61 protein-coding genes and 1 pseudogene (2 of these 62 cut by a window edge) are annotated in these 56447 nt (G+C 63.3%); 25 read left to right on the forward strand and 37 right to left on the reverse strand.

Features of this window, described 5'->3' with window-relative positions:
• The 6 genes in view from RHO23_RS16340 to RHO23_RS16365 are tightly spaced (at most 37 nt apart) and all read right to left on the reverse strand, a layout consistent with a single transcriptional unit that may run on beyond the window.
• Nucleotides 1–686: the 5' portion of an MlaD family protein gene (locus RHO23_RS16340; protein ID WP_070941440.1), read on the reverse strand. It extends 337 nt beyond the left edge of the window; 686 of the gene's 1023 nt are visible here — the first part of the coding sequence; it begins with the start codon at nt 684–686; the stop codon falls past the left edge of the window.
• Nucleotides 674–1675, reverse strand: a complete 1002-nt coding sequence (locus RHO23_RS16345) for an MlaD family protein (RefSeq protein ID WP_070941441.1) — start codon at nt 1673–1675, stop codon at nt 674–676. The genes RHO23_RS16340 and RHO23_RS16345 overlap by 13 nt, the downstream gene beginning before the upstream one ends.
• The gene (locus RHO23_RS16350) at nt 1672–2709 is read right to left on the reverse strand and encodes a hypothetical protein (RefSeq protein WP_070941442.1); all 1038 of its coding nucleotides are present in this window, start codon (nt 2707–2709) and stop codon (nt 1672–1674) included. Before RHO23_RS16350 ends, RHO23_RS16345 begins: the two co-directional genes overlap by 4 nt.
• A 1-nt stretch (nt 2710) precedes the next feature.
• Nucleotides 2711–3553 (reverse strand): MlaE family ABC transporter permease, encoded by an 843-nt coding sequence (locus RHO23_RS16355; RefSeq protein WP_423489242.1) that lies wholly within the window; start codon nt 3551–3553, stop codon nt 2711–2713.
• Between the two features lie 32 nt (nt 3554–3585).
• Entirely contained in the window at nt 3586–4503 is a 918-nt protein-coding gene (locus RHO23_RS16360; protein ID WP_234798220.1) for an MlaE family ABC transporter permease, read from the reverse strand.
• Nucleotides 4504–4540: 37 nt separating this feature from the next.
• A complete protein-coding gene (locus tag RHO23_RS16365) occupies nt 4541–5704 on the reverse strand; it encodes a thiolase family protein (protein WP_070942077.1) in 1164 nt (387 codons plus the stop codon).
• A gap of 321 nt (nt 5705–6025) precedes the next feature.
• Between RHO23_RS16365 and RHO23_RS16370 the strand changes: the two genes are divergently transcribed.
• From RHO23_RS16370 to RHO23_RS16380, 3 genes are all read left to right on the forward strand, one after another.
• Nucleotides 6026–6475 carry a hypothetical protein gene (locus RHO23_RS16370; RefSeq protein WP_123771748.1) on the forward strand — a complete coding sequence of 150 codons (450 nt, stop codon included), beginning with the start codon at nt 6026–6028 and terminating at the stop codon, nt 6473–6475.
• Nucleotides 6476–6613: 138 nt separating this feature from the next.
• Complete coding sequence (locus RHO23_RS16375) at nt 6614–8077, forward strand: cytochrome P450 (RefSeq protein ID WP_070941444.1); 1464 nt, start codon at nt 6614–6616, stop codon at nt 8075–8077.
• Between the two features lie 14 nt (nt 8078–8091).
• Nucleotides 8092–9771 carry an FAD-dependent oxidoreductase gene (locus tag RHO23_RS16380; protein ID WP_070942078.1) on the forward strand — a complete coding sequence of 560 codons (1680 nt, stop codon included), beginning with the start codon at nt 8092–8094 and terminating at the stop codon, nt 9769–9771.
• Here the strand turns inward: RHO23_RS16380 and RHO23_RS16385 are convergent.
• The 4 genes from RHO23_RS16385 to RHO23_RS16400 all read right to left on the reverse strand — a co-directional run bounded on the left by RHO23_RS16385 (nt 9768) and on the right by RHO23_RS16400 (nt 13626).
• On the reverse strand, nt 9768–10376 hold the full coding sequence (locus RHO23_RS16385) for a TetR/AcrR family transcriptional regulator (RefSeq protein ID WP_164687567.1): 609 nt from the start codon (nt 10374–10376) through the stop codon (nt 9768–9770). The two genes, RHO23_RS16380 and RHO23_RS16385, sit on opposite strands and share 4 nt — an antisense overlap.
• A 99-nt stretch (nt 10377–10475) precedes the next feature.
• Nucleotides 10476–10814, reverse strand: a complete 339-nt coding sequence (locus RHO23_RS16390) for a hypothetical protein (protein ID WP_423488052.1) — start codon at nt 10812–10814, stop codon at nt 10476–10478.
• Nucleotides 10815–10876: 62 nt separating this feature from the next.
• Nucleotides 10877–12175, reverse strand: a complete 1299-nt coding sequence (locus RHO23_RS16395) for an oxygenase MpaB family protein (RefSeq protein ID WP_070941447.1) — start codon at nt 12173–12175, stop codon at nt 10877–10879.
• Nucleotides 12176–12258: 83 nt separating this feature from the next.
• Complete coding sequence (locus tag RHO23_RS16400) at nt 12259–13626, reverse strand: oxygenase MpaB family protein (RefSeq protein ID WP_423488053.1); 1368 nt, start codon at nt 13624–13626, stop codon at nt 12259–12261.
• Nucleotides 13627–13879: 253 nt separating this feature from the next.
• Between RHO23_RS16400 and RHO23_RS16405 the strand changes: the two genes are divergently transcribed.
• Entirely contained in the window at nt 13880–14329 is a 450-nt protein-coding gene (locus RHO23_RS16405; protein ID WP_070941449.1) for a nitroreductase/quinone reductase family protein, read from the forward strand.
• Here the strand turns inward: RHO23_RS16405 and RHO23_RS16410 are convergent.
• A complete protein-coding gene (locus tag RHO23_RS16410; RefSeq protein WP_064409572.1) occupies nt 14326–15519 on the reverse strand; it encodes a GGDEF domain-containing protein in 1194 nt (397 codons plus the stop codon). The two genes, RHO23_RS16405 and RHO23_RS16410, sit on opposite strands and share 4 nt — an antisense overlap.
• Nucleotides 15520–16527, reverse strand: a complete 1008-nt coding sequence (locus RHO23_RS16415; RefSeq protein ID WP_418039850.1) for a pirin family protein — start codon at nt 16525–16527, stop codon at nt 15520–15522. It abuts the gene before it with no gap.
• Nucleotides 16528–16576: 49 nt separating this feature from the next.
• Between RHO23_RS16415 and RHO23_RS16420 the strand changes: the two genes are divergently transcribed.
• From RHO23_RS16420 to RHO23_RS16435, 4 genes are all read left to right on the forward strand, one after another.
• A complete protein-coding gene (locus RHO23_RS16420; protein ID WP_418037320.1) occupies nt 16577–16927 on the forward strand; it encodes a GNAT family N-acetyltransferase in 351 nt (116 codons plus the stop codon).
• A complete protein-coding gene (locus RHO23_RS16425; protein WP_064409574.1) occupies nt 16924–17382 on the forward strand; it encodes a carboxymuconolactone decarboxylase family protein in 459 nt (152 codons plus the stop codon). The genes RHO23_RS16420 and RHO23_RS16425 overlap by 4 nt, the downstream gene beginning before the upstream one ends.
• Nucleotides 17383–17537: 155 nt before the next feature.
• Nucleotides 17538–18188, forward strand: coding sequence for a hypothetical protein (locus tag RHO23_RS16430; RefSeq protein WP_057967906.1), 651 nt, complete (start codon nt 17538–17540; stop codon nt 18186–18188).
• A gap of 56 nt (nt 18189–18244) precedes the next feature.
• Nucleotides 18245–19165 carry a 1,4-dihydroxy-2-naphthoyl-CoA synthase gene (locus RHO23_RS16435; protein WP_030096554.1) on the forward strand — a complete coding sequence of 307 codons (921 nt, stop codon included), beginning with the start codon at nt 18245–18247 and terminating at the stop codon, nt 19163–19165.
• Between the two features lie 15 nt (nt 19166–19180).
• On the opposite strand, the gene RHO23_RS16440 is transcribed toward RHO23_RS16435, so the two are convergent.
• The 3 genes from RHO23_RS16440 to RHO23_RS16450 all read right to left on the reverse strand — a co-directional run bounded on the left by RHO23_RS16440 (nt 19181) and on the right by RHO23_RS16450 (nt 21295).
• Complete coding sequence (locus tag RHO23_RS16440) at nt 19181–19708, reverse strand: hypothetical protein (protein ID WP_418037319.1); 528 nt, start codon at nt 19706–19708, stop codon at nt 19181–19183.
• Nucleotides 19705–20364 (reverse strand): hypothetical protein, encoded by a 660-nt coding sequence (locus RHO23_RS16445; RefSeq protein WP_064409576.1) that lies wholly within the window; start codon nt 20362–20364, stop codon nt 19705–19707. The genes RHO23_RS16440 and RHO23_RS16445 overlap by 4 nt, the downstream gene beginning before the upstream one ends.
• 94 nt (nt 20365–20458) lie before the next feature.
• Entirely contained in the window at nt 20459–21295 is an 837-nt protein-coding gene (locus RHO23_RS16450) for an SDR family oxidoreductase (RefSeq protein ID WP_070922999.1), read from the reverse strand.
• Nucleotides 21296–21427: 132 nt separating this feature from the next.
• Here RHO23_RS16450 and RHO23_RS16455 point away from each other — a divergent pair, with 132 nt between their 5' ends.
• Together RHO23_RS16455 and RHO23_RS16460 are read left to right on the forward strand one after the other, a co-directional pair.
• Nucleotides 21428–22312: an SDR family oxidoreductase gene (locus RHO23_RS16455; RefSeq protein WP_070923000.1), complete on the forward strand. Its 885-nt coding sequence runs from the start codon at nt 21428–21430 to the stop codon at nt 22310–22312.
• Nucleotides 22313–22340: 28 nt separating this feature from the next.
• Nucleotides 22341–22727 (forward strand): VOC family protein, encoded by a 387-nt coding sequence (locus RHO23_RS16460; protein WP_057964836.1) that lies wholly within the window; start codon nt 22341–22343, stop codon nt 22725–22727.
• 28 nt (nt 22728–22755) lie between these two features.
• On the opposite strand, the gene RHO23_RS16465 is transcribed toward RHO23_RS16460, so the two are convergent.
• The 3 genes and pseudogenes from RHO23_RS16465 to RHO23_RS16475 form a co-directional block, all read right to left on the reverse strand.
• Entirely contained in the window at nt 22756–23037 is a 282-nt protein-coding gene (locus RHO23_RS16465) for a hypothetical protein (protein ID WP_030096548.1), read from the reverse strand.
• Between the two features lie 30 nt (nt 23038–23067).
• A complete protein-coding gene (locus RHO23_RS16470) occupies nt 23068–24351 on the reverse strand; it encodes an inorganic phosphate transporter (protein ID WP_030096547.1) in 1284 nt (427 codons plus the stop codon).
• Nucleotides 24336–24550, reverse strand: a pseudogene (locus RHO23_RS16475) (hypothetical protein). Before RHO23_RS16475 ends, RHO23_RS16470 begins: the two are co-directional and overlap by 16 nt.
• A gap of 62 nt (nt 24551–24612) precedes the next feature.
• On the opposite strand from RHO23_RS16475, the gene RHO23_RS16480 reads away from it, so the two are divergent.
• From RHO23_RS16480 to RHO23_RS16490, 3 genes are read left to right on the forward strand one after another with little or no spacing between them, the layout of a single operon-like run.
• Complete coding sequence (locus RHO23_RS16480; protein ID WP_030096546.1) at nt 24613–24954, forward strand: DUF3349 domain-containing protein; 342 nt, start codon at nt 24613–24615, stop codon at nt 24952–24954.
• Complete coding sequence (menE, locus tag RHO23_RS16485) at nt 24951–26099, forward strand: o-succinylbenzoate--CoA ligase (RefSeq protein ID WP_081347415.1); 1149 nt, start codon at nt 24951–24953, stop codon at nt 26097–26099. The genes RHO23_RS16480 and menE overlap by 4 nt, the downstream gene beginning before the upstream one ends.
• 33 nt (nt 26100–26132) lie before the next feature.
• The gene (locus RHO23_RS16490; protein WP_046254761.1) at nt 26133–26651 is read left to right on the forward strand and encodes a cupin domain-containing protein; all 519 of its coding nucleotides are present in this window, start codon (nt 26133–26135) and stop codon (nt 26649–26651) included.
• Here RHO23_RS16490 and RHO23_RS16495 read toward each other — a convergent pair whose 3' ends face one another.
• Entirely contained in the window at nt 26652–27110 is a 459-nt protein-coding gene (locus RHO23_RS16495; protein WP_057964927.1) for an SRPBCC family protein, read from the reverse strand.
• Between the two features lie 52 nt (nt 27111–27162).
• Here RHO23_RS16495 and RHO23_RS16500 point away from each other — a divergent pair, with 52 nt between their 5' ends.
• Nucleotides 27163–27660: a pyridoxamine 5'-phosphate oxidase family protein gene (locus RHO23_RS16500; RefSeq protein ID WP_423489243.1), complete on the forward strand. Its 498-nt coding sequence runs from the start codon at nt 27163–27165 to the stop codon at nt 27658–27660.
• On the opposite strand, the gene RHO23_RS16505 is transcribed toward RHO23_RS16500, so the two are convergent.
• Nucleotides 27657–28430: an S-methyl-5'-thioadenosine phosphorylase gene (locus RHO23_RS16505; RefSeq protein WP_057964928.1), complete on the reverse strand. Its 774-nt coding sequence runs from the start codon at nt 28428–28430 to the stop codon at nt 27657–27659. The genes RHO23_RS16500 and RHO23_RS16505 overlap by 4 nt on opposite strands.
• Before the next feature lie 443 nt (nt 28431–28873).
• On the opposite strand from RHO23_RS16505, the gene RHO23_RS16510 reads away from it, so the two are divergent.
• Both RHO23_RS16510 and RHO23_RS16515 read left to right on the forward strand, forming a co-directional pair.
• Nucleotides 28874–29491, forward strand: a complete 618-nt coding sequence (locus tag RHO23_RS16510; RefSeq protein WP_046256011.1) for a superoxide dismutase — start codon at nt 28874–28876, stop codon at nt 29489–29491.
• Nucleotides 29492–29527: 36 nt separating this feature from the next.
• Nucleotides 29528–30400, forward strand: coding sequence for a 1,4-dihydroxy-2-naphthoate polyprenyltransferase (locus tag RHO23_RS16515; RefSeq protein WP_070915504.1), 873 nt, complete (start codon nt 29528–29530; stop codon nt 30398–30400).
• Between the two features lie 20 nt (nt 30401–30420).
• On the opposite strand, the gene RHO23_RS16520 is transcribed toward RHO23_RS16515, so the two are convergent.
• From RHO23_RS16520 to RHO23_RS16535, 4 genes are all read right to left on the reverse strand, one after another.
• Complete coding sequence (locus RHO23_RS16520; protein WP_081346039.1) at nt 30421–30837, reverse strand: hypothetical protein; 417 nt, start codon at nt 30835–30837, stop codon at nt 30421–30423.
• A gap of 441 nt (nt 30838–31278) precedes the next feature.
• On the reverse strand, nt 31279–31860 hold the full coding sequence (locus tag RHO23_RS16525; RefSeq protein ID WP_070915506.1) for a Clp protease N-terminal domain-containing protein: 582 nt from the start codon (nt 31858–31860) through the stop codon (nt 31279–31281).
• Nucleotides 31861–31866: 6 nt separating this feature from the next.
• Nucleotides 31867–32088, reverse strand: a complete 222-nt coding sequence (locus RHO23_RS16530; protein WP_030096538.1) for a sigma factor-like helix-turn-helix DNA-binding protein — start codon at nt 32086–32088, stop codon at nt 31867–31869.
• A 54-nt stretch (nt 32089–32142) separates the two neighbouring features.
• Complete coding sequence (locus tag RHO23_RS16535; protein ID WP_070941451.1) at nt 32143–33315, reverse strand: cytochrome P450; 1173 nt, start codon at nt 33313–33315, stop codon at nt 32143–32145.
• A gap of 406 nt (nt 33316–33721) precedes the next feature.
• Here RHO23_RS16535 and RHO23_RS16540 point away from each other — a divergent pair, with 406 nt between their 5' ends.
• A complete protein-coding gene (locus RHO23_RS16540; protein WP_423489244.1) occupies nt 33722–35053 on the forward strand; it encodes a cytochrome P450 in 1332 nt (443 codons plus the stop codon).
• Here the strand turns inward: RHO23_RS16540 and RHO23_RS16545 are convergent.
• Nucleotides 35040–35513, reverse strand: a complete 474-nt coding sequence (locus RHO23_RS16545; RefSeq protein WP_070942080.1) for a nitroreductase family deazaflavin-dependent oxidoreductase — start codon at nt 35511–35513, stop codon at nt 35040–35042. The two genes, RHO23_RS16540 and RHO23_RS16545, sit on opposite strands and share 14 nt — an antisense overlap.
• A gap of 216 nt (nt 35514–35729) precedes the next feature.
• On the opposite strand from RHO23_RS16545, the gene RHO23_RS16550 reads away from it, so the two are divergent.
• Both RHO23_RS16550 and RHO23_RS16555 read left to right on the forward strand, forming a co-directional pair.
• On the forward strand, nt 35730–37115 hold the full coding sequence (locus RHO23_RS16550) for a wax ester/triacylglycerol synthase family O-acyltransferase (protein WP_070915510.1): 1386 nt from the start codon (nt 35730–35732) through the stop codon (nt 37113–37115).
• Nucleotides 37112–39286: an aminotransferase class III-fold pyridoxal phosphate-dependent enzyme gene (locus RHO23_RS16555; protein WP_423488054.1), complete on the forward strand. Its 2175-nt coding sequence runs from the start codon at nt 37112–37114 to the stop codon at nt 39284–39286. Before RHO23_RS16550 ends, RHO23_RS16555 begins: the two co-directional genes overlap by 4 nt.
• Before the next feature lie 5 nt (nt 39287–39291).
• On the opposite strand, the gene RHO23_RS16560 is transcribed toward RHO23_RS16555, so the two are convergent.
• Nucleotides 39292–40236 carry an SDR family NAD(P)-dependent oxidoreductase gene (locus RHO23_RS16560; RefSeq protein ID WP_423488055.1) on the reverse strand — a complete coding sequence of 315 codons (945 nt, stop codon included), beginning with the start codon at nt 40234–40236 and terminating at the stop codon, nt 39292–39294.
• 51 nt (nt 40237–40287) lie between these two features.
• Here RHO23_RS16560 and RHO23_RS16565 point away from each other — a divergent pair, with 51 nt between their 5' ends.
• Genes RHO23_RS16565 through RHO23_RS16575 form a run of 3 tightly spaced genes read left to right on the forward strand, consistent with a single transcriptional unit; the run spans nt 40288 to nt 44211 of the window.
• The gene (locus RHO23_RS16565) at nt 40288–41757 is read left to right on the forward strand and encodes a flavin-containing monooxygenase (RefSeq protein WP_064409586.1); all 1470 of its coding nucleotides are present in this window, start codon (nt 40288–40290) and stop codon (nt 41755–41757) included.
• A 17-nt stretch (nt 41758–41774) separates the two neighbouring features.
• Nucleotides 41775–43034 (forward strand): sulfotransferase family protein, encoded by a 1260-nt coding sequence (locus RHO23_RS16570; protein ID WP_070923009.1) that lies wholly within the window; start codon nt 41775–41777, stop codon nt 43032–43034.
• 10 nt (nt 43035–43044) lie between these two features.
• The gene (locus RHO23_RS16575) at nt 43045–44211 is read left to right on the forward strand and encodes a hypothetical protein (protein WP_070921384.1); all 1167 of its coding nucleotides are present in this window, start codon (nt 43045–43047) and stop codon (nt 44209–44211) included.
• 26 nt (nt 44212–44237) lie between these two features.
• Here the strand turns inward: RHO23_RS16575 and RHO23_RS16580 are convergent, their stop codons facing one another.
• Nucleotides 44238–44549 (reverse strand): DUF4229 domain-containing protein, encoded by a 312-nt coding sequence (locus tag RHO23_RS16580; protein ID WP_030096528.1) that lies wholly within the window; start codon nt 44547–44549, stop codon nt 44238–44240.
• Between the two features lie 76 nt (nt 44550–44625).
• Between RHO23_RS16580 and RHO23_RS16585 the strand changes: the two genes are divergently transcribed.
• Nucleotides 44626–44787, forward strand: a complete 162-nt coding sequence (locus tag RHO23_RS16585) for a hypothetical protein (RefSeq protein ID WP_109394862.1) — start codon at nt 44626–44628, stop codon at nt 44785–44787.
• Nucleotides 44788–44821: 34 nt separating this feature from the next.
• Here the strand turns inward: RHO23_RS16585 and RHO23_RS16590 are convergent, their stop codons facing one another.
• The 8 genes from RHO23_RS16590 to RHO23_RS16625 all read right to left on the reverse strand — a co-directional run bounded on the left by RHO23_RS16590 (nt 44822) and on the right by RHO23_RS16625 (nt 52758).
• Nucleotides 44822–46207 carry a MinD/ParA family ATP-binding protein gene (locus tag RHO23_RS16590; RefSeq protein ID WP_057964934.1) on the reverse strand — a complete coding sequence of 462 codons (1386 nt, stop codon included), beginning with the start codon at nt 46205–46207 and terminating at the stop codon, nt 44822–44824.
• Between the two features lie 247 nt (nt 46208–46454).
• Nucleotides 46455–47414 carry a c-type cytochrome biogenesis protein CcsB gene (gene ccsB, locus RHO23_RS16595; protein ID WP_030096526.1) on the reverse strand — a complete coding sequence of 320 codons (960 nt, stop codon included), beginning with the start codon at nt 47412–47414 and terminating at the stop codon, nt 46455–46457.
• Complete coding sequence (gene resB, locus RHO23_RS16600) at nt 47411–49009, reverse strand: cytochrome c biogenesis protein ResB (protein ID WP_423488056.1); 1599 nt, start codon at nt 49007–49009, stop codon at nt 47411–47413. The genes ccsB and resB overlap by 4 nt, the downstream gene beginning before the upstream one ends.
• A complete protein-coding gene (locus tag RHO23_RS16605) occupies nt 49009–49800 on the reverse strand; it encodes a cytochrome c biogenesis CcdA family protein (RefSeq protein WP_057964845.1) in 792 nt (263 codons plus the stop codon). The genes resB and RHO23_RS16605 overlap by 1 nt, the downstream gene beginning before the upstream one ends.
• Nucleotides 49797–50396: a TlpA disulfide reductase family protein gene (locus RHO23_RS16610; protein WP_064409589.1), complete on the reverse strand. Its 600-nt coding sequence runs from the start codon at nt 50394–50396 to the stop codon at nt 49797–49799. The genes RHO23_RS16605 and RHO23_RS16610 overlap by 4 nt, the downstream gene beginning before the upstream one ends.
• A gap of 3 nt (nt 50397–50399) precedes the next feature.
• On the reverse strand, nt 50400–51002 hold the full coding sequence (locus RHO23_RS16615; RefSeq protein WP_057964847.1) for a histidine phosphatase family protein: 603 nt from the start codon (nt 51000–51002) through the stop codon (nt 50400–50402).
• Between the two features lie 9 nt (nt 51003–51011).
• Nucleotides 51012–52316, reverse strand: coding sequence for a glutamate-1-semialdehyde 2,1-aminomutase (hemL, locus tag RHO23_RS16620; RefSeq protein WP_423488057.1), 1305 nt, complete (start codon nt 52314–52316; stop codon nt 51012–51014).
• Nucleotides 52317–52368: 52 nt separating this feature from the next.
• Nucleotides 52369–52758 (reverse strand): nitroreductase/quinone reductase family protein, encoded by a 390-nt coding sequence (locus RHO23_RS16625; RefSeq protein WP_423488058.1) that lies wholly within the window; start codon nt 52756–52758, stop codon nt 52369–52371.
• A 21-nt stretch (nt 52759–52779) separates the two neighbouring features.
• Here RHO23_RS16625 and RHO23_RS16630 point away from each other — a divergent pair, with 21 nt between their 5' ends.
• Entirely contained in the window at nt 52780–53151 is a 372-nt protein-coding gene (locus RHO23_RS16630) for a nitroreductase family deazaflavin-dependent oxidoreductase (protein WP_423488059.1), read from the forward strand.
• Between the two features lie 27 nt (nt 53152–53178).
• Here the strand turns inward: RHO23_RS16630 and RHO23_RS16635 are convergent, their stop codons facing one another.
• Entirely contained in the window at nt 53179–55263 is a 2085-nt protein-coding gene (locus RHO23_RS16635; RefSeq protein WP_057967897.1) for a M13 family metallopeptidase, read from the reverse strand.
• 98 nt (nt 55264–55361) lie between these two features.
• Here RHO23_RS16635 and RHO23_RS16640 point away from each other — a divergent pair, with 98 nt between their 5' ends.
• Nucleotides 55362–56141, forward strand: coding sequence for a sulfite exporter TauE/SafE family protein (locus tag RHO23_RS16640; RefSeq protein ID WP_101312790.1), 780 nt, complete (start codon nt 55362–55364; stop codon nt 56139–56141).
• A gap of 19 nt (nt 56142–56160) precedes the next feature.
• Here RHO23_RS16640 and RHO23_RS16645 read toward each other — a convergent pair whose 3' ends face one another.
• Nucleotides 56161–56447, reverse strand: partial view of a hypothetical protein gene (locus RHO23_RS16645; RefSeq protein WP_057967895.1) — the final stretch only. 292 nt of this gene lie beyond the right edge of the window; only the last 287 of its 579 coding nucleotides appear in the window; the start codon falls outside the window, past its right edge — the gene reads right to left on this strand; it ends in the stop codon at nt 56161–56163.

The raw sequence follows: 56447 nt of genomic DNA on the forward strand, positions 1-56447 counted from the left end.
ACCAGCACCGCACCATTCGCGACGCCGGCGTGGAGCAATTCAGAACTTGCATCGAGAATAGAGCGCAGCTGATCCTGCTGGTGATCGACGATCTGCGCGACGCCCTTGACGCCGTCGACAATCGTGGTGACCGACCTCGGTTTCGCCTCCAATGCGCCAGCCAGACTGTCAAGATTCGCACCGAGCTGACGGGCATCAACCTGGCGGGCCGCTTCCCCGCTGTCGGCCAGGAGCTCGGTCAGACTGTATGGAGCGCGTGTGCGCTCGACCGGAATCACTCTGCTGCCCAACGGAACCGATCCTCCAGAGCTGAGGTTGATGTAGTAGCCGCCCACCGCGGTGAGCATCCGCACATCGACGGCCGTTTGATCACCCAGGTAGATCCCGTCATCGACACTCAAGTCGACACGGACGGCGGCGGCACCAAGCCGCACCGCCTCGACCGTCCCGGCAGGCACCCCGGCAACACGCACCTCGGTTCCCACCTTGATCGCAGCGGCATCAGTGATCAGAAAGGACACGCCGCGGCGATCCGGCGGTGCCAGATAGAAATAGCCGACACCTGCCGCCACCACCGCGGCCACGAGGTAAATCGCGAGCCCCACGATAAGTTGCCGAGCTCGCGCGCCCTCCGGATTGTGGGGGTCGGAGACCAGGCGTTGGATGGACTTGGCTATCGATTGCATAGCACCACCTGTTCATCGCCGAGAAAGACTTTCACCATGGGCGGGAGGGCCAGCTGTCCGTTGGTGCAATTCAGATCCGAGCCCGGGTGTCTCAGCATCGGCTGCAATCCGCTGTACGCGCCCGGCATTCGCTCGAAGAACTCGGGTACTCGATACAGGTTGGCCCGCAACACATCAAACCGCTGATCGAGCACAGCCCCCTTGCGTAGCCCCAACAACCACAGCAGTCGGTTCAACGCGGTCACAAACGTCGGGCCGTATTCTCCGAGCGGGCCAAATTGGGGAACCGCGGGCATGAGTTTTCTCGTCATGTTCTCCAAGATGGCCAGGTTCTTCATCGCGGCCGCCGACCTTCCCTGTAACTGTCGGGCGAATACGGCGATGTTGTCGACAAGAGTGCTGATGGCCTGTTGCCTATCGCCCGTAGTCACCGCAAGCGCGCGAATGCTGTCCAACAGATCGGCGGCGCCGGCACCGTCACCGTCGAGAAAGATCGCTAGTTTCTCGGTGAGGGCATTGATATCGGCCGGGTCGACCGTACGCAGGATCGGTGCGAGTCCCTGGAAAATGCTCGTGATGTCGAACGACCCGGCCGTCTGCCGGAGCGGGATTTGCGTTATCGCCATTGCCGGAACTCCCGACACATCGCGGATGTCGATGTACCGGGCCCCGGTCAGATTCTGAAACTTCACGCTCAAGCGCGTCGCAGTGGTCACCCGCTGTTCGTGCGACAGATCCAGTCCAACTTCGGCGATGTTGCCGTCCCCGGAACGAGCCACCGCGATCGAAATCACCTTGCCCACCTGAACTCCTTGTCTGCGGACATCGGCGCCGACCCGTAAACCCGAGACGTCGCTGAACGACGCGTCATAGTGGCTGGTCGGCGTCGCCACCGGATTGCGCAACCCGTTGACGACCACCACATAGACGAATGTGGTCAGTACCGCGGTGGCCAATAGATAGACAAGCGCGCGCTGGGCCGCGGTCATCGTGTCCCGTTCCCATCCAGATCTGCGGGCCCCGGCATGGCTGACTGCAATACAGGCAACGGCTCCAACAACAGCCGGAACTTCACCGATCTCTTGCTGTCAGGCCCGTTGTACATCTCGCCGAGGCCCGCCAGCGCCTTGTCGAGCCGCACTGAACCGCGCGAGCGTTGCACCAGTGACGTCACTGCATCGGCAAACGAGCGGGCGATCTCGGTCGTTGGCGTCAGCTCGGTCCGATGCTTGGCCAGGATGTCACCGAGCGGCCCGAACAGCCCCAGATTGATCTGATCGATGGAACCCAGGGTGACTCCGATATCCGCGACCGGGTACTCGTATCCCTTGAGGTACCGGAACCTGTGCACGGACGAGAAGCTCAAGTCCACCAGAAGAGGTAACGGCTCGATGATGTCATTGAATCTGGCGAGGAGATCCGCTGACTCTCCCTGCTGAATTTCGGCGATAAGGCTGGTGAGCACCAGCCCGGTCTCGATGAGGGGTGCCAACGCGGCGGTGTACTCGGTGGCACGACGTATGAAACGGACAAGCTCATCGGTCAGCACCCCCGTCACCACCGCGATGCCGCTGTTGAGTAACTGCGACATGGTGGCATTGATATCCGGTGAACGATCGATATGCAGGCCGTCGACCAGTGGGATCCCGCCCTCGCGCGGGGTGATACTCAACGCGGATACTCCAAAGGTGTTTTGCGGCCTGAAGTCAAATCCGAACGAGTCTGTTAGTCCCCGAATCTGGTTACGGTTCAATCGGATGCGCAAATCCATCAGTCCATGCCGGTGGTCCATCGCGACCACCGAGCCAACCGAAACACCATGGAGCATCACGACGGAATCAACGTTGATGCCCTGACCTACGGTCGGAGTGGACAGCACCACATCCAAGGTGCCCAAAAGGCGGTCAGCCGGTCTCGCCGCGATCGAAGCCGCCAGCAGCACTACCACCGCCGCCAGCCCGGCACCCACACGAACCAAAGTCCGGCGCTGTTGCGCATCGGTGCCACGTACCAACTCGGACATGTCAGCCTCTAAACACGTACTGGGGGAACAGACCCCACATAGCAACGGACAAAACAAGATCAAGCACAATGATCATCACCAAGCTGGCTCTGATCGCACGCCCACTGGCCACCCCCACACCCGCCGGGCCACCGGTAGTGAAAAAGCCGAAATAGCAATGAATCAGAGTGACAGCTGCACAGAACGCGACCGCCTTGGCCAGCGAGTACACCAGCCCCATCGGATCCAAGAACTGGACAAAGTAGTGCTGATAGGTGCCCGGGGACTGCGAGTGCACCACCGTCACCAGGGTTCGGCTCACCACAAAACTCAGCAGCAAGGTCGCCAGATACGCCGGGACAACACACAGCATGCCCCCGAGTAGCCGAGTGCCGACCACAAACGGAATCGACCGAATACCAAGCGATTCAATCGCGTCAATCTCCTCGGACACCCGCATTGCGCCCACCTCCGCGGTCATCCGGCACCCCGCCTGTGCCGCGAACGCGATGCCCGCCGCGATCGGCCCCATCTCACGCACGTTGGCCAATCCGCCTACGACACCGGTCAGTGCCCCGAAACCGATCATGTCCATCGCCGCGAATGCCTCAATGGATACCATCGCCCCGATTCCGAACCCGATGAGCAGCATCGTCGAGACCACTCCGCCGTCGACGATGAGCGCCCCTCGTCCCCACGCAAGATTGTTCAAGATCTTGACCGTCTGCTTGGGATACCAGCGCACCGTCGACGGCAACAACCAGATCGTGGTACCGACAAACAAAGTCACCCGACCCAGCGTGGCCAGGAGATCAGCCGTCGGGCGAATGATCGCGCGCTCTACCGGGACGGTAACCCTCGACAACGGTCGATACCGCGCAACCTCGACCGCCGGTTTCACGCGAATTGCTCCGGGAAAAACATCGTCTGCAGCTGCGTCAAGATCAGCGCCGCGAAAACGAACGTCACCACACTCAGAACCACGGCGGCATTGACCGCATCGGCGACACCCCGCGGCCCGCCGTGTGCCTCCAGGCCCCTCAAGCTCGCGATCAATGCCACCAACGCTGCCGCGACCAATGTCTTGACCAGCGCGAACATCAGATCCGTCACGGTGGCAAACGCGCCGAACGAGGCCCAGAAGCTGCCAGGACTCACATCGGTCAACCGCACCGCGATGAAAAATGCGGATCCAACGCCCACCAAGATAATCGTCGCGAGAATCACCGGTGCAATCACCAGCATCGCTATCAATCGCGGCACCACGAGGCGCTGCACCGGGTCTACTCCCATGACCCGCATGGCGTCGATCTCCTCCCTGATGGCTCTGGTTCCGAGATCCGAGGCAATAGCAGAAGCCGCTGCCCCCGCCATCAACAATCCAGAGGCCATTGGCGCGCCCTGCCGGACGATGCCCAGTCCACTGGCCGCCCCCGCCATGGACGACGCACCCACATCGTGGAGGATTCCGCCGGTCTGCATCGTGATGATGGCTCCGAACGGAATCGCCATCAGCACGGCTGGAAACACCGTCACCGTCAACAACGACCACGCCTGAGTCAGCGTCTCCCCCAACGGCAATCGCAACCGAACCGAGTCGATAACCAAGTAACGCAGTGCAGAGGCCGACAACTGCACCGACCGGCCAACCGTCGCAATACTGGTAAGGGTCAACCGGGTGACGAAGCGCCGGATCGCCGCCCGAATTGCCCACGGACGAACACTCCCAGGTTTCACCGGCTGAGCGACCAACGCGAGACGGGAATCCATCGATTCCGGTACCGCTGCGCTCTCTGGCGCCAACACATCCGTCATCGACGGCATCTCCGGTACCTCCATGGCGGGCCGGCCGTCACGCGATCATCCGCTCCACAATCACGGTGTTGGCGGTGCCCGATGCCTCGCAAATCGTCAACAAACCCCGTCGGGCATCGCGCCGCTCCAACTCACCGATCAAGTCGGTGAGCATCCTTGCGCCGGTTGCGCCCAACGGATGCCCGACGGCAATCGAACCCCCGTTGACATTCAGCTTGTCCATCGGCACGCCAAAGACCTTCTGGAACACCAACGGCACTCCTGCGAACGCCTCGTTGACCTCAAACAGATCGATATCGCCGATCGACAAACCGCAAGTTTTAAGTGCCTTGTCGGTGGCATCCAGGATCGCGGTGAATTGAATAACCGGGTCCGATCCGGCCACCGCAAGTGCGCAGAATCGCGCCCGCGCAGCGAGTCCCCTTCCCTCCGCGTACCGGCGGTCGGTAATCAGCAGCGCAGCGGCACCATCGCTGAGCTGTGACGAGTTAGCGGCGGTGGTGGTGCCATCGGGTGCGAACGCCGCCTTGAGGCTCGAAATCTTGGCTCGATCAACGGTCCGGCGGATGCCCTCGTCCATCCACGCCGGCTCATGGCCGGGCGGGTGCACGACATCGGCGGAGAAACAACCCGCACCCCAGGCGATCGCGGCTCGTTCATGGCTACGCGCGGCGAACTCATCCAGCTCAGCCCGGCTCACCCCAAACGTGACATTGAGCAGATCAGAGGACGGCCCCTGAGCAGTCAACTGGCCGTTATAGCGCGACTTCTCCTCATTCGAGTATTGCGGCCCGAGCGGTGCGCCCGGCACCATCGCGGGCGGCATCGGCACCCTGGACATGGACTCCACGCCACCTGCGATCACCACGCGCTGCATACCCGAGGCCACCGCCTGCGCCGCGAAGCTCACTGCCTGCAGGCCAGAACCACATTGGCGGTCAATCGTTACACCTGGAACCGATTCGGGTAGTCCCGCGGCCAGCACCGCATGTCGCGCTAGGTTTCCCGTCTGCTCCCCGTACTGCAGAACACACCCGGCGATCACGTCGTCGATGTCGCTCAGTGGAATGGGGTTACGGTCGGCAAGACCGCGTAGCGTCAACGCGAACAAGTCCACCGGATGCCAGTCGCTCAGGCTCCCGCCACGCCTGCCGACAGGCGTCCGGACCGCATCCACGATCACCGGGTCATGTGCTCGCATCAGACCGCAACCCCTGGCCAAGCAGGCCGGCCCGACATCATTCGGATCACCCATGGGAACAAAAACACTTGCCCTACTTGCCCTTTCGTGTAGGTAACGCCCAGCCGGCAGCGATACCCACCACCGCGTCGTGGCCTCACGAGTCCACATCATGACACAGAGCGCCACGCCTCTCTAGGCAAATTTTGAATTTTGTATCAAAGTAGAACGCAGCCAGGAGACACTCAAAGTTCTCAAATACCAGGCCGTGGCGCAGGGCCTGGTATCGCACAACTGCGCAGGATCCACGCCTGAGCTGCAGCGACGGGAGAACCCATCAACATGAGACGCAATCTAAACTCTGTCCGAGTTCTGACATCGGCGATGATCGCCTGCCTCATCGTGGGGCTGCCCACCGCACCGGATGCCCGCGCATACGACTCGTGGTGTGACATCACGGAGACCTATGGCCCGCGCATTGCCCTGACCTCGGAGGCCGTCCGCACCGGCAGCGCCCAACGGGATGTGGATCGCCTGAATTTGCTCTACAACAGGGTGATTCCCCTGCTCAACACCGTGGGGTTCGCGACATTCTGGTACCCCGACGTGTGGGGCAGCCCCGACATTCGGCCGGACACGCGAACTCTCCTGACCGCCATGGACGACCTGCAGACCGCCTTGAATAACGGCCGGGCTTCCGCCGCGCAAGTTCAGGCCGTGGACGATGCTGTTGCGGCCCTGCATCAGAAATGCGACAACAAGCGCGGCCTTCCCTCACATGGAGAACACTGAATCCATCACGCCGCCAACATCGCTCACGGAAGCGACATGGTTGCTTTTAGCCGGAACAAATGCAATATTATGTCTCAGCGCGGTCGTGAACCCCCGTCGACCAGTGTCCATGCTGGCAAAGTGCGAAAGAGTCATCTGATGAGCGAAGTCGCGAGCACCGTCCCAGAGATCCCAGCGCTCACACCGCTGGACTACCTGAGACTGTCCTGGTACCTGCTGTACAAGGCTCCCGGTGAGGCATTTGGCAAGCTGCAGGATCGGCACAATTCTCCCGCGGTACGCATTGCGCTCCCGGTGCCGCCGGTCTTCAAGCAAGGAATCATCAGTGGTGATCCGGCGTTCGCCGAAGCGGTCGCCCTCAACAAGAACGATGACCTCTCGGCAGAGGCCGGTTGGGGGCCCACACTGACCAGGACCGGTTCGTTCACTCGCTCGATCCTGCAGATGGAATTCGATGAGCATCGCCACGACCGACTGCTACTGCAGCAAGCCATGGGTCCGATGGAACTATCCGGCTACATGAAACAAATCGGGCCCAAGATCCAGTCCGCTGTACGCGCCTGTCCGCTCGGTAGAGATGTCGATCAGCGCAAGCTGTTCAAGCACATCAACATGTCTGTGGCCATCGAGGTATTCATGGGAATCACCTTGTCCCGCGACGAAATCTTCAAGGTAGGCAAGGCGTTCGACGATTTGGTGAGCACCAACATCATCCGACAGACCCAGGCTCGGCGTTATCTGCACCGCTTCCTCTATTCGTGGGTTCACGCGAAAAAGACCGGGGCGCCAACTCCAGACCTGATGTCACAGCTGTGCCGGGCGCGCACTGTCGACGGTGACCGATTCAGCGACCGCCAGATCATGCAACACATGCTGTTTTTTCTGTTCGCAGCGCATGACACCACAACCATCACCATGACCAACATGGCCTACTACCTCGCGCTCAACCCACGGTGGCAGCGCCGCGCCAGGGCTCAGGCCTTCAGCCTGCCGGAGAACCCGGACGCGACCGATTTCAGCAAGATGACCGAGTTGCAGAACATCATGAAGGAGACGTTGCGTTTCCGGACACCGGTGTTCTTGATGGTTCGCGGTGCCGTCCGGGACACTCAGATACTGGGCTATCGCATTCCGCGCGGCAAAGTCATACTGGCAATAACGTGGTCACACCACACCAACCCCAAGATCTGGACCAACCCACGAAGGTTCGATCCGGATCGATTCTCGCCTGAGCGCGCGGAAGACAAGGACCATCGGGCTAAGTGGATGCCCTTCGGCGGCGGGGTGCACAAATGCATCGGAATGCACTTCGCCAAGATGCAGATCTCCGCCGTCTACCACACTTTGTTGCGGGAATTCGAATGGGGCGTCGACAAGGGCCACATCCTGCCGACCTTCCAAAACTCCCTGGCTTTCTCTCAAGGGTTTCCGGCCGTCGTCCGCCGCTTCGACCCCGCCACGCTGGCCACCGAGCCGATCGATACCGATGACCAGGAAGTCAGGTGGGGTGTGGCACCCAACCTGCCCCCCGTTGTGTATCTGAGAACGTTCCTTCAGCGATGGCGGCCGGGCACCCGCGCAAGTACACACGACGCCGCCTGAGTATCTGGATCTCGATGACACATCTGATAACCCGAGCATGCTGCAACGACGCCAGCTGCGTAGCCGTCTGCCCCGTCAACTGCATTCATCCCACCCCGTCCGAGCCGGAGTTCGGGAGCGCGGAGATGCTCTACATCGACCCGGCCACCTGCATCGACTGCGGGCAGTGCATCGACGAATGCCCCGTGTCGGCCATCGTCCGAGACGATGAGATGAGTCCCCGGGATTGGCCGTACCTGACTATCAACGCCGACTACTACCGCGATCACGATGTCCGGACCGGGACCTACATGCGCTGGCGTGGAGCATTACCGGCGCTCTCATCGGAACTTCGAGTGGCAATCGTGGGTTCGGGACCCGCGGGATTCTTTGTTGCCGAACGTCTTTTGGAACACCTCAACACGACGGTTGACATGTTCGACAGGCTGCCCACCCCCTATGGTCTGGTACGGGCCGGGGTGGCTCCCGATCACCAGGACACGAAGAATGTGCAACGCCTGTTCGAGAAGGTTGCGGGGCGCGAAGAGTTCCGGTACGTCCTGAACGTCGACGTCGGACGAGACATCAGTCACGACGAACTGGCCCGGAACTACCACGCCGTGGTCTACGCAACCGGGGCCTCGGAGGACCGAAAGCTCGGCCTACCCGGAGAAGAACTCTCCAACTCGGTGTCCGCACGCGAGGTCGTGGCCTGGTACAACGGGCATCCTGATCACCCCGACCCACCCATCGACCTCGCCACCAGGCACGCAGTGATCATCGGAAACGGCAACGTCGCCCTTGACGTGGCACGCATTCTGACACTTGAGCACGAGGCCCTGCGGCGCTCCGACATTCCGTCCGATGTGCTCAAGACATTGAGAGACAGCAAGATTCGCGAGGTGACGGTGCTGGCACGGCGGGATGTCGCGCATGCCGCCTACTCGACACCGGAGTTCCTTGCACTCACGCAGCTGCGCGATACCGGTATCGAGATCGAACGGAACAACCTCGGTGTGCATCCCGACATCCAGCGGGCGTTCGAGGACGGCACTCTCGACTCCACGACGTCCGCGAAAATCCGATTCGCGCGAGAAACCGCCGAACGTAAACCGAAACAGTGGGCTCGCCCGTCTCGCACCATCCGCCTCAGGTTTCATACGACACCACACGAGATCGTCGGCGACGAATCCGGGTGCACCGGCATTCGAATCCGGTCCAGTTACTACGGCGTCGATGGACGACAGCATTCCGGCGAACCGGAAACCATCTCCGCCGGGCTGATTATCCGGGCCACAGGCTATCGGGGCAGCCCCGTATCCGGGCTACCCTTCGACGACCGCTTGGCCGTCGTCCCGAACGAGGCCGGTGCCGTCGCCGGACGTCCGGGGACATACGTGGCGGGTTGGATCAAGCGGGGTCCACAGGGTGGAATCGGCCGCAACCGGATGTGCAGCCTGGAAACCGCGAACCGTCTCCTGGCCGACTTCGACGACGCAACGCTGCCGGAACCCACGGGTTCGAAAGACGGCGCGCTGATACTTCTGAGGAGTCGTGGAATAGCCATCGTCGACGGACGGGGGTGGGAGAAAATCGATTCAGCAGAAAGGGTTCGCGGCCGACTACGCGGAGCCCCTCGCGAGAAACTCATCGATATTCGCGACATGCTGGCGTTCGCGAGCAGTACGCAGAGCGCCGAGGGCACTCCCGCCTAGTACACCATCGGTGCCAGGAATTGCCGGACAAACTTCGCGATCGATTTGTCATTCAAGATATCCATGGCAGGCGAAGGCGAAAGCGTGATCGATATAGCCATACGCAAGAGGATCTCGGCGACTACATACAGCTCGTCGTCCGGCATTGTGGCGCCCGCGCGCCGCAGAGTGAGCGTTATGCCGTGCACAAATGTCGAGCCGAACTGTTGCTTGGTGAACATGTGGGCGAGCATGTGGTCACCGCCAATGTGCTTAGACATTGCGAAGTTCAACAACTCACCGAAAAATGGCACCGAACGCAGCATCCGTGCGGATTCGACGAATGCGGTCACGACTGCCTCCTGAGGAGTCTGGCCGTCGGTCATCCGGGCGATGCGCTTGCCACCCCACATCCCGGCTCGCAACGCCACCGCGTCGAGAAGCGATGACTTGGTAGGGAACCGGCGGTATAGGGTCGCCCGACTGACGCCGGCATGGCGGGCCACCGTATCCATATTGGTTCGTTGGATGCCTGAGATGCTGAACTCATCATGAGCCGCCTCGAGAATCGGGTCGTCGGCATCATCGTGGAACACGTTCGCCAGGTTCAATCCTTGATCCGACACCGAACCTCCCATAACGCTCAACAGCTGAGACAACAGGGAGTAATCGTACCAAGATCCACGGGAGCCGCGGTCTCCCGAAAGCAACCGCAGCGCATCCCGCTACCCGACCGCTACCGGGCGGGGAATGCAAACACCACTGCTCTCCAGCGTGCGCTTGCCGTCAACCCAGATCTCGCAGCGCAGATTCGGATTCCACCAAATGTTTCGTACCGACACGTACGCGCTCCCCGGATCCTCCAGCGCAATGCTCTGCTCCCACGGCTCCTCGGGGCTCACCCAGTAGTTCTCCGAGTGCACCCCACTCCAACTCTCGGTCTGAGGGGCCACCCGGAAGTGAATGGTCACCTCTTGGCCTGCGTCCGCCGTGACGACATACCGGACAGCGTGTTCAGCCTCGGCGAGAGCGTAAGAACTCCCGGAGATTCCGGGAAGAAGCATCAAAGGAACACTTACCAACAGAACCAACCGGAGCAGTGCCCGGCAACCACACGCCAAGGCCGTCACAACGGCAGAGCCCAGTCGTCATGATGTACAGGGCATCCCCGTCTAGTGCCCAGGCACACATCACAACGATCACCCTCGACATGCCCCGCGCCAACGCATTCCTCGCAGTTCTCCAACCGCCGAGCGCATTTGGCACACACCGCATCCTCAGGCGGCACTACGACGGAATCGGGATCGAAGGCGACGACTGCCGACACGGCGGCCCGGCTTGCCCGTGCCTGCCACAGCGCGGCACGAGCCGAATCCAGCGTGATGTCCTTCGGGTCGAGCCCCTCACGCGCGAACGCCGCTGCGCCGGCCGGTGTAAACCGGTACCGCAGAGGAACCTTGAGTCGGATCAAGGTCATTCGAGTGCGGCGCAACATAGCGATGTACCGACGGAACCGCCGCTCTTCGCGCGAACTCCACGCCAACCCGAGCTGTTGGCGAATGTGTGGCTCCAGCGGACCGATAGTGATCAACCGAAGCAGACCACCGCTGACCGCGCCGACTGGTCGGGCCAAGGGGCGCAACGGGGGTGGAAGCGCCCTGCTGAACAGCTTCGCCGCCGCACCCGGGTAGGCCAACCCAACGGTGTACTGGGACAACTTGGAGTCGGTGAGCTCATGGTGCATCACACGCTCCCAATACTTTTCAAACTCGTCATAGGTGTCCGGCTGATGGTGGTCGTCGACTCCGAACAAGGAGTACCACTCCTTGGATTCCTCGAAGATCTGCTCCTTCTCGTCTCGAGTTAAGGGCCGCTCCAGCACCCCCAGATCACTGGCACGGTAAATAAGCTCGAAAAATGTCGCATGGGTGAAGTACCAGGTATCGGCATTGATCGCGTGATACTTACGGCCGCCTGGCATGTCCCCTTTGATGGGCTTGTGGAAGTTGCGCAACTGCACACCCACTTTGTGCGCATCCTCGGGTGTCGCATACAGCACTCCGGAGATCGCCTTGATCGAGTTCTTTCCCCGCTGCGCCAACACCTGAAAGTCGCTGGACTTCAGGATCAACGAGTGATCCGATACTCCCTGCCCCAGCTGCGGCCACATGTTCTCGATGATGGCGATTCGCTGTCCGGTAGCAGCCAACACGAATGGGTCCAGCGCGTACTTCCACAGCAGCGAGTCCGGCGGTACGGGATGGTGCGCGCGTTCCCGCGGCCCCAAACTTCCGTCGTTGCCACGGTCCGGGAGCCGAGTCCCCGCATAGAAGACGTTCCGCCCGACGGGCGTATCGATCGTCAACACGTCCGGGTCGATACCGTCCTGCGTCGATGTGTCATCGCCGACCTTCGTATCGGTCATGGATTCCCTCCTCCGGTGACACCCCACCGACATCTCATGAGGCATCTCGATAGATTTTTGCCGGGCCAAGCGCGGCCGTGCTGTCAGTTACCCGAAGACGAACCCACAGCCGAGAGGTCGTCCTCAAGCCCGACGCCATTGCCACGGCCCGCCTGTTGCCAGTTGTTGTGATGGACCCGGCAACCGCGCCCAACCCCGTCGCAGACATCGCATACCTCGTCCTGCACGTGGCCCGTGCCCTCGCAGTCGGCACACACCTCAAGTTCCCGTTGGCATTTCGCACAGCTGGTGCCCGTGACTACCACTTCCGCGCTCAACGCTGTGGACAGCGACCGGGCGCCTCCAGCCTCAGCTCGCGCACGGGCCAACGCTTCCCGCGCCGACTCCAGCGTGATGTCGTCGGGGTGCACACCCGCGCGCTCGAATGCCTCGACCGCAACCGGTATGTACCGATACTTCAGCGGTACGTGCGCAATCCTCATACCCTCCCGTACCCAACGCTGCACCCAGATCATGGCGCGGAAGATCTTGGCATCAACCGGCGAGTACAAATCGTTCACCCGTAAGGCATCCCGGATTTCCGGTTTGAGTGGCGCCACCGTGACGATCCGCAGCATCCGGCGAATCAGCGGTGCCGCCTGCCGCATCACGGGGCGCAGACGTGGAGGCACCAGTTTGTCGAAGTTTCCGCCGCGCACCATCACAAAGTTGTAGTCAGACATTTTGCTGGCGAACATCCGGGTTTTCAGCGTGTGTTCCCAGTACTTTTCGAAGTCAGCGTACGTTTCCGGCTGTGCCCGATCGTCGACACCCATCAGCGAGTACCACGCCTTGGACTCCTCGAAGATCTGCTCTTTCTCCTCCCATGTCAATGGTCTGCGGAACAGCCCGGCGTCACTGGCTTCATAGACGCTCACAAAGAAGGTGGCATGAGTGAAGTACCACGCCTCTGCATTGAGCGCGTGATAGCTACGCCCGTTAGGCATATCTCCCTTGACCGACTTGTGGTAATTGCGTAGCTGAATTCCGTACTTCTTGGCGACCTCTGGCGACGAGTACATGACCTTGTTGATACCCACCTGGGTGTTGATGATCCGCTGCGCGACCTCGCGATAGTCCTTCGAGTTGAGCAACTGGGAATGCTCGGAAACACCCTGCGCCACTTGAGGAAAAAGACTCTGCAGTAGCCCGGCGTTAGCCCCGCCGGCAAGCATCACCGAGTACTCGCCGAAGTACTTCCACAATAACGAGTTCGCCGGTACCGGGACAGGCTGCTGCTGACCGCGCATCAAGCTGTCGTCGCCCTCCAGCCGCGGCACATACGCGGGCCCGTAGATCACGTTCTTGGTTATCGGGGTGTCCGCCAACAAGAAGTCATCCGAGGACTCGCCCCCATCGGATCCGCCTTCGGAGCCAGTCTGCGCCCGTTCGCCCGACACTATCTCCGCCATATCAAGCCCCTCATCCATTTGAACCGTCCGAGTTCGGTGATACAAATCTAGCAGATCGTATCAGTGATGCAAGTGGCGATGAGTATATGTGGGCATATACCCAGTAATTTTGACCTTTTGGCTGTACATCTTGAGTCATGTTGAAATGTTTGTATCTCATACAGGCGCGATTGTCCTGCCGTTGTATCGATGCCACGCAGCCCAAAAATGCCCATCTCTAGCCGTCGACGTCACGCGGGCGTACCCTAATGTCATGTCAGTTGACATCAAGCCCGTTCCCAAATGGCTCAGATACTTCAACAAGGTCGTCATCGGCGGGCACAAGATAGGCCTCAAATTGCCGATGGTGGTCCTCACCGTGCCGGGCGCCAAGTCGGGCAAGCCGCGGCCGACTCCCATCACCCCGTTCACACTCGACGGCCACCGCTATGCCGTCGGCGGAGTTCCCGGATCGTCATGGATTACCAACGCACGCAAGGCCAAAGAGGGCACCCTGACCCAAGGCCGCCGCACCCAGCGGGTCCGGATCATCGAGCTGTCGCCCGAAGATTCCCGACCGGTGCTGCGCGCGTTTCCGGTCGAGGTACCCACCGGAGTCGGCTTCATCAGAAACGCCGGACTGGTCAAAGAGGGCACCCCCGATGAGTTCGAAGCTCTCGCCGGGATTGCCGCCGTCTTCCGGTTTGATCCGCTGGAAGGCTAGGCGCCCGACTGCCACACGTAGTGATCACCGGAATCCAATCCCGGGTGAAGGATCCGAGATTGATTGCCGCCATTGCGCTTCGCCTCATACATCGCACGATCGGCGCAGGCGGTCAGTACGTCGATGGCCTCTCGTGATGCCGCCGACGCCACACTGGAAACCGGCTGCGCCGCCACCCCCACACTCGCGGTCACCGCGATGCCTGCCGGCTTGGACGCCGTCACCGCTTCCCGGAGCCGGGTGGCGAAATCGACGACGGCGTGCGCAGGGCAGATTGTCACTACGATGAACTCCTCGCCGCCCGAGCGGCCCACCGTGTTTCCCCGCATCGATTCGCCCACGAACGCGTTGGCCAGGTCGACAAGCACCCGGTCACCCGTGCCGTGGCCGTACTGATCGTTGATCGACTTGAAGCGATCGATATCGACGATGGCGGCGGCGACCACCCGGTCGCCTTCTAACCCGTGCGCACGCATCAACCCGCCGTGCAGACGCTGCCACTCGCCGTAGATGCCGCGCCGGTTGAGCAGCCCGGTGAGCGGATCCCGCTGTGCCGCCAGCGCATCCAAGCGCACGACCGCGATCCCGAATTGGATGACCATGGGTATCAACACCACGACCACCAGCATGCTGGTCACCTTCACCACTGCAGTCATCGCCGCACCCACCGTGCCCTCGGCCAGCAGACGCAGCGACAGCGCGAAGATCACCGGGCCGCACCACGCCACGTGCGCCAGCAACAGCCGGTTACCCAGGAAGAAGCTGACGTACGCGCCGACCGGCGTGAACAGCACCGTTCCCACCAAACCTGCCAGTGGGTCGGAGTCCTGCCAGCAGGCCACCGCGATTCCGACGTCGGCGAAGGCGACAAACGCGACCGCTTCACGCAGAGAAGGCCACGGCCCTACCACCCAGCGCACCGCCCAACCCAGCGCGCCGAGAGCGCACACCACGACGATGGCGCGACCCACCGTGCTTCGGGGCCCGGTGTCGCTGAACTGCACCGCCACGCAGATCGCGGCGAAAATCAACGCATACCCGCCGATGAGGTTGCGAACGGTCCGATCGAGCTTGCGTTCCCGCAGGAAGGCCCGCAACCAGCCCGTCGGGACCGGCTCGGTCCACCACTGGAGCAGAAAACTCATCCAGGCGGTGGCACGAACATACGAGACAATTCTGTTCAGCGGCATCTAAATTCCCGGGTTGGCGGTCGGCGCGTTGCGCCTCGGGACCATCCGCACGGTCGGCAGTGGCGGAGCAGGCAAACGAGGCACCGCACCCTCATATCCCTGCACCTGCCCGAAGCGCTCGGACTCGGTCTGCCACTCCTCGCGAAACCCCGCGATCTCGTCGTGATCACGGCCGACGAAGTTCCACCACATCACGATCTGCTCACCGAACGGCCTGCCGCCCAACAGGATCGCCCGCGCTACCGTATCGGTCGGGTTGAGCACGGTGAGCTGGTCGACGCCGGTACCGACGTACCCGAGCTCGCCCCGCGACAACCTGGTTCCGGACAACTCCACCGCCTCGGTGTCCACCAGCAGCCCGTGCTCAAAACCGGGATCGACGTCGAATCGCACCAGGCTGCGCGGTTGCAATGTCAGCTCGGCACCAAGCAACGGCGTGGCAGTGCGCACCGGCGATACCTGCCCCGCCAGGGTCCCCAAAAACACACGCAGACTGACCCCACCCACGGCGACCGCATCGGGCGCGTAATGCTGAAAATCCCGTGCCGCGTCCCGGGATTCATCGGGCAACGCGACCCATAGCTGTACGCCGTGCAGCGTGGTGGTGTGGGCCGTCGACACCTCCGAGTGGCAGATGCCGTGCCCACCCGTCATCAGGTTGAGCTCCCCCGGCCGCACCATCGCGTGCACTCCGTTGCTATCGCGATGCTCGATCTCTCCGGCGAACAGCCAGCTGACCGTCTGCAGTCCGGTATGCGGATGGGGCGCCACATCCATGCCGCCGGACTGCGCGATGTCGTCGGGTCCGTAGTGGTCGGCGAAGCACCAGGCGCCGATCAGCGATCTCCCGGCCTGAGGCAGGGTCCGCAGCACCGTCATCGCACGTGGCCCCCCGAGAGGAACCTCTCGGGGAGTGAGTATTTCGACCACCGGACGGCCACGTCCATCCCGCGGGCACGGCCCACCCTCGCAGCGGGTCTCCGTCGGGGCTGTCTCGGTATTGCTCATGTCCTCATCATCGGCCGAACTCACGGTGCGTGCGGCATAGTTGGTCACCATGGACGGATCCGAATCCACCACCACGGTCGCCGACGCACCCGATAACCACCGATTCGAGATAACGGCAGACGACGAACGCGCGGGCTTCACCGAATACCTGGATACCGCGCTGAGCGGCACGAAGGTGCGGATTTTCTATCACACGGAGATCGACGAGAAGTTCGGCGGCCGCGGCCTCGCCGGGACACTCGTTGAGTCGGCCCTGCAATCCACACGGTCCACCGGGCGCAGGATCGTGCCGGTGTGCCCGTACGTCCGGAAATTCGTCGGCAAGCACCATGAGTTCGACGACATCGTCGACCCGGTGACACCGGAGGCACTGGCCGCGGTCGAGGCCCGCCAGGGATGACCGCGAAGCGCGTATACATCGACAAGCAGACTCCGTCCGTCTACCAGGGGCTGACCAAAGCCGCCGCCGAACTCCGCGCCCAGGCCACCGAGGCCGGGCTCTCGCGAACAACGCTGGAATTGGTCAATATTCGCGTATCCCAACTCAATCGCTGCCTGTTCTGTCTCGATCTGCACACCCGGGTCGCACTCGAGGAAGGTGAGTCAGCTCAGCGGATCGCAGTACTGCCGGTGTGGCAGGAGGCCGAGTTGTTCACCGATGTCGAGCGCGCGGCCCTGACGATCGCCGAAGCCGTGACGGAGGTCACCGCAGGCCACCTCACCGATGAGCAGTACGCCGCCGCGCGGGAGCATCTCTCCGACGATCAGGTATCAGTGCTGGTCTGGTCGGCCATCATGATCAACACGTTCAATCGCATCTCGATTCTGAGCCGCCACCCGATCAAGCGGCGCTGATCCCCGGTACCTGGCGCGGGAATACAACCGAGCCACCATGAGTTAGGTTTCTTACGCCAGGCTAATGATCTGGCCATTGACATATCTCACGGGGAAGGTATTCGACGATGCCTCAGGTGCGTGCCACACGTTTCCGCAAGTCAGCGCGCGCGATAGTGGTCGCCGCGACGCTGGCTACCGCTCTGTCCGGGTGCACTGTCTACAAGACGCTCACCAAACCCTCGGAGACTCCCCCACCGCCGCCCGCGACCTCACAGGTCAGCGATCAAGACCAGATCCGTCAAGTCACCGCCCAGCTCGGCAAGGCCCTCGGCAGCCTCGATCTGGACGCCGGTAATGCCCTGACCTGCCCGCGCTACCAGGTGTCCAGCCGCACCGCGGACGAGAAGCTCGTGCCCTCGATCAACTCGTGGCAGGGCGCCGAGGAAGCCTTGATGTACGGCGACACTTCCACCTTGTCCAGCAGTGTGGCACAACGATTCCCGAGTGCGGGAAGCAGCGAGCGCGCCACCCTGGTCAAGGCGATCGTCGGACGCGACCAGTTCGCTTATGCCGCGACCGTGCTGCAGGTGATCCGCGAGAACACCACCGTCGAGAAGTTCGCGATCGACAACATCAAGATCATCGGCGACAGCGCCACCGGAGACATCACCGCGACCTACAGCTTTGGCGGTGCCGCTACCCAAACCCAGACCAAGCCGAACCAGTTCCGCAAGGAGGGTGGCAAGTGGGCCTGGTGCCAGCAGCCGCCGCCGGGCCTGTTCACCCAGTGGACGACATCCACGTCGGCACAGTCGTCGGCGTAGTCGTTCACGGGTAGCGTCGACCGGCCGCACATCGGGCGGCCTCTAGAGTCGGAGCCATGACCCAAGACGACGGGCAGACCGCCAATCCCTTTGACCCGACTCGCTGGCAGCCGGTGGCGGGATTCGAGGATCTGACCGACATCACCTATCACCGGCACGTCAGCCAAGGGACCGTCCGGATCGCGTTCGACCGGCCCGAGGTGCGCAATGCCTTCCGGCCGCACACCGTCGATGAGCTCTACCGAACCCTGGACCACGCCCGGATGACCTCCGATGTCGGGGCGGTGCTGCTCACCGGGAACGGCCCCAGCCCCAAGGACGGCGGCTGGGCATTCTGCTCCGGCGGCGATCAGCGCATCCGGGGCCGCACCGGCTACCAGTACGCCGGGGGCGAGACCGCCGAGACTGTGGACCCGGGCCGGGCGGGCCGCCTGCATATTCTGGAGGTGCAGCGCCTCATCCGCTTTATGCCAAAGGTGGTGATCGCCTTGGTGAATGGGTGGGCCGCCGGTGGTGGACACAGCCTGCACGTGGTGTGCGACCTGACCTTGGCCAGCCGCGAACACGCGCGCTTCAAGCAGACCGACGCCGATGTGGGCAGCTTCGACGGTGGCTACGGCAGCGCCTACCTGGCCAAGATGGTCGGGCAGAAATTCGCCCGTGAGATCTTCTTCCTGGGCCGCCCCTACACGGCCGAACAGATGCATCACATGGGCGCCGTCAACGAGGTCGTCGACCACGAACACCTGGAGACGGTCGCGCTGGAGTGGACCGCCGCCATCAACGAGAAGTCGCCCCAGGCACAACGAATGCTCAAGTACGCCTTCAACCTCACCGATGACGGGCTGGTCGGGCAGCAGCTGTTCGCCGGTGAGGCAACACGATTGGCCTACATGACCGATGAGGCCGTCGAGGGCCGTGACTCATTTCTGGAGAAGCGCAAGCCGGACTGGTCGCCCTACCCCTGGCACTACTAGACCCGCGGGCCCAGCTCAGCACGGGTTAGGCCTGCAGCGACCGCCCGACGACGACGCCGTGACTGTCGTCGTGGACGTGACCGTTGTGGGGACGGTGACGGTCGTCGTATTGGTGACGGTAGTCGGCACTGTTTCGGTAGTTGTCTCGGTGGTGGTCGTTGTCGCCGTCTCGGTGGTGGTAGATGTCGCCGTCACGGTTGCCGTCGAGTGGGAGGTCATCGTCTCCGTCACCGTCCTGGTCGAGGTACCGGTTTCCGTTGCGGTGACAGTCACCGGCGCCGCCGTTGGTGTGGTGGAGACCGAATTGACTACCGGCGTAGGCGCATCACTCTCCCCGCCCGCCGACTGGGCGAGCGCGACGCGGGCACCCACCGCGCCGGTGCCGATCACGATCGCCACCGCCCCGGCCACCAGGTACCACGTCAGGATCTGGCCTCGCAGCTGTCCGATTCCGGTCGCCACCGATCGGGGAACGTCGACATGTACCGCTCGCCGATCACGCGCGACGGAACGCAGCAGCCCGCGAACGGCCGGATCGTTCATCGGTCCGACCCCCGGGCGTAGGCAATCGGTGCGAGCACGCCGTCGGCAACCCGGAGTTCAGCCTGCACCTGCGAGGGCGTCAACCCGAGCATGTCCGAGAGATCATCGATGCCGACGTCGGCGAAGGCACTGAGTACCGCGGCCACCCGCTGAACCTGCGTCAACTGGGACAACGGGTTTGGCCCGGCGGCGGGACGCCCGGTCAGCGTGAGCCGCGAATGCGCCATCAGCGCGTGCACAAACCAGCACAACGTGAAGATCTGGATCGACTGATGCACCGGCCCGCGCCACTTGAGGGTCGCTTGGGCTATGGCCGTTTCCATCAATCGCTTGCCGACATCCGGGTCGTCGCACAGCAGGCTCGCGCACTCTTCGAAGATCGGTTTTTGGATCTCAAATGTCCGCGCCAGCTCTTCTTCCCGCCGGGTGAGGTCGGCAGTTATGCGCAACCCGGACGGCAGACCGAATTCCACCTGTTTGATCGCGGGAAACAGCGCCAGCGTCAACGCCAGTAATCCCACAAACCCCAGCACACCCAGCAGCAGAGGACTGCGAACAAATGGCCCAGCGGCTAGCGCGGCAATCGCGACAGCGACGGGCAGCATGATGCGCGGCTGGAACAGATCCGTCCACCGCCGAGGCTCGGTCTTACACATCGTGAATACCCCTCTATACGAACTGCGTGGGGCAATCGTCGCCGCACCGTCGCAGGGAGAGCGCGAGTAACCGACTACTCGATTCTCCGGGCGGTTACCGCCCCGCGCGCTCCATCCAGAAGTCGAGTTCGAGGTCCTCTTCGGCGCATTGGCGGTACTTCGAGAAGTCGGTGACGCCGGCCTCGGTGAGCACCTCGTCGTCGATGAAGCTGTTTCCGGTCACCTCGCGGCTGGGCTTGATCAGGATCTCGTACGCGGCGTCGGCCATGATCTCGGCCGAGCGACAGCGCGCCACCAGCTCTGCGCCGAGGATGTTGCGGATGGCGGCGGTGTCGATCGTGGTGCGGGGCCACAGCGAGTTCGACGCGATGCCGTACTCACGCAGTTCATGCGCCAGCCCGATGGCCACCAGGCTCATGGAGAACTTCGAGATCGTGTACGCGGTCGTGGTCTGATCGAACCACTTGGGTTCCAGCGTGATCGGCGGCGACAGGGTCAGGATGTGCGGGTTGTCCGCCTCCTTGAGCGCACCGATCGCCGACTTCGACAGCGAGAAGGCGCCCCGGGCGTTGATGTCCTGCATCAGGTCATAGGCCTTCATCGAAATCGATTCCGAGGGAGCCAGATTCAAGGCACTGGCATTGTTGACCACAATGTCGATCCCACCGAACCGCTCGACCGTCTGGGCCACGGCCGAGGCGACCACCTCGTCGTCACGGACGTCGCCGAGGATCGCCAGCGCCTGACCTCCGGCGGCCTCGATCTCGTCGGCGGCGGTGTAGATGGTGCCGGGAAGCTTCGGATGCGGCTCGGCCGTCTTCGCCATGATCGCGACATTCGCACCGTCACGCGCGGCCCGCAGTGCGATGGCCAGCCCAATGCCGCGGCTGCCTCCCGACATGATGATGGTCTTACCTGCCAGCGATCCCATAGCCACGTCCTTGTCGTCATAGGGGATGAGTGAGGCCAGCGTAGGACACTGCCGGTAAGGCATACCTTCGAGACCTAAGTCACCCAGGCCCGGCATTTCGCACTCATCGCGAGGGGCTTACAGTTCTTACTCGTGAGTAAGAACTCGGTGAGCAAGCGACTCAACACCGCCTTTGCGCGTGCCCTGATGCAGCCTTTCCCCAGCCCATCGCTCATTCGGGCGAAGTTCGACGCAAACTACGGTGTCTCGGTCAAGGACAAGCGCGTTCTCATCACCGGCGCGTCCTCGGGTATCGGCGAGGAGGCCGCATACCAATTCGGCAAGCTCGGCGCCAAGGTCATCGTGGTGGCGCGGCGTGAAGACTTGCTGAACGAGGTCGCCGCGCGCATCACCGCCGCGGGCGGTACCGCGGATGCCATCGCATGCGACCTGTCCGACCTGGACGCCATCGACAAGCTGGTGCAGACCGTGAACGAGCGCCACGGCGGCGTCGACATCCTGGTCAACAATGCCGGTCGCTCCATCCGGCGCAAGACCTACGAGTCTCTGGATCGCTGGCATGACGCCGAGCGGACCATGCAGCTCAACTACTTCTCGCCCCTGCGGCTGATCCGCGGGTTCGCACCCGGCATGGTCGAACGTCGCAGCGGCCACATCATCAACGTCGCGACCTGGGGAGTGCTCACGGACGTGGTGCCGCAGTTCGCGGTGTACAACGCCTCCAAAGCCGCACTCTCGACGGTGAGCCGCATCGTGGATGCCGAGTACGGCAAGTACAACGTGCACACCAGCACGCTCTACTTCCCCTTGGTGCGTACCCCGATGATCGCGCCGACCGAGGCGTACACCAATGCGGCGGCGCTGACCTCCGCGGAAGCCGCCGAGTGGATGGTGCTGGCGGCCCGTACCCGGCCGGTGCGTATCGCCCCGCGAATTTCGGTGATGTCGGCCGCCACCAACGCAGTGGCCCCCAGCCTGGTGACAAAGGTGGCGATGTCGGGGCGCGAAACCCTTTAATATCTCGGCGCCCGTGATACACACGGGTATGGAGATATTGTCCAGCCGAATTTTGTTGCGGCCTAAGGACTATGACGCGACGCTGGCGTTCTATCGGGACACCCTGGGCCTCGCCGTCGCACGCGACTACGGGGCTGGCATGGTGTTTTTCGCCGGACAGTCCCTCATCGAGATCGCCGGGCACGGCCGCGCCGACGGCCCCCTCACCGCATTTCCGGGTGCCCTCTGGCTCCAGGTACGCGACGTGTATGCGACGCAGACCGACCTGGAGAGCCGCGGTGCCTCGATAAGCCGTGCCGCACAGCAGGAGCCGTGGGGTTTGCATGAAATGCATGTCGCGGCACCTGACGGCGTCACGCTGATCTTCGTGCAGATCCCACCGGACCACCCACTACGCAAAGACACCCGGCGGTAGTCCCGCCGGGTGTCTTTGGTTGGTCTCGCTACTTCTTGACGAACGGGAAGAAGTCGATGCCCGTGTGGTGAATGATCGTCGTCCGGGTGATCCACAACAGCGCGAGCACGACAACCGCTCCCACCAAAGTGAAGAGAGCCAGCCCCAGGAACTTCACGGCCGGGTTGGGTGCGGTGACCGTGCCGTCGTCATTGGCGCCGCCGGCACCCGAGGAGTATGCGACCAGGCCCGCCGCGAACAACGCGGGCAGACCCGCACCGAGGACCAACCCAACAACGAGCACCTTGCCGATGGCTTCCAAGTAGTTCATGGAGGATTCCTTCTTTTCGCTGGGGTTGGGTTAGACCGAGGCCGTGTCGTTGGCGGAGTCCTTCTTCGAGGCATCCTTGCTCTCACCGGACGCTTCGGTCTTGGCCTCGCGGACATCGGCGGGCACCACCGAGTTGGTGGAGTCATCCCAATCGGCGTTGACGTTGCTCGAGTCGACCTTCTCCTGCTGAGCGCGCCACCACATGTAACCGGAGAGTCCGACCAGCAGGGCGAAGATGATCAGGTCGCCGACCATCGGCGTGGTGAGATCGCCGACGCCCTTGGAGAGCCAGTAGGACAGCGCGCCGACGATACCGGCGGCGGGCAAGGTGACCAGCCAAGCCAGCACCATGCGGCCGGCCACGGCCCAGCGCACCTCGGCACCGGGCTTGCCGACACCACTACCCAGGATGGAACCGGTGGCGACGTGCGTGGTGGACAGGGCCATACCGGCGGCGCTGGAGCTCAGGATGATCGCGGCCGAGGACGCTTCGGCTGCCAGACCCTGAGGCGATTCGATCTCGACGAGGCCCTTGCCCAGGGTCCGGATGACACGCCATCCACCGAGGTAGGTTCCGAGGCCGATCGCGATGGCGCAGCTGGCGATGATCCAGAACGGCAGGCCGGTCTCCTTCACGTTTCCGCTCAGGTGGCCGGTGGTGATGAGCGCCAGGGCGATGACACCCATGGTCTTCTGTGCGTCGTTGGTTCCGTGTGAGAGCGCAACCAGGGAGGCGGTGGCGATCTGGCCCCAGCGGAAGCCCTCTTCACGACGCTTCTTCACCACGTTGCGGGTGATGCGGTACACCAGCCAGGTGCCAGCGGCCGCGACCAGACCCGCGATGAGGGGGGCGGCGAACGCGGGGATGATGACCTTCTGCAGGATGCCGTCCCACTTCACGCCCGAGAGGCCGATGGCGGCGAGGGCGGCACCGATAAGGCCGCCGAAGAGTGCGTGCGACGAGCTGGACGGAATACCGAAGAGCCAGGTCAGCAGGTTCCACAGGATGCCGCCGATGAGGCCCGCGAAGATGATCGTCAGGCCCATGGACGGGGTGATGTTGGGCAGCAGATGACCTGTCTTGCTGTCTTGCACCTTGATAACCGAGGTGGTCACCGTGACGGCGACCTCGACAGAGAGGAAGGCGCCGACAAGGTTCAGGACGCCAGCAAGCAGAACCGCGGTCTTGGGCTTGAGTGCGCCCGTTGCGATGGACGTCGCCATGGCGTTACCGGTGTCATGAAACCCGTTGGTGAAGTCGAAGGCCAGTGCCGTTGCGATCAACAGCACCAGAATGATCATGGTTGCGTCCATGGCGCTAATTCTGGGGTAAAGGCCTTGACTTTGACCAGCTGATGGACGACCAAGTTCGGGCGCTGACCGGCCAGTTTGATATTTCCCGCAAGGAGTTCACATTCCGTTAACCTTCCGGGTGCTGACTGTTCGAACTGCGCGCGGGCTTCCTGGCTGATTGCGGCTAGTTTTGCCTGGCGACAACACCAACCAACAGCACTACGATCCGTACCAAGTCGATACGAATAGGACGGCCGCCCGTCCCTACAGGAGTTTGAGGCCGTGAACGCATTTCTGAGCAAGATCGTCACCTGGCTTCGGGCGGGATACCCCGAAGGTGTCCCGCCACCCGACTATGTCCCGCTGTTGGCACTGCTGGGCCGCAGGTTGAGTAATGACGAGGTCAAGACCGTGGCCCGCGAACTGATGGCCCGCGGCGACTTCGACAACATCGATATCGCCGTGCTCATCACCCAGGTCACCGATGAGCTGCCGACCAGCGACGACATCGAGCGCGTCCGTGAGCGACTGGCGAAAAAGGGCTGGCCCCTGGATGATCCGCGCGAGCCCGCGGACCATCGTGACGAACCGGGCTCCGGTCAGGCCACCGACCACCCGGCGTGACCCGGCTACTGCGCGCCCTGCCCGTACCCAGCGGGCAGACCATGCTCGGCCTGCTCCCCCGCCTGGCGGAACTGCTGGACGGTCGCGGCGACGCAGTGCTGCCCGTACCTGCCGATGACGCCGATCAGGCACATTTCCTCGCCTCCGAACTCGCCGCCGACGAACCGATCGCCGAGGATGTGGCGGTGGTGGTGTCAACCTCCGGCACCACCGGAAAACCCAAGGGCGCCATGCTCACCGGAGACGCGCTGACCGCCAGTGGCGCCGCAACACACGCCCGCCTGGGCGGGACCGGCCAATGGCTACTGGCGCTGCCACCCCATCACATCGCCGGAATGCAGGTGTTGCTGCGCAGCATCCAGGCCGGAACCGAACCCGTGGTCCTCGACGTCTCGACGGGCTTTTCGCTACCCGACTTCGTGCGCGCCGCCGCCGAGATGACCGGAACCCGTCGATACATCTCCCTGGTGGCAATACAGCTGGCCAAGGCATTGGAAGACCCCGCCGCATCCGAGGTGCTCGCATCCTTTGACGCGGTCCTGCTGGGCGGTGGCCCGCTACCCGCGCCCGTCGCCATCCGGGCGGCGCAGGCACGTGTCCCGGTGATCCGGACCTACGGCATGAGCGAAACCTGCGGCGGATGCGTGTACGACGGGGTGGCCCTTCGCGGAGTCCAAGTGCGCATCGGGACGGAGGGCCAGATCAGCCTCGGTGGTGCCACCGTGGCGTCGGGCTATCGAAACATCGCGAGCCACAAGGCATTCTCGGAGCCCGGATGGTTCCACACCGATGACTTCGGCGAGCTCCACGATGGCCGGCTGCGGGTACTGGGCCGTCTGGATGAGGCCATCAGCACCGGCGGGCTCACCGTGGTTCCGCAGGTGGTAGAGGCAGCTCTGGCCACTCATCCGCTGGTCGCCGAATGTGCGGTGTTCGGTGTACCCGATGATCGGCTCGGCCAGCACGTCGCCGTGGCGGTCGTGCCGTCACCGGCGGGCACTCCGACGCTGGAGGATCTGCGGGCGCATGTCGCCGCGGCTCTCGAAGACACCGCCGCCCCACGCGAACTGCATCTCCTCGACGAACTGCCCCGGCGCGGGATCGGGAAACTCGACCGCCGTGCCCTCGTCAAACGCTTCTCTTGACCTCAAGCTCACTTGAGTTCATAGCGTTGTCCCATGACACGTGAGGAGTTTGTGCCAGGCTCCGCGCCTCTGGTGCGGCACAGCGATCGCGAGATCCTCAGCACCGCACCCGGAAACGCGACCGGATTGGTGATGGATTCCGACGCGACCGGTGGGGCGGTCAGCGTCCTGAACATCTACCTGCCCAAGGGCGCCGACGGCGCGGCCCCGCACTTCCACACCCGCTCCACCGAGCTGTTCTATCTGGTGTCGGGGCGGCTGGAAATCCTGGCGGGCGATCGCATCGAGGTTCTGGAACAGGGTGACACGCTGTTGGTTCCGCAGCTGATGCCGCACGCGTTCGGCGCTACCGCAGACAGCGATGCCAACATCTTCACGGTCCTCTCCCCTGGGGTCCAGCGCTTCGACTATTTCCGGCTGCTGGACCGAATCGTGCACGGCCAGGCCGATATCAGCGAGCTGCGGGCATCACAGCAGACCTACGACAATCACTTTGTGAAAAGCGCGGTGTGGTCTGCGGGACGCGGCCTCTCGGCGCTGGACGCCCCCTAGTCACGCGGCCTCGGCGACCGCCTTGATCCGATTCAAGGTCTCCCGCATGCCGTTGCGATTCGTGCGGCCCCGCGCCCAACCCAACAGTGCCCAGTAGATCCGCACCGGTAAGGAGGGAGTCAGTTCGAAGGATTCGGTGACGTCGGTACCGTCACCGGCCGACTCGAACTGATACCGCCAGGTGTTCACCGTCTTACCGTTCGGCAAGAGCACCGCGAAACCAAACGAACGATCGCGGTCACACTCGACGATGCGGCACACCGTCCAATAGACGGGTCCCTTCTGGTTGCGCTTCACATGGCCGCGGAAACGCACCCCGACCGCAGGAGCACTGGCTCCGTCGAGCCACTCGGCCTCAAATGTCTCGGGACTGAACCTGCCGGTGTTAGTAATGTCGCTGACCAGGCCCCAAATCTTGTCCGCAGGAGCCGCCATGTGCACGGTGACCGAATCACGCATGGCGTTACGGTACCCGCGATGAATCCAGGTGCCAGGCCGGGTCTGTATGAGCATGACCCTTACCCCTCATTTCGACCAGCGGTTCAGCGAGCCCGGCGCGGCCGCACCCGCGTGGAGCGACGTATCGGCGCTGCTTGCCGCCGCCGAGCTGTACTGGATCACCACCGTGCGCGCCGACGGCAGCCCCCATATGACTCCGCTCGTGGGCCTGTGGCGGGACGAATCGTTCGTGTTCTGCACGGGCCCCACCGAACAGAAGGCCCGTAATCTCGACGCGAACCGCACCGTGGCCATCGCGACCGGTGCCAACACGTGGAATGACGGGCACGACGTCGTGGTCGAGGGGGCGGCCGAACGCGTCACCGATGCCGCCGCACTGCAGAGTCTCGCGGACGCCTATCTCGAAAAGTACGGCGAGGATTGGAAATTCACGCCGAGCGAGGGCGGCTTCGGCGAGGGCGACCAGTTCGCGGTCGTATATACCGTGACGCCGTCTAAGGTGCTGTCCTTCACCAAGAACCCACACGGACAAACGCGTTATGCCCGCTAGGGAAGCTCGATCGGCAGCTTGACACCGTCATGCGCACGGCAGTGCCCACAGGTGTCGACGGATTCGGTCGCGGTGACGGCAGCGCGCACCAACTCCTTAAACCCGCCGATGTTGCGTTCGAACTCGGCGAACACGTCTACCGCGCGCACCCCTTGCCCGTGTTCAATTCCGGCGTCCAGATCGGTGACCAAGGCGATTGCGGCATAGCAGATTTCGAGTTCTCGAGCCAGCACCGCCTCGGGGTATCCCGTCATGTTGACCAGGGTGAAACCCTGCGAGGCGTACCAGCGGCTTTCGGCTCGAGTCGAGAACCGCGGCCCCTGCACCACCACCATCGTGCCGCCGTCCACAGCCTCGGGTTGCAGCGATACAGCACGCAACCCCGGGCAGTACGGGTCGGCGAATTCCACGTGGATACCGCCGCTGTCGAAGAAGGTCTGCTCGCGCCCGCTGGTGCGATCGACCAGCTGATCGGGTACCACGATGGCGCCAGGGCCCAGATCAGGGGTGAGACTGCCCACCGCGCACGGCGCGAAAACCCGGCGCACACCGAGAGCGCGCAGCGCCCACATATTGGCGCGGTAGGGCACGGTATGTGGCGAGAACTCGTGGCGACTGCCGTGCCGTGGCAGAAACGCCACCTCACGCTCTCCCACCAGCCCGACCGTGATGGGCGCGCTGGGCTGACCGTACGGTGTCGTCGGGGTGACGGTCCGCACCGGTTTGTCGAAGAACGAATAGAAACCGCTTCCACCTATCACCGCGAGCATGCCGTCATTGTCGTGCAACACCCCGGCCAGCGGCCAATTGGGTGCGTGGCATACCCCTCAAACAATTGGTCGCCAAAATGCGTGCAACAGTTCCCGACGAATCTGGGCAATAATTTTGTCAACGACACCAAGCAATAGACCGAATGTTGCTGTCGCCCAATGATGTAGAGAATCATCACCGTTCCCGGCGCCGCCACGGCGTAGATGAGAATTGCTGATAGAAACCAGGTTTTTCGGTGAATTATGCCGTTCTGCCAGACTCGCGCCGGCGACCTTGACGCATCCCCCACCACGTCTACCGTGGAGGAGTGAATTCGATTGGGCATCAACTACATCGAAGACAATTCCTGATAATGACCGCGTCGGCCGCGGGAGCCCTCACGCTCGCATCATGCGCCGATGAACCCCGGGGAGAAGCGCCTCAGGAAGAGGAGAAGAGCAGCGTGTATACATTGCCGAATCTCGACTGGGATTACTCGGCCCTGGAGCCGCATATCTCCGGCGAAATCAACCAACTGCACCACGACAAACATCACGCCGCCTACGTCAAGGGCGCCAACGACGCCGTGGAGCAGCTTGCCGAGGCCCGCCAGAAGGCCGACAACGCCGCAATCGTGCTGCTGGAAAAGAATCTCGCCTTCAATCTCGGCGGCCACGTGAACCACTCGATCTGGTGGAAGAACCTCTCTCCGAATGGCGGTGACAAACCACAGGGTGACCTGGCAGCCGCCATCGATCAGCAGTTCGGCAGTTTCGACAAGTTCCGCGACCAGTTCTCCGCAGCGGCCAATGGCGTTCAGGGGTCAGGCTGGGCATGGCTCGGATACGACACCCTCGGCAAGAGACTCCTGACGTTCCAGATGTACGACCAACAAGCCAACGTGCCGTTCGGCACGATTCCCCTTCTTGGCTTGGACGTCTTCGAGCATGCCTACTACCTGCAGTACAAGAACGTGAAGACCGACTACATCAAGGCCTTCTGGAACGTGGTGAACTGGGCAGACGTCCAGGCTCGTTTCTCGGCGGCACTATCGAAGACAGCAGGACTCATCTTCCCGTAGCGGGTAATCGGGCGCGGCCATGGCAGGATCGGCCGCATGGCCAGCATCGCGCAGTGGATCGAAGGTTCCCGTCCCCGTACCTGGCCCAACGCGCTGGCACCGGTCATCGCGGGCACAGGCGCCGCCGCGGCGGCCGACAGCCCCGTCTGGTGGAAAGCGCTGCTGGCCCTGGCCGTATCGGTAAGCATGATCATCGGCGTCAACTTCGCCAATGACTACTCGGACGGAATTCGCGGAACCGATGACGACCGGGTGGGACCACTACGGCTGGTCGGCTCCCGGCTGGCATCGCCGTCGGCAGTCAAGGCCGTCGCCATCGCGTTCCTGGCTCTGGGCGCCGCCGCGGGATTGGCGCTGTCCATCACCACCGCCTGGTGGCTGGTAGCGGTCGGCGCAGCGTGCGTCGCGGGCGCCTGGTTCTACACCGGGGGTTCGAAGCCCTACGGATACAGCGGGTTTGGCGAAATCGCCGTCTTCATATTCTTCGGCCTGGTGGCCGTGCTGGGCACCGAATACGTACAGGCCTTGACGATCAGCCGCACCGGCCTGGCACTGGCGGTGGCAATCGGCAGCTTCTCCAGCGCCGTATTGGTGGCCAACAATCTGCGCGATATCCCCACCGATCGCGAATCCGGCAAGATCACGCTGGCCGTCCGATTGGGCGATGCGCGCACCCGGATCCTGTTCCCGGCACTGCTCGCCGTTCCGGTTCTGGTCAGCATCGGCCTGGGCATTGGCCACCCGTGGCACCTGCTGGGGCTCGTGATGTTGCCCCTCATGGTCAAGGCCGCCCGCCCAGTCGTCACCAAAGCGCAAGGGCCGGAGTTGATCCCGACATTGCGCGACACCGGCCTTGCCATGCTTGGCTGGGCGATTCTCACCGCCTCGGCCCTGACCTGGCTGAGCTAGCCCTCGCGGACCGTGACGTCTTAGGAGAAGTTCTTACAGACGACGCCCGTGTTTTGGCAGGTCACACCGGTATGGTCCGGTGCGCTTACCCATCCGCCGCCCTGGGTGAGGCCCGGAGGTAGATCTGAGCGATTCGGGTTACCGGTGGCATCGCAGAACACCCAGCTGTTTTGGCACGCATGTCCCTGACCGTGCGGAAGGGTTCCCCAGCCGGTGTTTCCATCCCTGCCGGGCTGCTGATTGGTAAACGACCAGCGTGACCCATCGCCCACACCTGGTCCGGGTATTGGCGTCACCGGATCGGCAGGGCCCGCGAGTGTCTGTCCCACCGCCGGCTCGCGCAGAACACTGACGCCCGGCGCCCCGAGCCCCAACAGCGGGAGGGCTAACAACGCCGTACAACAAAGAACGTTTTTGGTCTTGGTAAGTGCATACATGGTGACTCCGTAGGTCCGCATATTCAGGTGCGGCCCCCGGGAAACCACTAACAACGAAAAACGTTAGGCGCCGCTTCTATGTCATCCACAGTACACCTGCCGTTCACTTTGACTCAATCTGAAGTTAAAGTGTCGCCAAACCCTTACCCCGGTAGGGGTATGCACCTCGCAATGTGGTCACAACCGTCCACTACCTGGGCATAAGACACCGCAAGATAACGGCGGCGCGGCGAGTTCTCTGATATCCGTAGGTCCCGACGAGGGACCGCGGCCAACGGCCCATTGACCATGAGACGTCTCAGTGATAAGGGCCGAGTTACCTGCGTCATGGCCGACCGGTATGCGCCACGCACATCACAAACTGAACGCTCCCACAGCGGTCCAACTTCATGTGTCCGCAAACGCGATGCCCGGCGCCCCGGGGTCAATCCCCTCGTGGCGCTAGGCGGCCCGATCGAGCAGTCCGACCACTGCTTGCCGCAGCTCATCGGCGGGCACCCGCTCGGTGATCACGGCCAGAGCCACCGGGTCACCACCCCGCAGAATGCCCAGCACCATGTGCTCACATCCGATCCAATTGTCTTTGTGCGCAATGGCTTCCCGCAAGGCTAGCTCCAGGCATTTCTTGGCTGAGGAGTTGAACGGGATCATCCCAAAGGGGCGCCACCCGCGGGCACGCCCCTTGCGACGCCCCGATTTCTCAAATGCCTTGTCGAAGGCTTGCGGGCCGAAGACTTTCGACACACTGTCACGCACCTGCGACAAATCGATGCCAATGGCCTTGAGCGCCTGAGCATCCTCGTCGTCCAGCGGCGGCTCCTGAGATCCGGCGCGCAGCCGGTCACGCACGGCGTCGGCACTCAGCCCGTACCCGCCCAGCAGGTCCAGAAGGGGTCCGCTCGCACTGTCCAGCACACCGACCAGGACATGCTCGGCCCCGATGCGCGATTCGTCCATCTCGCGGGCCTCCTCTTGCGACAGCACCACGGCGACCTTGGCCGATTTCTGGAACTTCTCGAACATGGCTGCTCACTTCCTCGCGCGGTTGTATTTCTGATGCACTGCCTGGCGGCTCACTTCGAGGGCCTCGGCGATCGCCTGCCAGCTCCAGCCCTGGTTGCGTGCATTGGTGACGTGGATTGCTTCGAGTCGTTCGCACAAGCGCCGCAACGCCTGTACGGCTCTCAGGCCGACGGCCGGATCCGTACTACTGACGGCGTCGTCCAGATCGGCCGACGGAATATCACCCATGGTTGTCAATATAGATTGACGACCATGGGGCGTCAAGGAAAGTTGACAGGCGGCCTACCAGCCGACAGGCAACTCGAACAGACCCCCGGTCAGCAGATCGGACCGCATCGTAAGTTCCGAGACTTCCTTACGCAGATACAGCCCGGGCAGTCGCTCGACCAGCTGCCCGAGCACCGTGGTGAGCTGCAACCGGGCCAGCGGCGCACCCACGCAATAACGCGCGCCGTACCCGAACGTGACATGAGCCGCGGTGTGCCGGGTGACATCCAGCCGGTCCGGGCCGCCGAATACGGCCCGATCGTGATTGGCCGCACCGACATCCAGCAAGAGGAGGTCTCCGGCAGCGATATGCACCCCATCGAGGTCGAGATCTTCACGCGCGTATCGCGGTATCTCGCCGCCGCCCGTACGCGAGGCACGCAACGTCTCTTCCACCGCGTTGGGAATCAGGTCCGGTTGTGCCACAAGCAAAGCCCACTGTTCGGGATTGGCCAGCAACAGCAGTGCGGCCAGACCGAGCTGGACAACGGTGGTCTCGTGCCCACCGAGAAGCAACGCCATCGATTGCGAGGCGATCTCGTGGTCGGCGACACCGTCCACAGCACAGAGACGGGAGATCACGTCATCGCCGGGGTCCTCGCGCTTACGGCCAACCAGTTGTAACCCGTATACGAAAAGCTGGCCCATCCCCCACTCAGACAGGCCCCGATCGCGGGTATTCGATGCGGCCGTGGTCCATTCACGAAACTCGGCCCTGTCCGCGTAGGGCACACCGAGCAGTTCGCACAACACCATCATCGGCAACGGCTGGGCGACGGCGGTGTACAAATCCGCGGGCGGGCCCTGCTCGATCATCGTGTCCAGCAGTTCGGTGGACAATTCGGACACACGATTTTCCAACGCCCGCATCTGTTTTGGCGTGAAATGCGGTTGCATGAGCCGTCGCCCCCGCGCATGGTCGTCACGCTCGGTCTCATAGTTGCCGATCGGTCCACCGAAGAACGCCGATTTACCGGACCGGGCAGCGGTTTCGGGCTCGGGGTGCGACCGGCCCACCCGATCGTCATCGAACAGCTGCCGCACTGCCGCATGTCCGGTGACGAGCCAGGCGGGGTCTCCGACGGCAGTGGTCACCCGGTGCACGTTCCCGGCACACTGCAGCTCCCGCTGCAGGGGAGCCGGCGTGAACAATCCCTCACGCGCGAAGGGCAGCTGCGGCGGTTCCATGAAATTACTGACCCCCAGGATCAAAAAATAGAACCTCTAGTCAATTACCCCAGGCATCATAAGCGACCCGCCATGACCAGGTTCTCAAAATTCGGAAAACCATCAATATTTGCCAATAGTAGTCAACTCTTAGATACAAGCACTTAATCGCATCTTATCAGTTTCTCTTTGCATTGCCAGTATGCGGGACGGGGTGGCGATTGCCTCTTGCTCGGGGCCTGGGCATATCAGGGTTATCGATTGCCCAGACAGAAATTAGGACACGTTCTAGTGTGAGAACTTGTTCGAGAAACAGGCCTTTGATCGCTCATCCGGTCAAACACCTTGGGGGTGGAAATTGACACAAGCGGCCAGCGTTCCGTGCGCCGAGTCGGCCACGACCTACGTCAGTCCTCCGGGCCTGCGCGTGGCCCGGATGTTGTCCAGGCTGCCCAGGTTGGGAGACACCGTTGGGTTGATGTTGGATCCCACCTTCTACCTGTTCGAGAAATATCTGCGACATGGCCCGGTCTTCACGGTCAAGACGCCCTATCAGACGTACACGGCGCTAGCCGGAGCCGACGCCGCCACCTTCATGAGCAGTAAGGAAGGGCGCGAGTGCCTGACGGTCGGCAGCTCATGGCGTTTCGTCGAGGAGCAGTTCGGCGGCAGAGACTCATTGGTCGCCGTGGACGGACCCCAGCACAAACAGTGGCGCACGCTGCTGCAGCGCGGTTATTCACGCGAGGCCATCGCAGGCCGATACGCGGAGGCCGTAGACGTGATCGACGATGCCGTCGACAAGCATTGGAAGCCGGGGCAGTCGGTACCGGTCCTGCCGGCAATGCAGAAGTTATCCATCGCACAGGTCGGCACGTTCGTAGGCGGCGTCCGGCCGACCGACAACGACATCGAAGATATCGCGCTCGTAACCCGCGATATCCTGAAGATCGCGCCAGTACAACATATTCCGAAGTTCATGCTGCGCCTGCCGCGCTACGTCAACGCACGGTCACGCATGGTCAGCGTGGCACAGTCGGCCATAGCCCTGGCGCGAGGCACTCAAGCGGGCGAAGGACCGTCCAGGTCCGCCCTACTGGACGACATCCTCGAATCCTGCGCCGACGATCCCGACGCAACCAACCAGCGCAATATGCTGTTCCACTCGGTCTTGCCCTACTTCGCGGGAGTTGAAACAACCTCGGCAACAGCAACATACGCGCTCTACCTGATCCTCAAACACCCGACGGTCTTGGCCAGGATCCAGCGCGAAGTGGACGCCATGTTTGCCGCAGGCGACATCACCCATGACGGCTTGTTCCACGCGACCCCAGTACTGCACGGTGCCGTGATGGAGGCGATGCGGCTACACCCCATAGCCTCCTTCATCATTCGCGTGGCAGCACAGGATTTCGAGTTCCACGGGCACCGCATCAGACGCGGGGAAGGGGTGTTTGTCGGCACCACCGTCCCGCACTTCCTCAGTGAGTTCTACCCCGACCCGATGAGATTCGACGTCGACCGCTATGGCGACTCGGTGGGACCTAACCGCACACCCGGTGCCTATTCCCCCTTCGGACGCGGGCCGCACATGTGCGTGGGCAAGGGGCTGGCCGAATCGTTGATGCAGCTGATGCTTGCGCGCATCATCCACCGCCGCGCTTTGGAACCCAGTTCTCCGTCTTACCGGCTCTCCAACCGGGTATCGTCGAGCTCGCCGTCCCCGAAGTTCGCTGTCCGCGTGGTTAGTTCACGCTGACGATGCGGTCGTCCAATCTGAAGACACGAGGCTGGCGTTGCGACTTGCGCTCGACGTCGGCGTGGTACGGAGACAGCTGCAAGATGCGGGCCCAGATCACGTCGCGGTCGGCCCCTTGTAAAGGTTCGGCCATGCAGGCCCGCTCGCTACCACCGATGTTCACTCGGCATGCGGGCCGTTTCATCAGCCAGGACGACCAGAGTGGATGTTTCGGCCGTGACCAGTTGGTACCAACCACATACACCGCTCCGTCGATCATCAAGTACTGCAGGGGCACAACCACTTCCTCTCCGCGGCCATTGGTGACCAACAAGGTCAACGACGGAATCCGCGAGACGGCGGTGATGGTCCACCGGCCACCCGCGAGCCGGTACAGCACCCGGTCCGCGATGACTGAAGACCGCCGGATCGGCGCCGCCAGATTGTGGTGCCCCACTGACAGCACCGCCTTGCGGATCACCCCCACAAGCCCGCCCCGCTCCTGCCATGCCTCCGCCGATGTGTCGATGTCAACCTCCCCGGTCCAGGTACCCGAACAATGCCATGACGATAGCGCTCGACGATGGCGCGGCAAGCTGAATCTGATCGATGACCCTGATCTGAAACCAGCGATCACAAATCCCGAGAACGTTGTGACCGAAGCGAATTCCGCTCCCGACCGATAGGAAGAACCGAGATGGAACAGCTCACCGGATACGATGCAAGCTTCCTCTACCTTGAGACACCCACGCACTACCACCAGGGTTACGGTGTCGTCATCCTCGACACATCAACCATGGCGGACGGTTACAGCTTTGGAGCGGTGCGGGACTGGCTGAGTTCGCGAGTCGCCGAGATTCCCACCTATACCGAGAGAGCCCACGACCCCTGGTACAACCTCGGCCATCCCTTTTGGGTTGCCGACAGCTCGTTCGACCTGGATCGCCATGTGCACCGTGTCGTGCTCCCGTCGCCCGGCACCGACGCGCAGCTCGCCCAGCGCTGCTCCGAAATCGCCTCACTCCCCCTCGATCAGCGGTACCCGTTGTGGGAAATCTGGGTGCTGGAGGGCATGAGCAATGGGAACGTGGCGATTCTGATCAAGCGCCACAACGCGAGTCTCGACGGCGTTCGAGGCAACTCGCAGCTGGGCCAGCTGTGCGGCAATGAAGCCACCGAGTTGGCGGTAGTCCGCGATGCCGGGCCGATCGAGCCTCTCGCCCTCATGTTAGGTGGCTTACGCACCCTGGCCGGTAAGCCGGTCAAGATGGCCAAGATGCTTGCCGAGAACATCAGGTCACGCCGCCAGGGGGATACCCCGGAGCTTCCGCCCGGAGTCCCCGAGCCCATGTCGGCGCCACGCACTTCGTTCAACACCACGCTGACCTCCAATCGCAACCTGGCATGGATAAGCCTTCCGATCGCCGACGTGCTGCGGGTGAAAAGAAGGCTGGACGTGAAGCTGAACGACGTCATGCTCGCGCTGACCGCGACCGTGATACGCAAGTACCTCATCGAACGCGATGAACTCCCGGACCTACCACTGCGCGCCTTCGTCCCGGTCTCGGTTCACGATAAGCCCGGCCAGCACGGCCGAAACCGCACCACTGGTCTGCTGACCAGCCTGCAGACCCGCACCGACGACCCTGTGCAGCGAGCGCGAGAGATCGCCTCCATCACCGACGCGGCCAAGGTGCATGCCGAGGCACTGGGCCCCGGACGGATCCACGACTGGTTCGACTTCAGCGCACGGTACTGGGGTCTGTTGTTCCGCGCCTATTCTCGCCTGCGGATGGCTGATCGGCACAAGGTGATGCAGAACCTCGTGCTGTCGAATATTGGTGGGCGCCACACAGATCTGTATTTCGCCGGAGCGAAAGTGTCCGGTTTCTATCCCTTCGGGGCACCCTTCGACGGCGGTGCGCTGTTCGTCACGGTTGCCTCTCACGACGACCGGCTCAACGTGGGCCTGATCGCGTGCCCCGAGATAATCCCTGCGCTCGCCGACATCGCCGCAGGGTACAAAGAAGCGCTCTCCGAATTGTCGGAGGCCCTGGATACCGCCGAGGCCATGTCCAAATGAGCGGCCAGGGTGAGGCAGAGACCGCGCTGAATGCCGATAGGTACCGCGCCGCGACCCAGGACACAATCGGCACACTGATCGAACTCAACAGATCCAAACGCCCCAACATTCTCGTCGCGGGGCTGGCGATCACAGCAGAGAGCGCCCAGGCCGGATATCTCATCAGTGAATTGCTCTCTACTGGAACGGATTACGTCACCTATTTCGGGAACTCGCTGGAAGAGGCATTGTCGGGGGCCATTCGATTGATCCGCCACACCAGCAAGGTGACCGGCGATCGACACAGCGAGAGCTGGATTCTGGTTGCGGACCGCGACGAAAGGCTGCGGCGGTACTTCGATCCCCTCGGTGAAGGCGCGGGCGAGGGGATGACACGCCACGTGAGATTCGTGTCCTCCCCCGCAGAGGCGCTGGCGGAGCTTCCAAAACGGGCATGGTCAGGGCTGGTGGTCCTCGATCCCGATGGCGAGACCGCCGATCTACTGTCGACAGCGCAGCACCACAACATGATCCGGGTAGTAGCGGAGAGCCGTCCCCTGGGTGTCGCCGAGGCCAGCAGACCCGCCGACGGTGACGTCTTCGTCTTCGGCGAGAACCTCACCGATTTCCAGGCCCCGTTCGGCTCCTATTCGATGTCGCAACAAGCGTATCGCGTCTGGAACAACCCACTTGACGCCATGGCGCAGACATCGACGTTCGCCGCGAACGCCACTGCCTTGACCCTCGTGATCGAAACTCTGCGCCGCCATGGGTATGTCAGCGATCTGCAGGAAACGGTTCTCGCCGACATCCATACATCACGGCGGGTACGTAACGACCATTTCCGCCAGTTCTCGAATCCATCCGCAGCCAATCTGATGGAGGCCTTCGGTCTCGATTTCGACTTATCGGAAGCCGATGGCGCGCGGATCCTATTGCGGGACGGAACAACACTGCTTGACTGCGCACTGGGTAACGGCGCCAACCTACGCGGGCATAATCCCCCGGATCTCACACAGCTACTCGCGGACCACGATGAGCGCGCGGACTACACCACACTGTTGTCCGAGTTATTGTGTGCGGTAAGCGGTTTCGACGAGGTACTGCCAGCGGTCAGCGGGGCCACGAGCGTGGAAGCCGCCCTGTCTCTGGCACGGCTCGCACGTCCCGACAAACCGCGCATCGTCACTTTCCGGGGCAACTTCTCCGGCAAGACCATCTCTACCCTCAATGTCAGTCGCTACGGACCGCAGCGTTCTGCCAGCATCGACGGCGCGTTCGAACCGTACTACCCGGACGTGGTGTTCATCGATCCCTTCGGCGCCCAGGCGGCCCAGGAACTCACCCAGGCCCTGGAGCATCCGGATGTGGGTCTGGTGTGGTGTGAACTGATCCAAGGGATGTCCTGCCGTGCGATACCTCCCGAGTTGCTGCACATAATTACCGATGCCAGGCAACGTCGCGGCTTTCTCGTCGGTATCGACGAGGTGCTCACCGGCGTGTGGCGCAGCGCCGAGACATTCTTGCTTCAACAAACCTGGATGCCCGGCGTCGTGGACATCGTCACCATTGCCAAACCCCTGTCGGACATGATGTTTCCCATGGCGGCTGCGCTGGCGACGTCGACAGTGGTCGACGCTGCGCGCGAAACAAATGCCCGTGCCGTATCCGATCTACAGGGCCGGTACCGAAACAACCTCGGTGCGCACATTGCCTGGCACGCTCTGCGCAGTGTCGACACCCCGGAGTTGCACACCCAGCGCCGAGCCGAACGCGCCACCCTCGTCGAGGGCCTACGCCGTCTGGCAGCCAGGTCGCCGCTGTACCAGTCGGTGGAGGGCTACGGCACGCATCTACGCCTCATCGTAGATCCGCGGTACTTCCCGTTCCAGGAGAACGGCCTGATGGGGGAATTACTGGGCCAGGCCATGGAAGACCTGATTCTGCGGCGCTGCAAGGTGATCCTGGGACGCGGCCGCTTCTTCCCCCCACTATTCCCTCCTTCAGGGACGATGGCGGAGGCCGTCGAGCGGCTGGAACGCGGATTCGACGGCGTCACTCCGCTCACGGTGTACGCGACGCTGGTGCGCTGTCTCGCGGGTCTCACCACCTTCATGGTGAAAAGACAGCTCCAGCGGCTGGTACCCGGCTCGACCCCGGCTCGGGGCGCCAGGATGGGCCGGGCCACGTGAGCGGCTCAGTCCGATGGCGGGCAGCCGGCCTCAAACCACCATGGGGCCACCAAACCGGCAGTGATGCCGGCGATTTCATTGGTCTCGTGATACAGCACCCGTGCGGCCTCTGTCGAACTCGCGGTGGGCCATGGCAGATAGCGGTCAATCTTCGCGTAAGCGAGACCGGGCGCGGTGTCACCGCGCGTCAGGAATTCATGCAACCAACCGGCAGAACGCTCGGGCGTGCTGAAGCCCTCCGAATTCTCGAATCTGGTGAGTATCGAGCGGAACAGCCAGCGGGACAAGCCATTCATATTCCTGGTGATGCCGGTGGTCGGCATGATCCCCGGATCGTAGGAGAGCACCGCGTAGTCGTCCGGGACTCGCTCGGAGTAGGCGCGGCACAGTTCCACCGTTCCCCTCTTACTGGTCACATACGCCTGCGGCCCGCCAAGCGCACCGGGCAGACATGCCTGGGCCAGCGGAAGGCCGGAGGGCTCGGGGAGCCCGGTCCACCAGCGCCGACGATCGTGAGCGCCGGAACCCACAAACACAACTCGCGCCTCGGCGTCCAGGGATGGCGACAACAACGCCAGGAGCAGATGCGGCGCTATCAGATTGGTGACCATGGTGCTGTCGAGACCACCGTATGCAGATCCCGGCCGACGTCCCGGATGAATCCCGGCGTTGAGCACCACCGAACCGATCGGCCCGAGGTCTCCGGCGCGCACCGCATTGTTGAGCTCAGCCGCGGCCTCCCGAACACTCTCCAGCACCGCCAGATCGCACACCACGTAGTGCACGTCATCCGCCCCGAAACGACCGATCAACTCGGCTCGGCGTCTTTCATTGCGGCACAACATAACCAGCCGATACGAGCCGGAGACAGAGAGGAGCTGCGCAAGTGCTGACCCAAGCCCGGAGGTGGCACCCGTCAGGATCAGCGATCTATTGCCGGTTCGCCGCATAGTTCAGGAATATACGTCCATAATCATCTCGAATCAGGCAGGGAGACCCAAGTGAGCTTCGAACACGAGCAAGCTGTCGACGTCCTCGTCGTGGGTGCCGGTATCGCCGGAATCAGTGCGGCATGGCATTTCGCCAACCATTGCCCATCATTGAACGTCGCAGTGCTGGAGAGCCGTTCGGAGATAGGTGGCACGTGGAGCCTGTTCCGTTACCCCGGCGTGCGCTGCGACTCGGACATGTACACACTCAGCTTCTCCTTCGCGCCGTGGACCGGGCGGGAGGCGATCGTGGACGGTGGCACCATCCTGCGGTATCTGAAAGACGTAGTCGCCAAGGAGAATCTCGAGCCGCTCATCCGATTCAATCACGGCGTACGCGAGGCCCGATGGTCGTCGGAGACCGCCAAGTGGACGCTGGCAGTCGACACTCCAGACGGTCCACGAACCATGACTTGTTCGTTTCTGATGGTGTGCACCGGCTATTACCGCTACGACGGCGGATACCTGCCGGAGTTTCCCGGCATCGAAGACTTCCACGGCCCTGTGGTGCATCCCCAGGAGTGGCCCGAAGATCTCGCCCTCAAAGACAAAAGGGTCGCCCTCATCGGCAGCGGTGCGACCGCGATGACCCTCGCACCGCGACTGGCCGAGGAAGCCCGACATGTCAGCGTGGTGCAACGCTCCCCGAGCTACGTCGTGAGCCGCCCGCAGCGTGATCGCTTCGCCAACCTGCTCTTGCGCTGCCTCCCCGACAGTCTGGCGTTACAGATCATCCGCGCCAAGAACATCTCCCTGATGACACTCTCCCTCTATCTCGCCCGCCGGGTTCCAGAACGCATGGGCGAGGCCATCATCGATCGCGCGAAACGCGAACTCCCGCCAGGCTATGACAGCGATACCCATTTCCGGCCGCGTTACAAGATCTGGGACAACCGGTTGTGCCTGATCCTCGACGGCAACCTGTTCGAATCGATCGGACGCGGGGACCTCAGCATGGTGACCGGGGAGATCGAAAGGTTCACCAAGACCGGACTCGTCCTCACCTCCGGCGAGCAGGTGTCTGCTGATGTCGTGGTGGCGGCCACCGGATTCCATATGCGGCTGTTCGGCGGTATCGAGTTCTACCGCGACAACGAGCCCATCGACTTCAGCAGCACGGTCTGCTACAAGGGGATGATGCTCGACGGTGTACCGAATTTCGCCTTCACCGTCGGATATCAGGCCGCGAGCTACACGCTCAAGGCGGACATCGTGTCACGGTATGTCAGCAGGCTGCTCGACTATCTCCACTCCCACCGGATTTCCTCGGTGACACCGCATCTCGACGACGATTCGGTGTCCCTGGAGCCGTTCACGGGATATCGCCCGGGTTATGTGGAACGTGTGCTGTCCGACCTGCCACGCCAGGGCTCGCGGCCGCCCTGGCGGCTGAGCATGAACTACTACCGGGACATGTGGATGGCGCGCGCGCAACCGGTCCAGGATGACAACCTCCGGTTCTCGCAAAGCGTTGCGCAATAGGATAATTGGACCAGGCAATGACGACACCGGCGTTCCGAGTCACACGTCCGTGGCCGATCCGCATGCTCAATCACGCCGGACGACCGCTTGCCAGGATCGGGGCGGCCCCGCGGCTGGACACGCAGCACCTGCGGGCCGCGGCAAGCCGCGCCGCCGGACTGCCGTGGATACCCGACGACTATCTCGACACCGCACTGGATGTTCTCGTGGCTTCGCTGCGCGACGAGGCGGAGCTCAGTTTTCTGGGCCGAAAGATGGTGCAAGTGCGACTCGTCGGGATGCTCAGCACGCGTCTGCGCTTGCGGGCACTGATCAGGAAACATCCCGAGATAGCGGAGCTGCGGGTTGAGCCGCCGATAGTCATCGTCGGCCTGCAGCGGACCGGAACCACCCTGCTGCACAGGCTGCTCGCTGCCGACCCGGCAGCAGGATCGATGAGATCATGGGAGGGCGCCCAGCCGCTCCCCCACCCAGACGAGCCCACCGGCGCCGCTCATCTGCGAATAGCCAAGGCCGCCAAGGACGAGGCGTCGTTGCGGTATCTGGCACCGCAGTTTTTCGCCATCCATTCGGTAGAGGCGGAGGCCCCCGAGGAGGATGTACTGCTGCTCGATTTCGCGCTGCACAGCCAGATGCCGGAGGTGATGTTCCATGTCCCGTCGTACGCGAGCTGGCTTGCCGCACAGAACATGCAACCCGCATACGAGCTGCATCGACTGCTTCTGCAGGTGCTCCAGTGGCAGCAACCCCGGGGCCGATGGGTACTCAAAACTCCTGCGCACCTTGAACATCTAGACGTACTACTGCGGGTCTACCCGGATGCGGTGGTGGTCTGGACACACCGGGATCCGGCACAGACCACCGCTTCGTCGTCAAGCATGCTGGCGCACTACCAGGCGTTGTTCAGCGACCACGTGGACCATCACCGGCTCTCCCGGTACTGGCTCGGCAAGAACGCGCAGATCATCGACCGCGCGATCACCGTTCGCGGCAACCATCCTGAATCGTTTGTCGACATCAATTACCCTGAGCTACTGAATGATCCGATGAGTTCGGTGCAGCGTATCCATGACGCTGCCGGGCGCCCGCTCTCTGATGCGGCGGTCGCGGCCATGCAGACGTCGTTGCGCACGAACGGACAGCACAAGCACGGTGAGCACCGATACAGTCTCGAACAATTCGGACTGACGACAGAAGAAGTGGACGACGCATACCAACGGTACGTAGAGCACTTCTCGATCGAGCGCGAAAGTGGTGGCGTGCGTGAGCGCCTATGATTTCGACGGCGTGGTGACACAACCTTTCACCGATGCGATCGCCGAAGCCGAGCGGCTGGTCACCACCGCGCCTCATATCGAATCGGAATCGGACCTCCTTGAAGGCCTCGACTACCTCGCCGGGAGTATCGCCGCCTCTGTGCACCTGGTCTTCAACTTCAGTGCAGAGCATCCGATGCTGCTCAGCGGCACAGGGCCATTCACCAAAATGGGGCTCGATAATCCGGACTTTCTGTACTTCGCCACGCAGGTCGACGGACGCCATGACTACGTGCTCAGCGGTACTCGCGGCAGCACTGTCGACCTCAACTTCCAGTTGCTCGACAGTGACTACACCGACACCGAAGTGCCGGGCAGCGTCACCGCCTTCGACGATCGCGACCTGGTAATCGCCGAGGACGGCAGCTATCGCGTGAGCATCGGTGCGACGCCAATCGCGGACTGCCACAAACACATCCCCATCGCGGCGCGCCCGGCGCAGCTGATCGTCCGAGAGGCGTACAACGACTGGTCCGAAAGACGGGGGACGGTGGTGATCAGCCGTGCCGACACCATCGGCTCGGGAGCGGTGCCGCTCACCAAGGATTTCATTGCCGGCAGATACATGGGTGCCGGGCTGCACTTGGTGAACCGGGTAAAGACGTGGCTGCAGTTTCCCCAGTGGTTCTACATGAACAACCCCGCCAATGTCTTCGAACCACCGCGCATCACTCCGGGAGGGCTGGCCACCCAGTTCTCGTCGGTGGGCTACTTCGAACTCGAACCTCACCAGGCTCTCGTCGTGACCGTGCCGAAATCCGAAGCGCCCTACCAAGGTTTCCAGGTGGGCAGCATGTGGTACGTGTCGCTGGACTACACCAATCATCAGACGTCCCTGAACGCGGGGCAATCGCATGTGGACCCCGACGGCATGATCCGGCTGGTGATCAGCGACCAGAACCCCGGTGTCTCCAACTGGATCGAGACCGTGGGACACCGGCGCGGGTTCCTGAAGTTCCGCTGGCAGCGGACGGACCGCCCCATCCTCGACGAGGACGGCCCCCGCGCCGAAGTGGTGGATTTTGACCGCCTCCCGGCTACCTTGCCGTTCTACGCAGATGGCGCAATATCGGAGCAGCAGTGGCGCAACCGCATCGCCGCACGACAGACGGCGGTGGCGGCGCGGATGTTGGGATAATGCGCCACAGTGGCTGCCCGGTGTCTTTAGGAGGAGTCCTTCGGCTTTTCGCCACGCAGCCGCGCCTGCAGATCCGCACGGTCGGCCCTGCGCCGCTCGTCGACCACGGCGATGCTGGCAGTCACCCGGCGACGCAGTGGCGCGAATACCGCCATGCCCAGCGGCAGCGCGATGATCAGCGCGAATAGGATCGCGATGGCCAGTGGGAAGTCCTCGTACCCGATGAGCCGGGCCACCCAGAAGATGACGAGCGTCAGGATGACCGCGAGCCCCAACCGCGCCAGGGTGTACACCGCGATATCGATAGCGAGCCGGCTCCCCGGCGACCGTTCAGCCACGTCACCACCCTATCGCTGCGCCGTACACCGACCTTGGCCGCGCGTATATTCGGAGGTAGTTGTTCAGGAGGATCTTGTGTATTACGTGCTCATCGCGGTCGTACTCGGCGCACTGGTCTACGCCGGATGGCGGATCAGCCAATCGGTGCCCGCCCGTCCGCAGACCCGCGTGACCGGCCCCGACGACGACCCGGACTTCCTTTGGCGCATCAGCAAGGACGGCCCGTCCGAACACTGACGCCGCGCGGCCTGCCGCCGCAGGATTCCAGGGACTAGCCCTGGAACGTCTGCTGCTGGCGCTGTGTGCCGGTGAACCCTTGCGCCACGACGGCGGCCAGCTCGATGAGCGAACGACGCGTCGCGGGCCGCAACCGGTCCAGGCTGATCTCGGCGCCCTCTTCCAGGTGCGGATCGAACGGCACCAACCGCACGGCACGGCACCGCCGCGAGAAGTGATCGACGACCTTCTGCATATCGACCTTGCCCGAACGCGGACGCACCGCGTTGATCACCGCAACGGAGCGGCGCACCAGCTCGCGATGCCCATGCGCATCGAGCCAGTCCAGGGTCGCCGAGGCGCTACGGGCACCGTCGACCGAGCCGGAACTGATAACCACGAGAGTGTCGGCCTGTTCCAGCACCGAAGACATCGCCGAGTGCATGAGTCCGGTGCCGCAGTCCGTGAGCACCACGCTGTAGAAGCGCTCAAGAATCTCCAGTGTGCGTGCGTAGTCCTCGGCGCTGAACGCCTCGGAGACCGCCGGGTCGCTTTCGGATGCGAGCACCTCCAGGCGGCTCGGCCCCTGCGAGGTGTAACTGCGGACATCGCTGTAGCGCTGGATGGAATTAGCGTCCCGCAGCAGGTGACGCACCGTCGCCGGAGTCTCCAGCGGCACCTTCTGGCTCAGCGTGCCGCGGTCCGGGTTCGCGTCGACGGCGATGACGCGGTCACCGCGAATAGAGGCGAAGGTCGCGCCGAGGGTCGCGGTGACGGTGGTCTTACCGACGCCTCCCTTAAGGCTCAGCAGCGCGATCTTGTAGCAGCCCTGCAGCGGCTGGTTCACCTGGGCGACGAGGTCGTTTTCCTCGGTCTTCTTGGTGCCCTCGCCGAGGTTGATCGTCCCGAACGACGCCCGGTAGACGGTCTTGCGCCAGCCCGCGGACGGCGCCGGTTTATGGGGGCGCAGCAGTGCCGAGGTGGACAAGTCGCGCGAGGAAGGCGGCAACTCGGGCCGAATCTGGCCGCCGATGCCGGTCTGCTGGCCGCCCACCGGGGTGTAGTAGCGAGAACCACCGAGGGGAGGCTGCTGAGCTTGCTGAGGAATACCCGAGGCAGGGGTGTCACTGGCCCAGCGATCCGCCGTGAAGGGCGTCGACTGCGCGGGTGACTCACCCGAATCGCTGAATCGATTGTCCGCACGGAAGCCGCCCGACGACCCGGCCGCACCGATCGCGGTGGGATCGGGGTTCTCCTGTCCACCGGACGGCGTGAAGTCCAGTGGCGCGAAGGAACCGCCGAGAGTGTTGAGCGATGGCACCGAGGGATCGTGGCCGAGGCCCGCAATGTCCTGCTGTGGCGCGAACGGATCCTGGTACGGCACCGCTTGGAACTGTTGCGTCATCTCATGCGGCTGCTGTGGCGAGCTCTGGCCGTACATCACCGGCTGCGCGGGCTCCTGTGCTGCCCAGGGCGGGGCCGTCGGTCCACCCTGCGCCTCGTCGGCGTAAGGCGACGGTCCATCCGGCGCGCGGTGCGCGGGATAGTCAGACATCGATCCCCCAATGCATTGGTTGGATGTGCAGCTCGGACACGGAGAGCCCGGAGCAACTGTTCAGAAGGACTCAGCATCGCACCCTATCGCAGGTGTGATGAACCAATCTGGCGGAACAGTTCCCGCAGACCCCCTAGCTCACCCCAGCGTACGAGTGAAGACCGACAGTGACCAGGTTGACGAAGAAGAGGTTGAACACCATGGCCACGAATCCGGCCACGTTGATCCAGGCTGCCTTCCTGTCCCGCCACCCGGCAGTGGACCGTGCGTGCAGGTAGGCGGCATAGATGACCCACGCGATGAAGGACACGGTCTCCTTGGGGTCCCAGGCCCAGAACCGCCCCCACGCCTCTTCGGCCCAGATGGCGCCGAAAATCACGCCGAACCCGAAGATGGGGAATCCGAAAATGGTCGTCCGATACGCCAGCCGGTCCAGCGACTGGGCATCGGGGAGCCGCTGCACCAGGGTGTTGTCCGGAAAGTACATCTTGACCAGGAACAGGATGCTCGCCACCCCGGCCACCAGGAACACACCCGACCCGAGACTGACCACCGACACGTGGATGGGCAGCCAATAGGACTGCAGCGCGGGCATCACCGGCGCGGCGTAGGTGTAGAGGTACCGGCCGGACACCGTCAGCAGAATCAGCACCGGAATTAGCACGAAGACCCACAGCGCGCGGTCGTAGCGTTTACGGAGCACCACGGCCGCGGTGACCAGGCCGCACGCACACGTCAGGTTGATGAACTCGTACATGTTGCCCCACGGCACCCGGGTGGTGGCCACACCGCGCAGCACGATGCAGACCAGCAGCAACCCAATGCCCAGGTACACCAGCGCCTGTCCGGCGCCGCCGACCCTCTCGCCCAGGGGCCGCTTGCCCTTCGGCACCACCAGGCCCGGCTGATTTTCGTCGGCGGACACCACCTCGCCACCGGAGCTGACGAGCTCGCGTTGCGCGGTCTTGTTGCTCTGCCGGTAGGCCAGCTCGATGGCCAGCAGCACCAGCGCACCGACCATCACCACGATCGCCGAGGTGAAGGCGTAGTCGGAGAACCTGGCCAGATCTACGTCGATATTGGTCGAATTCATTCGGCATCCTCATCCTTGTGGCCGTTCCCGGCCCTGGCGACAGGCAGATCCTCAAGGCAGCGGTCGCACAACCGCTCGAATTCGTCGCCCCAGCCGGAGCTGTCGGTGCGTGCCAGCCCTCCCAGCTCGACATTTACCGTACCTGCGGTGGCGCCCGGGGTCAGCCGCGCCCAGACTCGACGGCGTTTGATGACGAGCGAGACCACCAGGCCCGCCATCATGGTGAGTGCGAAGAGCAGAACCCACAGTTGGGCAGGGTCGCGCGACACCTGCAGGTTCACGAAGTTGACGGCGCCGTCGAACTTGACGATGGTGCCGTCGTTGAGCTTGACCGACTGTCCCGGCAGCAGATTCGCGCGTGCCACCTGATTGAGACGTTTCTGTTCGATCATGCGGGGGTCGAGCTCGAAGATCGACTGCGCGCGACCCGAGTCCAGCCCGGTGTCTCCGCGATAGATGTTGATGGCCACGGCGGGCTTACGCATCTCGGGGAAGCTCGACGAGAGCAGGGTGCCGTGCAGTTGTTCTGTGGGCGCGAACAAGCCCTGGATGGCGATCTGATTCTTGCGACGCACGTTGGGGTCCGGGTAGGTGCCCGCCGGCGGATCGATGCGTACGGCCCCGGACGACAGCAGGGTGGTGGGGTCGTCCGGTCGCCACTGGATGGTCTCGCTGCGCTTGCGCCCGTCCGGGAAGGTCACCGTGAACGTGGGGGCGTATCCGTAGCCGAGCAGGTACACGCGGTTGCCGTTAACACGCAGCGGATGGTTCATGGCCAGCCGCTCCGGCCGCCACACGTTGTTCTGGAGATCGTCCCCGGCCTGGTACTCAATGTGCGATTCGAACGAATGCGCCTGCCCGGAAGCAAGATATGTGGCCTTGAAGTCTTTGACCTTGACGCATATGGGGTCCAGGTTGGTGCCGTCGACGGTGTTGCCCGCCCGGAACGAGTCGAACGCCGCAGGGGATGACGAGCAGAATCCCGGACCGTTGTTGGCGATGACAATGACATTGCCCTCGTATCCGAAAAGCTTGCCGACCGCGAACGCGACCAGCAGGCCGACGAGGGAAAGGTGAAAGACCAAGTTCCCGAACTCGCGCAGATAGCCCTTCTCTGCCGAAATCTCGGTGACCCCGTCTTTTTCCCGGGTGACTTTGCGCCAGCCCCGGAGCCGGCCCTCGATGGTCGACGCGACATCGGACTGGTCGGCCCGCACCAGCCTTTCCTGATGCTTGGGCAGCCGCCCCAGGTTCCGGGGCACGGGAACCGGCTGCGCGCGAAGGGCCTTGGCGTGCTCGACGGTGCGGGGAATGATGCATCCCACCAGCGAGACGAACAGCAGCACGTAGATCGCCGTGAACCAGAAGCTGGAGAACACGTCGAAGGCCTGCACCCGGTCCAGCCACGGGCCGATGGTGGAATGCTCTGCCAGGTATTCGTCGACCTTCGCCTGGTTCAGCGCGCGTTGCGGCAGCATCGCACCGGGTATCGCGCCGAGCGCGAGCAGCACCAACAGCGCCAGCGCCGTACCCATCGAGGTCAGGCCGCGCCAGGTGTTGCGCGCATAGGCAAGAAGACGCTTCGCGATCATCACTAGATGGGCAACCTCGCGTCGGAAACGAATGAATCACGAACCCAGGCAACGAAATCTGCCCACACACCGGTCACCAGCGCGACCCCGACCGCCAGCAGCGCGATACCGCCGATGATCTGGATGGTCCGGGTGTGCCGTCGCAGCCAGTCCATGCCACGCACCGCACGAGCCGAACCAAAGGCCAGCAGCAGGAACGGGATTCCCAGCCCCAGGCAGTAGGCGATCACCAGCGTGATCCCGCGAGCCACGTCCGCGCCCTCGGTGGCCGAGGCCACCGCGACCACACCGGTGAGAGTCGGCCCCAGGCATGGCGTCCACCCGAGGGCGAACACCGCACCAAGCAATGGCGCTCCGGCCACGGTAGAGATGCGGCGCGGTGTGAACCGGAAATCACGCTGCAGCGCGGGCACCAGACCGATGAACACCAGACCCATCGCGATGGTGATCACTCCCCCGATGCGTTGCAGCAGCATCTGATTGGTAATCAGCGTGGTGGTCATACCCATCACGGCGACCGTCCCGAGCAGGAACACCGCGGTGAATCCGGCGACGAACAGCAATGCCGAACCCGTGACGCGCAACCGATGAGACCGAGTACCGGTTCCGCTCTCCGGTCTGTCGTCGGCCCCCACCACGGCAGCCAGGTAGGACAGATACCCGGGCACGAGCGGGATCACGCACGGCGAGGCGAACGACACCAGACCCGCCAGCGCGCAGGCACCCAGCGCCAGCAGCAAGGGTCCGCTGGTGGCCGCATCCTGGAACGCGGATCCGGCGTCGGCGAGGATCACTTCGTGGCTCCCGCGGGTTCTTTCGCGATCCGCTCCACCGCGGGCTGTAGGTCCTGGGTCAACAACTCACGCAGGAACACCGCCGCCACCCGGTGCTGACGGTCCAGGATCAGGGTCGCGGGAATGGCTCCCGTGGGGAACTTCCTTCCGAACGCGATGAGTGTGCGCATCGACGGGTCATAAATGGACGGGTACGGCACCTTGCGGTCGGTCACGAAATCCTGCGCCTTGGTGATCTCGTTGTCCCGGACGTTGATCCCCAGGAACTCGACGCCCTGTGCGTGTGTGGCCCTGTACACGTCTTCCAACGCGGAAAACTCCGAGCGGCAGGGGCCACACCATTGCCCCCACACGTTGATGACAACGACCTTGTTGGCGAAATCCTTGAGCGACAGCGTCTTTGTGGGGTCCAGCAGGTTCGGCCCCTCGATGGATCCCGGTGCCTGACGCGCTTCGGGCGGATCGTAGAAAATATCGGTCTTGCCGCCCGGTGAGACGAATTGAAACTGCCCACCGCGCGCCACCGCATCATCACCGGTAGAGCACCCGGTGATGAGCAGAACCAGCGCGGCCAGCGCCACGACCACACGTCGCACGAGCTACCCCGCCGGTTCCGAATACACGACATCGACCAATGCATCGCCGTCGAACACCAGCGAGGTGAGTGAGGCGACGTTGCACTGACGCTTACGGGGGTCGTGCCACAGTCGCTTACCGAGCAGATGCTGGCGGGCGGTCCACACCGGCAGCTGATGGCTCACGCAGACCACCTCGGCGCCCGCGGCGCGACTGCGCGCGCGGTCGATCGCCGCCGACATCCGGAACGCGATGTCGGCGTACGGCTCTCCCCAGGACGGGGTGAACGGGTCACGCAGCTTCCACCAGTTCCGGGGGTCCCGCAAAGCGCCGTCACCCACCGACACCTTCATACCCTCAAAGGAGTTGCCCGCCTCGATGAGATCGTCGTCGGTCACGATGGCGAGTCCATGCGCCTCGGCGATGGGTGTGGCAGTCTGCTGAGCACGCAGCAGCGGTGAGGCAATCACCGCCGCAATCTTGTTGCCCCGCAGCGACTCTGCCACCTTCGCGGCTTGCCCCTGCCCCTTGTCTGACAACCGGAAGTTAGGCAGCCGGCCGTACAGAATGCCCTCCGGATTGTGTACCTCGCCATGGCGCATCAAATGAACAGTGGTGCGGCTCATCGAAGTTCCTTACCTCTCCTCGACAGAGGCCGCGGCACGGGCAGCGGCGGGCAAAGCGTCGGCAATACGGTCGAACGCCTCGTCATCGAGGGCGGTGGAAACGAACCAGGTCTCGAACGCGCTCGGCGGCGCGTACACATCGCGGCTCAGCAGCGCATGGAAAAATGCGGGGTAGCGCCAGGTGTCGGTGGCTTTGGCGCTCTCGAAGTCATGCACCGGCTCGGCGCCGAAGAAGAGGCTGAACATGTTCCCGGCGCGACCGATCTGGTGCGCCACCCCCTCGGCATCCAGCGCCGCGGTGATCAGAGCGATGAGCGCATCGGCGTTGCGATCAAGCGTTTCATAAGCTTTCACATCTGCCGCGCGCAAAGAGGCCAGCCCTGCGGCCACAGCGATCGGATTGCCGGACAACGTGCCCGCCTGATACACCGGCCCCAACGGGGCCAGGCGCTCCATGATGTCGGCGCGGCCACCGAACGCGGCGGCGGGCATGCCACCGCTCATCACCTTGCCGAACGTCACCAGGTCGCCGGCGACCTGGTCGATGCCGAACCAGCCCGAACGGCTGACGCGGAAACCCGTCATGACCTCGTCCATGATGAGCAGCGCGCCATGGTTTTCGGTGATGCGTCGCAGTCCGGTGTTGAAATCCGGTGCGGGCGCGACGGTGCCCATGTTGCCGGCGGCCGCCTCGGTGATGACAGCGGCGATCTGATCGCCCTGTTCGGCGAAGGTGCGAGCCACGGCACCGATGTCGTTGTAGGGCAACACGATGGTGTCGGCCGCGGAGGCGCCGGTGACACCGGGCGAGGAGGGCAAACCCAGAGTGGCCACACCGGAACCGGCATCGGCCAGCAGGACGTCCACATGCCCGTGGTAACAACCGGCGAACTTGACGATCTTGGGCCGTCCGGTGAATCCGCGAGCCAGGCGCACCGCACTCATGGTGGCCTCGGTTCCGGAGTTGACCAGACGCACCTTTTCCACCGGCTGCACGCGATCGATGAGTTCGCGCGCGAGCTCGATCTCCCCCTCGACGGGTGCGCCGTAGGAAAGCCCGTCCTTGGCGGCCCGTTGCACGGCCTCCACCACAGCGGGGTGCGCGTGGCCGAGGATCAGCGGACCCCAGGAGCAGACCAGGTCCACGTACCGGTTGTCGTCGACATCGGTGAGCCAGCAGCCGGCGCCGGATTTGATGAACCGCGGGACCCCGCCGACCGCCGCGAAGGCACGCACCGGCGAGTTCACTCCACCTGGGATGACGGCCGAGGCGTCGGCGAACAGACGTGCGGAGTTGGCTGTCTCGTCAGGCACGGCATCCAGTGTCTCAGCTGGCGCCAAATCGTCCACTACAGGGTGTAGTGGATCAGGCAAGTCTGAGCGCAAAAGTGGGGTGATCGGCGTCATCGGGCAGCTGGGCGAAGTAGCCGTCCACGACCTTCCCCGCCTTGGGCTTATAGGCGGCGATGATGGGCGCACGGTCAGCGACCGGGACCTCGGTGGCCGCGTATGCCGTGGTGGTGCCCCTGACGGTGAGTGTCACCTGCGGGCTAGCCCTGACATTTTTCACCCATTGACTCTCACCACGGGTGGACACCAGGTACTTGACCCCATCGACATCCACGGTCGTGACCGGGATCTGCTGCGGCTCGCCGCTGACCCGCTTGGTGATCGTGAGCGTCTCGCCGATATTGGCGGCCATCGCCACCCGGTTGAAGACCTTGCGCACGAACCAAGGGGGCTTGAGGTATGCCATGGATCACAGTTTGATGGTGGTATGCAGATACCGCAATCGGTCGCGCGCTTCAACAAATACGTCACCAACCCCGTCCAGCGGCTATGGGCGGGCTGGGCCCCGAGCTTCGCCGTCATCGAGCACAGGGGCCGCAAGTCGGGCAAGGAGTTCCGCACGCCCGTCACCGCCTTCAAGACTCCCGACGGCGTGGCCATTTTGCTGACCTATGGCCCGGATCGGGATTGGCTGAAGAACCTCAATGCGGCCGGCGGCGGCAGGATCGTGCGCCGCGGGAAAACCCACGACGTCGTCAATCCGCGGGTGGTCAGCCGGGACGAGGCAGCAGCACTGGTCAAGAGCCGCGCATTCGGGAAGCTCCCGTTCGATCAGGCCGTGCTGCTGACCTACGCGTAGCTCTCCCCTGCGCTGGTAGACCTGCGTCTACCAGATCTTCACGAACTTGTCCGGCGGATTCACCATGGGATCGCCTGCCAGGCAACCGAAATCGGCGGCGAACGGTGCGACATTGGGCACCACACCGTTGATGCGCAACGCCGGCGGTGAATGCGGATCGGCAGCGAGCTGGGTGATCGCGGCCTCCGGACGCTGCTTGTCCCGCCAGATCCGCGCGTAATTCAGGAAGAACCGCTGCGTGTCGTTGAACCCGACGATGCCGTTGATCTTGCCGCCGCCGCCCTTTTTGGCCAGCTCCGCGACCAGCGCGTCATAGGCGGTGTTGACACCGCCGAGGTCCGCGATGTTCTCCCCCAACGTGAGCTTCCCGTCCACATGCAGGTCGGGGCGCCCCGGAATCGGTGCGTAGGCATTGAACTGCTCCACCAGCCGGTTGGCGCGCTTCTCGAACTCCTCGCGGTCGTTCGGCGTCCACCAATTGACCCGGTTGCCCTCACCATCGAATTGGCTGCCCTCGTCGTCGAATGCGTGGGTGAACTCGTGCCCGATCACCGCACCGATACCGCCGTAATTGAACGCCGGATCGCCCTTGGGGTCGTAGAAGGGCGCCTGCAAGATCGCGGCGGGAATGGTGATGCTGTTCTCGGTGGGGTCGTACTGCGCGTTGACCGTCTGCGGTGTCATTCCCCACAGCGACCGATCGGTCGGATGCCCGATCTTGGCCATGTCGAAGTCGTGGTTGAACTTCAACGCCGCGGCCCGGTCGGTATAGAAGTTGTCGCCGGTCAGCTTGAGCTTCGAGAAGTCCCGTTCCTTGCCGGGGAAGCCCACCTTGAGGATCAGCTTGTCCCACTTACCTTTTGCGGCCAGTTTGGTCTGCGGGCTCATCCAGTCGACGGCCTCGATCCGCTTACGCAACGCCTCCTTGACATTGCCCACCATCTCGGTGGCCGCGCGCTTCGCGCGATCGCTGAACATGCGATCGACGTACAACTGCCCCAGCGCCGGCCCCACCAGCGTGTTGACTTCCTCCAGCCCCTGCTCCCAACGCTGTTTTTGCGCGGTGGTTCCGGTGAGCGCCGACTTGTATTTGAAAGCGTTGTCGCGGAAAGCCTTCGACAAGGCGTCGGCCGATCTGTGTACCGCGTGAAATGTCAGATATGACTTCCAGGTGTCCAGATCGGTGGTGGACAGTAGCCGATCAAACGTCGTGAAGAACTCGGTCTCGGCCAGGGAGAAAGCCCTGGCCTCCGGGGCGCCGTGCGCCTTCAGGTAGGCGCCCCATTCGAAGTGCGGCGTCACCGCATTGGCCTGGGCCACGGTTACCAACTTGTACTGGTTGGCCGGATCACGTTGCTGCACAGGGCTCAACGTCGCGGCGGCCAGCGCCGATTCGAGCGCGGCCACCTGTTCGGCCCGGGCCTTGGCGGCCACTTGGTCCGCGCCGATCAACCCGAACGTCGACGCGATATACGCGCGGTAGGCATCGAAGACCGGTGCGTACTTCGGATCGGTGTAGTAATCCTTGGCCGGCATACCCAGCGCGTCGGCCCGCGCATAGCCGATCTGTTCGGTGGCATTGGCGTAGTCGGCACCGGCAGTGAAATCGAAAACCAGATGTTGTCCGGTGGCGCTGTCGGCAGCCAGGAAGGCCGCGAGTTCTTCAGGCGATGCGATCTGATCGATCGCGGCGAGCGTCGGCCGGATGGGGTCATATCCCGCCGCGTCGAGCTTCGCGTCGTCGGTGGCGGCACGGTACAGAAGCCCGACCTGATAGTTGACCGACTCATGATCAGCGGTACCCAGTCCCGAGACCGCACCCTCGACGATCTCGCGCTGAACCTTGCGAGACTCGTCGGCCAGCATGTCAAAACTGCCGTAACTGGACTTGTCCGCGGGGATGGTGGCGTCTTCGGCCCACTTCGCGTTCACAAACCCGTTGAGATCAGTGCAGGCGGCAAAACGCATGCTCAGCTGCGCGTTGTCGAATGTCGGAATAGGGGCGTTCGATGCCACCGGAGTGGTGCGCTGGTCCTGGGTACACCCGGAAATGGACAGCACCAGCACTAACGCCGCCACACCGGCGGATCGACTCAAAGGCATGCCCACCATTTTGCCCATCTAAGCCGCTACGTCGAGCCTCACACTGTGGCGGGTTTCACGGAGAGGGGGAATTGGTTCGACTGGCTAACGGTCGTACGCTGGCACGAGTGCCGGTGCAGGAGATGCTTCTCGTCGCGCTCGCCGCGTTCGGTGCCGGTGCGATCAACGTGGTTGCCGGGTCCGGCACCCTCATCACCTTCCCCACTCTCATCGCGTTCGGCTACCCGCCCGTGGTGGCGACGATGTCGAATGCCATCGGACTGACTGTCGGCAGCATGACGGGCGTGTGGGGGTACCGCCGCGAGCTGAGCGGACAATGGCCCCGGCTCAAATGGCAGATACCGGCGGTACTGATCGGCGCGCTCATCGGGTCGTTCCTGCTGCTGCATCTCCCCGAGAAAACGTTCGTCACCATCGTGCCCGTGCTACTGATCCTGGCGCTGGTACTGGTGGTGGTCGGACCCCGCATTCAGGCCTGGGCGCGCCGGCGTTCCGAGGCACAGGGCCTGAGCGCAGATCATGTCCCTCCGGGCCGCATGGCCGCACTCACCGGAGGGAACTTCCTCGTCGGGATCTACGGCGGGTACTTCACCGCAGCCCAAGGCATCATGCAAATCGCGGTGATGGGAGCACTGCTACCCGAATCCATGCAGCGGATGAACGCGGCCAAGAACGTGCTGGCCATGATCACCAATATCGTTGCCGCTCTTGCGTACACGATCGTCGCCTTCGACCGGGTGAGCTGGACGGCGGCCGGGATCATCGCGGCGGGCTCATTCGTGGGTGGGCTCGCCGGCGCGCGCTGGGGGCGCAAACTCTCCCCCGGCGCGTTGCGGGTGGTCATCGTGGCGGTAGGCCTGATCGGCTTGTGGCGCCTGCTCTTCTGACCCTGCCGCGGTCGACGAACTAGACGGTCTCGATGAAGACGCCGGCCGGTGTGTAGCGGACGTTCTTACTGGCCCGCGGACTTCCCACCACTACCTGGATCTTGGGCTCCGGCTCATTGGCGAAGAACTTCTCGATGGTCAGCACGCTTACCGTGCCGTCCTGCACCCCAGAATCCTTCACCGCCGAACTGAGCACACTCGTCAGGACCGCCGGAGTAACGATGTCGCTCTTGAACGAGCTCTCGTCAACGACGCCCGGTTCGTTGCGGCTGACATCAACAGGCCTGACCTTCACGGACGAGCCGT

Source organism: Mycobacteroides sp. PCS013 (assembly GCF_049532645.1).
Classification (GTDB): Bacteria; Actinomycetota; Actinomycetes; order Mycobacteriales; family Mycobacteriaceae; genus Mycobacterium; species Mycobacterium gwanakae.

Coding starts and splice junctions, on each gene's coding strand:
- RHO23_RS16345 (WP_070941441.1), bottom strand. CDS start 1,675: ATGACCGCGGCCCAGCGCGCGCTTGTCTATCTATTGGCCACCGCGGTA.
- RHO23_RS16350 (WP_070941442.1), bottom strand. CDS start 2,709: ATGTCCGAGTTGGTACGTGGCACCGATGCGCAACAGCGCCGGACTTTG.
- RHO23_RS16360 (WP_234798220.1), bottom strand. CDS start 4,503: ATGACGGATGTGTTGGCGCCAGAGAGCGCAGCGGTACCGGAATCGATG.
- RHO23_RS16365 (WP_070942077.1), bottom strand. CDS start 5,704: ATGCGAGCACATGACCCGGTGATCGTGGATGCGGTCCGGACGCCTGTC.
- RHO23_RS16370 (WP_123771748.1), top strand. CDS start 6,026: ATGAGACGCAATCTAAACTCTGTCCGAGTTCTGACATCGGCGATGATC.
- RHO23_RS16375 (WP_070941444.1), top strand. CDS start 6,614: ATGAGCGAAGTCGCGAGCACCGTCCCAGAGATCCCAGCGCTCACACCG.
- RHO23_RS16380 (WP_070942078.1), top strand. CDS start 8,092: ATGACACATCTGATAACCCGAGCATGCTGCAACGACGCCAGCTGCGTA.
- RHO23_RS16390 (WP_423488052.1), bottom strand. CDS start 10,814: ATGCTTCTTCCCGGAATCTCCGGGAGTTCTTACGCTCTCGCCGAGGCT.
- RHO23_RS16395 (WP_070941447.1), bottom strand. CDS start 12,175: ATGACCGATACGAAGGTCGGCGATGACACATCGACGCAGGACGGTATC.
- RHO23_RS16400 (WP_423488053.1), bottom strand. CDS start 13,626: ATGGCGGAGATAGTGTCGGGCGAACGGGCGCAGACTGGCTCCGAAGGC.
- RHO23_RS16405 (WP_070941449.1), top strand. CDS start 13,880: ATGTCAGTTGACATCAAGCCCGTTCCCAAATGGCTCAGATACTTCAAC.
- RHO23_RS16410 (WP_064409572.1), bottom strand. CDS start 15,519: ATGCCGCTGAACAGAATTGTCTCGTATGTTCGTGCCACCGCCTGGATG.
- RHO23_RS16415 (WP_418039850.1), bottom strand. CDS start 16,527: ATGAGCAATACCGAGACAGCCCCGACGGAGACCCGCTGCGAGGGTGGG.
- RHO23_RS16420 (WP_418037320.1), top strand. CDS start 16,577: ATGGACGGATCCGAATCCACCACCACGGTCGCCGACGCACCCGATAAC.
- RHO23_RS16425 (WP_064409574.1), top strand. CDS start 16,924: ATGACCGCGAAGCGCGTATACATCGACAAGCAGACTCCGTCCGTCTAC.
- RHO23_RS16435 (WP_030096554.1), top strand. CDS start 18,245: ATGACCCAAGACGACGGGCAGACCGCCAATCCCTTTGACCCGACTCGC.
- RHO23_RS16440 (WP_418037319.1), bottom strand. CDS start 19,708: ATGAACGATCCGGCCGTTCGCGGGCTGCTGCGTTCCGTCGCGCGTGAT.
- RHO23_RS16445 (WP_064409576.1), bottom strand. CDS start 20,364: ATGTGTAAGACCGAGCCTCGGCGGTGGACGGATCTGTTCCAGCCGCGC.
- RHO23_RS16450 (WP_070922999.1), bottom strand. CDS start 21,295: ATGGGATCGCTGGCAGGTAAGACCATCATCATGTCGGGAGGCAGCCGC.
- RHO23_RS16460 (WP_057964836.1), top strand. CDS start 22,341: ATGGAGATATTGTCCAGCCGAATTTTGTTGCGGCCTAAGGACTATGAC.
- RHO23_RS16465 (WP_030096548.1), bottom strand. CDS start 23,037: ATGAACTACTTGGAAGCCATCGGCAAGGTGCTCGTTGTTGGGTTGGTC.
- RHO23_RS16470 (WP_030096547.1), bottom strand. CDS start 24,351: ATGGACGCAACCATGATCATTCTGGTGCTGTTGATCGCAACGGCACTG.
- RHO23_RS16490 (WP_046254761.1), top strand. CDS start 26,133: ATGACACGTGAGGAGTTTGTGCCAGGCTCCGCGCCTCTGGTGCGGCAC.
- RHO23_RS16495 (WP_057964927.1), bottom strand. CDS start 27,110: ATGCGTGATTCGGTCACCGTGCACATGGCGGCTCCTGCGGACAAGATT.
- RHO23_RS16500 (WP_423489243.1), top strand. CDS start 27,163: ATGACCCTTACCCCTCATTTCGACCAGCGGTTCAGCGAGCCCGGCGCG.
- RHO23_RS16505 (WP_057964928.1), bottom strand. CDS start 28,430: ATGCTCGCGGTGATAGGTGGAAGCGGTTTCTATTCGTTCTTCGACAAA.
- RHO23_RS16515 (WP_070915504.1), top strand. CDS start 29,528: ATGGCCAGCATCGCGCAGTGGATCGAAGGTTCCCGTCCCCGTACCTGG.
- RHO23_RS16520 (WP_081346039.1), bottom strand. CDS start 30,837: ATGTATGCACTTACCAAGACCAAAAACGTTCTTTGTTGTACGGCGTTG.
- RHO23_RS16525 (WP_070915506.1), bottom strand. CDS start 31,860: ATGTTCGAGAAGTTCCAGAAATCGGCCAAGGTCGCCGTGGTGCTGTCG.
- RHO23_RS16530 (WP_030096538.1), bottom strand. CDS start 32,088: ATGGGTGATATTCCGTCGGCCGATCTGGACGACGCCGTCAGTAGTACG.
- RHO23_RS16535 (WP_070941451.1), bottom strand. CDS start 33,315: ATGGAACCGCCGCAGCTGCCCTTCGCGCGTGAGGGATTGTTCACGCCG.
- RHO23_RS16550 (WP_070915510.1), top strand. CDS start 35,730: ATGGAACAGCTCACCGGATACGATGCAAGCTTCCTCTACCTTGAGACA.
- RHO23_RS16555 (WP_423488054.1), top strand. CDS start 37,112: ATGAGCGGCCAGGGTGAGGCAGAGACCGCGCTGAATGCCGATAGGTAC.
- RHO23_RS16560 (WP_423488055.1), bottom strand. CDS start 40,236: ATGCGGCGAACCGGCAATAGATCGCTGATCCTGACGGGTGCCACCTCC.
- RHO23_RS16570 (WP_070923009.1), top strand. CDS start 41,775: ATGACGACACCGGCGTTCCGAGTCACACGTCCGTGGCCGATCCGCATG.
- RHO23_RS16590 (WP_057964934.1), bottom strand. CDS start 46,207: ATGTACGGCCAGAGCTCGCCACAGCAGCCGCATGAGATGACGCAACAG.
- ccsB (WP_030096526.1), bottom strand. CDS start 47,414: ATGAATTCGACCAATATCGACGTAGATCTGGCCAGGTTCTCCGACTAC.
- RHO23_RS16615 (WP_057964847.1), bottom strand. CDS start 51,002: ATGAGCCGCACCACTGTTCATTTGATGCGCCATGGCGAGGTACACAAT.
- RHO23_RS16625 (WP_423488058.1), bottom strand. CDS start 52,758: ATGGCATACCTCAAGCCCCCTTGGTTCGTGCGCAAGGTCTTCAACCGG.
- RHO23_RS16630 (WP_423488059.1), top strand. CDS start 52,780: ATGCAGATACCGCAATCGGTCGCGCGCTTCAACAAATACGTCACCAAC.
- RHO23_RS16635 (WP_057967897.1), bottom strand. CDS start 55,263: ATGGTGGGCATGCCTTTGAGTCGATCCGCCGGTGTGGCGGCGTTAGTG.